We start from the raw sequence: 57671 nt of genomic DNA, 5'->3' as shown, positions 1-57671 counted from the left end.
GTCTCCAGCGACGGCGCACCGGTGGTGGCGACCTCGCGGGTCAAGGTGTTTTTCACCGACGCGGCCTCGGCGCAGCGCGCGGCCACCGCCACCGGTGGCACCGTGGTGAAGGTGTCCAAGGCCGCGGGCCGGGCGATCGTCGAGTACCCCTCGGTGAACGCGGCGCTGGACGCGACCACCAAGCTGTTGTCGACCGCCGGCATCCGTGCAGCCGAGCCGGACGTGGTGCAGTGGGAAGAAACCAAGTAAGGCGTTGAGTGGTGCCCCCCGGCCGGTTGGCTCTCCTGGCCGGCCGGGGGATTCAGGGGTGTGCCGACCAACGGTCGGCACCCACCGGGGTAGAGGTGACGTCAGCGTGCGGCGAGCGTGCCGTTGTGGGTGAGGCTACAGCTGGCCAGCGGACCGTTGCCGGCGGCCGGGTGGCCGGGCTCCAGCAGCAGGCGCTGCACGTCGGAGAACAGCTTGTCCACCGGCATGCCATACGGGGCGAACAGGCGCAGCCGACCCTGGCGATCGAACACGTAGCCACCGGCGATGTGGCTCATGGTGTAGGTCTGCGGTATCTGGCCGGGTTCCTTTTCGTAGAACGCCTTGAAGTCGCTGGCCATCGCAGCCAGCTGCGCTTCGTTGCCGACCAGCGCCACCGCCTTCGGGTCGAAGGCTTCCACATAGGTGCGGGCGACCTCGGGCGTATCCCGGGCCGGATCGACGCTGACGAACACCACCTGTAGCTGGTCGGCGTCCTTGCCCATCAGGTGCTTGACCTGGCTCAACTCGACCATCGTGGTCGGGCACACGTCCGGGCAGCTGGTGAAGCCGAAGAACAGGTAGGTCACCTGACCCTGCAGATCCTTCGGGCCGCGCACGGTGCCGTGGCTGTCGGGCATCGACCAGTGCTGGCCGAGTTCTTCGCAGGCGATGTCCTTGGAATAGAAGTCCATGCGCGACTGCGCACTGCAGCCGGCCAGCAGGCCGATCAACAGGCCTGCGGCCAGCCGCAGGCCACGAGGGGGGAACGCAATGCCTTTCACGGTGCGCAGGCTCAGTTGATCATCATGTGGTAGTGCATGCTCCAGATGATCCAGACCGACAGTGCGACGACGATGAACAGGATCACCAGGGTGAACACGAAGCTGGCCAGGTTCCAGCCACCTTCGGACTTGCGGTCCATGTGCAGGAAATAGACCAGCTGCACCAGGATCTGCGCTACCGCGAAGCCGACCAGCAGGAACAGCGTGAGCGGCCGCGACAGCACCGGGTTCATCACCAGTGCGAACGGCACCACGGTCAGCAGCGCGCACAGCACGAAGCCGATCAGGTAGGACTTGGTGGAGCCGTGCGCATTGCCGGCGCGCGAGGTTTCGACGTGGGCCATGTCAGAAGGCTCCAATCAGGTAGACGAAGGTGAAGACGCAGATCCACACCAGGTCCAGGAAGTGCCAGAACAGGCTCAGGCACGAGACGCGGGTGATGTTGGTCGGGGTCAGGCCGCGGCGGTAGACCTGGTGCATCACCACCGCCATCCAGATCAGGCCACTGGCCACGTGCAGGCCGTGGGTGGCGACCAGCGCGAAGAACGCCGACAGGTAGGCACTGGTGCTCGGGCCCGCGCCCTCGTGGATCAGGTGCGAGAACTCGTAGATCTCCATGCCGATGAACGAGGCACCGAGCACGAAGGTCACGCCCAGCCAGCGCAGCACCGCCGAGGCATCGTGGCGATGCATCGCCAGCACCGCTTGCCCGTAGGTGATGCTGGAGACCAGCAGCAGGAAGGTTTCGGCCATCACGAACGGCAGCGAGAACAGGTCCTTGCCGGTGGGGCCGCCGGCGTAGGCGGTGCTGAGCACCGCGTACGAGGCGAACAGGGAACCGAACAGCACCAGGTCGGACATGAGGTAGACCCACATGCCGAACACCTTCATGCCGCCCTGCTCGTGGGCATGGTCGTGCGCGTGGTGGTCCTCGTGCACCTGCGTGTCGCTGGCCAGCTCCGGGCGGGTCAACAGGTTCATGCGCGTACCTCCTTCAGCTTGGCCAGGTTGGCCGCTTCGGTGCGGGCCACCTCTTCGGAACTGACGTAGTAGTCCACGTCCTCATCGTAGGAGCGCACGATCAGGGTCACGATCATGGCGATGAAGCTGGCGGCGGCCATCCACCAGATGTGCCAGACCAGGGCGAAGCACAACACCAGGATCCAGAGGTTGAGGATCAGCGGCACGCCGGTGTTCTTCGGCATGTGGATCGGCGCGTACTTCTTCGGCGGCGGCGGCAGGCCGCGCTTCTTCGCTTCATGGAAGGCGTCCAGCTCATCGGCCTTGGGCACCACGGCGAAGTTGTAGAACGGCGGCGGCGATGGCGTGGCCCATTCCAGCGTGCGTGCATTCCACGGGTCGCCGGTCAGGTCCAGGTTGCGCTTGCGGTCGCGCACGCTCACGTAGATCTGCACCAGCATCAGGATGATGCCGGCGAACACGAACAGCGCACCGATGAAGGCGGCAATCAGGTACGGCGTCCAGGCCGGGTTGTCGTACTGGTTCATGCGCCGGGTCATGCCCATGAAGCCGAGCATGTACAGCGGCATGAAGGCCAGGTAGAAGCCGATCACCCAGCAGGCGAAGGACCACTTGCCCAAGCGCTCGTTGAGCGTGAAGCCGAACACCTTCGGGAACCAGTAGGCAAAGCCGGCCAGGTAGCCGAACAGCGCGCCGCCGATGATGGTGTTGTGGAAGTGGGCGACCAGGAACAGGCTGTTGTGCAGCAGGAAGTCCGCGCCCGGAATGGCCAGCAGCACGCCGGTCATGCCGCCGATGGTGAAGGTGACCAGGAAGGCGATGGTCCACAGCATCGGTACGCTGAACTCGACGCGGCCGCCGTACATGGTGAACAGCCAGGTAAAGATCTTCACGCCGGTGGGAATGGCGATGATCATCGTCATGATGCCGAAGAAGGCATTGACGCTGGCACCAGAGCCCATGGTGAAGAAGTGGTGCAGCCAGACGATGAACGACAGGATGCCGATCGCCAGCGTGGCGCCGACCATCGACTTGTAGCCGAACAGCTTCTTGCGCGCGAACGTGGCGGTGACTTCAGAGAAGATGCCGAACGCCGGCAGCACCAGGATGTACACCTCCGGATGGCCCCAGGCCCACACCAGGTTCACGTACATCATCGGGTTGCCACCCAATGTGTTGGTATAGAAGTTGAAGTCGAGGTAGCGGTCCAGGGTGAGCGCACCCAGCGCCACGGTCAGGATCGGGAACGCGGCGATGATGATCACGCTGGTGACCAGCACGGTCCAGGTGAACACCGGCATCTTCATCAGGGTCATGCCCGGCGCACGCATGCGCAGGATGGTGATGAACAGGTTGACGCCGGTCAGCAGCGTGCCGACACCGGAGGCCTGCAATGCCCAGATGTAGTAATCGACACCCACCCCTGGACTGAACTCGATGCCCGACAGCGGCGGATAGGCCACCCAGCCGGTCATGGCGAACTCGCCAACACCCAGCGAGATCATCATCAGCGCGGCGCCGACCACGAAGATCCAGAAGCTGAAGGCGTTGAGGAACGGGAACGCCATGTCGCGCGCGCCGATCTGCAGCGGCACGATGATGTTCATCAGGCCGACCACGAACGGGGTGGCCACGAAGAAGATCATGATCACGCCGTGTGCGGTGAAGATCTGGTCGTAGTGTTCCGGTGGCAGGAAGCCGTCACTGCCCGGGCCGGCCGCGGCCAGCTGCGCGCGCATCATCAGTGCATCGGCGAAGCCGCGCACCAGCATGACCAGCGCCACCACCACGTACATGATGCCGATCTTCTTGTGGTCCACGGTGGTGAACCAGTCGCGCCACAGCGGGCCCCACAGCTTGAAGTACGTCACCGCACCGAGCAGCGCGAGGCCACCCAGCACCATGGCCGCCAATGTGACCACGACGATCGGCTCGTGCAGCGGCACGGCCTCCCACGTCAATTTACCCAACATGTTCGTTACTCCTGGGAAACCTGGGCACCACCGGCAGCGCCCGCCGGGGTGGCAGCGGCGGTGTTCTCACCCACGCCGATGAACTGGTCGATGACCTTCTTGAACAGCAGCGGCTCGACGCTGGAGAAGTGCTGTACCGGTGCGTTCTTCGACGGCGCGGCCAGCGCCTTGAACTGGTTGAAATCCATTGCCTGCGGCGCGCTGCGCACCTCGGCCACCCAGCGCTCGAAGTCTTCGTTGCTGCTGGCGGTGGCGATGAACTTCATGTTCGAGAAGCCATGCCCGCTGTAGTTGCCGGACATGCCACGGAACTGGCCGGGCTCGTTGGCGATCAGGTGCAGCTGCGTGCGCATGCCGGCCATCGCATAGATCTGCCCACCCAGCTGCGGGATGAAGAAGGTATTCATCGTCGAGTTGGAGGTGATGTTGAACGCCAGCGGGCGGTTGGCCGGGAAGTTGAGCTGGTTGACCGTGGCGATGCCCAGGTCCGGGTACACGAACACCCACTTCCAGTCGGTGGCGATCACATCCACGTGGAGCGGTTCACCGACCACGTCCAGCGGCTTGTAGGGGTCCAGTTCGTGGGTCGACTTCCAGACGATCACCGCCAACACCGCGATGATGACCAGCGGCACGCCCCAGACCACGATCTCCACCTTGGTGGAGTGCGACCAGTCCGGTGTGTATTTCGCCTGGGTGTTGCTGGCGCGGAAGCGCCACGCGAATACGAAGGTCAGCACGATGGCCGGTATCACCACGATCAGCATCAGGCCGATGCAGATCAGGATCAGGTCGCGCTGGGCGAGCCCGACCATGCCCTTCGAATCCAGCAGCACCCAGTCACAGCCCGACAGGCCGACGCAGGCCAGGGCGACCAGCGCCAGGCGGATGCGGTTCCAGCAGATATTCATTGGAGGTCAACCCTGTTGAAGAAGCGCGCTTGACCGGCTCGCCTGCGCGCAGCGCCCGGGCGTGGAGCGGCTACACTGTGGGTACGAGGTCACCTACAAAAAGGCGACCCACTCCAATCAAGCCCATACAAGATACATGATTGTATGGACTTGTGCATCTGCACGTATGGAAAAATCTGACCGATGACGCCTCCAGCCGCCGGCCGCCGCTTGAAACATCCCAACCGCACCTGGGTTCGCCCCTTCCGCGAGGGCGCCGGACCGCTGTACCTGCAGATTGCCCAGCAGGTGCGCGAGGCCGTGGACGACGGCGTGCTGCGCCCGGGCGACCGCCTGCCGCCGCAGCGCGACCTGGCTCAACAGGTGGGCGTGGACCTGACCACGGTCACCCGCGCCTTTGCCGAACTTCGCCAGGCCGGCCTGCTCGATGCGCAGGGCGCTGGCGGCACCTTCATTGCACTGTCGGCCGGCAACCGCAGCACCTCGGTCGACCTGAGCATGAACATCCCGCCGCTGCTGGGCAGCGCGCCGTTCGCACAGGGCATGGAGGCCGGCTTCCAGCACGTGGGCCAGCAGCTGGGCCAGGGCGAACTGATGAGTTACCACGTCGGCGCCGGCACCCGTGAGGACCGCGCCGCCGCCGTGCAGTGGCTGGCGCCGATGCTGGGTACCGTGGGGGCCGACCAGGTGGTGATCTGCCCCGGCGCGCAGACCGCACTGTGTGCACTGATCCTGGCCCGTACCCAACCGGGCGAGCTGATCGCCGCCGAACAGCTGACCTACCCCGGGCTGCTGGCCGCCGCGCGCGTGCTGCAGCGGGGCGTGGTGCCGGTGGCGATGGATGCCGAAGGCATGCTGCCGGAAGCGCTGGAAGAAGCGTGCCAGCTGCGCCGCCCGCGCCTGCTGTACCTGGTGCCGACCATCCAGAACCCGACCACAGCGACGATGTCGGCGCAGCGCCGACAGGCGCTGCTGGCGGTCGCCAAGCGCCACGATCTGAGCGTGATCGAAGACGATCCCTACTGGTTGCTGGCCGGTGACGCCGCACCGCCGCTGGCCGCGCACCCCGACGCCGGCTGCCCGGTCTATTACATCTCCACCCTGTCCAAGTGCCTGGCGCCGGGCCTGCGCACCGCCTATCTGGTGGTGCCGGCCGGCGAGCCGATGGAACCGGTGCTGGACGCGCTGCGCGCGATCGCGCTGATGCCGACCCAGTCGATGGTGGCCGTGGCCTCGCAATGGATCCGCAGCGGCCAGGCCCAGGACATGGTGCAGCGCTTCCAGCAGGAACTGCGCGAGCGCCAGGCGATTGCCTCACAGTACCTGCCGTCGCGTGCCCGGGCCCATCCGGCCGGCCTGCACGTCTGGCTACCGCTGCCGCCGCGGCTGGACCAGTACCGGTTGATCCAGGCCGCACAGGAACAGGGGCTCGGCATCGCCAGCTCCGATGCCTTCAGTGTGGAAGAGCCGCCTCCGGGCAACGCGATCCGCCTGTCGCTGGGCGGCGCGGTCGATCAGGACGCGCTGGCCGGGGCGCTGGCCAAGCTGAACGAGATCCTGTCCGAAGCCCCCGAGACCCGGCATAACGCCATCGTCTGAACCGGCCGCATGGCCCTTTATCCATACAAGATGATATTTTGTATGCAATGTATGGATAGAGGAACGTGCACCAATGCGCACGGAGAGAGTGAAGTTCCACCTGGTGATGGCCGGCTGTGGTGGCTTTGTGCTGCTGATGCTGGCCGCGCTGGCCTGGGTCTGCCTGCAGCCGCAGACCGTGGACGTACAGGCAGCCGAACGCCACGCCATCGAGCAGTGCGTGCAGCGCAGCGAGGATCCGTCGCGTAGCGAGATCCAGCGCCGCGCGCAGGCCGATTCCTGCCGCGAAATGCGCAAGCAGTACGTGCACAAGTTCGGCGGAGACGCGTCCTGATGGGCGCAGCCGCGCCGCGTCGCCGCTGGTTGCTGCCGACGATGATCGCCCTCGCCTGCCTGTTCATGGCCGGCGTCGCGGCGGCGCTGTGGCAGTACTTCGGCTACAGCGCGCAATCCACCTTTACCGAACAGGCCATCGTTTTCGACGACTCGCAGCTGCGCCTGCCGTCCGATCTGGCCGGTGACACCGGCCGCGTCCGCGTGGTGCATTTCTGGGACCCGGCCTGTGCGGTCTGCAACCGCGAAACCGGCGCACACCTGAGCTACCTGATCAGCATGTACCGCCGCGCCGGCATCGACTTCTATGCGATCCGCCGTCCCGGCACCCAGGGTGAACTGCCCGAGCCGCTGCGCAACAAGGTGATCAACCTGCCGACCATCGACGGCATCGAGCGCATTCCGGCCAGCCCTGCCGTGGCGATCTGGGACCGGCAGGGCCACCTCGCCTATGCCGGCCCGTACAGCATCGGCATGGTCTGCAACTCGGCCAACAGCTTCGTCGAACCGCTGCTGGACAAACTGGTGCGCGGCGAAACCGTACGCCCGAAAGGACTGCTTGCCGTGGGCTGCTACTGCCCCTGGCAGGCCAAGCGCTGAGGACGCGCAATGACATCACTGATGCTGGCCGGTGCGGCCGCCGCAAACAACAACGGCGGTCGCCTGTCCGAACCGACCGATGGTTATGGACAGGCTCCCGCCGTTGGAAGCCACGATACGCCCCGACATGCTCCGTACATGCCGCGACCGGATGTCGCAGCCCGCGAATGGGTGCAGGACGTGCTCGCGCACAACGGGCCGATCTACCTGCGCATCGTCAATTCGCTGGAACGCACGGTGCGCCGCGGTGGCCTCGCACCGGGGCAACGCCTGCCCTCGCAGCGCGCCTTGGCGCAGCAGCTTGGCGTCGACCTGACCACGGTGACGCGGGCGTTTGACGAAGCACGCAAACGCGGCCTGATCGAGGCGCGCGGTCCGCAGGGCAGTTTCATCGCGCCGCCCAAGGCTGGCTTCGAGCAGGTAGTGGACCTGAGCATGAACGTGCCGCCGGTGCCCGATGCCGATGCACTGGCCGAGACGCTGCGCCGCGGCGCCGCCGCGGTACTTGCGCGCAGCAACGCTCCGAACCTGATGACCTACCACCTGGGCGGCGGCAACCCGACCGATCGCCATGCGGCGGCGCGCTGGCTGCAGCCGATGCTGGGCCCGGTGGACGACGCCTGCCTGCTGCTGACCGAAGGCGCACAGGTCGCGCTGGCGGCGATCATGGTAAGCCAGAGCCGCGATGGCGATGCGATCCTGTGCGACACGCTGGTCTACCCGGGGCTGCTGCAGGCAGCGGCCGCACTGGGCCGGCGCCTGCTGCCGGTGGCCAGCGACGAGCACGGCATGTGCCCCGAGGCACTGGCCCGGCAGGCCCGCGAAAGCGGCGCGCGGCTGGTCTATCTCAATCCCACCTGCCAGAACCCGACGGCGCTGACCCTGCCGCTGCAGCGGCGCGAAGCGCTGGCGCGCGTACTGGAAAGCGAAGGCCTGCTGGCGATCGAAGACGACCCGTATTGGCACCTCGCCGAGGACACGCCGACACCGCTGGCAACCCTGGCACCGCGGCATGTGTTCTACGTGGCGACGCTGTCGAAGGTGATCAGCCCAGGCCTGCGTACGGCCTTCGTGCAATGCCCGGGGGCGGCGCACGCCGAGTCGATGACCGCCGCGCTGCGGGCGACGCGCTTGATGGGTCATCCGCTGGTGTCGGCGCTGGCCAGCCAGTTGCTGCTGGATGGTTCGGCGCAAGCGCTGCTGGCGCAGGTGCGTAACGAAGCGCGCGAGCGCCTGCGCATCGCTTGGTACCTGCTGGCACCGTCACTGCTGGTGCGCGCCGAGGGCCTGCATGCGTGGTGCCGGATTCCGCCACCGTGGACCGATACGACACTGGTGCGTACCGCACAGCTGCAGGGGCTGGCGATTGCGCCGTCATCGGCGTTCTGCCCGCCTGGCGTACTGCATCCGCAGGGTGTGCGGCTTTCGCTGGGACTGGCGGCAGATCGCCGGCAACTGGAAAGCGCGCTGCGGCGGATTGACCGGCTGTTGTTGTCCGATGCGTTGCCGGCAATCGAGCGCTAGGTGGAATGCATCCACGCATGGCGTGGATCTACTGGACCTGTTTCGGTAGGTGCCAACCTTGGTTGGCACTGCCCGCTCACGCCATCCGTGGATGGGTCAGGCGCCAGCGGCCGGCACTACCCCAACGCCGCCAAAGCCTTCACCAGTGCATCCATCTGCTCCGGCCGGGTGAACACCGACGGCGTCACCCGCACGCAGGCGCCGGAGTCCAACCCATCGCGGTGCGTGGTGAACACCCGATGTTCTTCCAGCAGGCGCTTCTGCAGCGCGATGTTGTCGGCCGTGCTGGTGCGCCCACGCAGGCGGAAGCTGGCCAGCGCACTCGCCAGCGCCGGGTCCGGCGATGACAGCACTTCGATATGCGCCATCTGCCGCGCAGGCACCGTCCAGCGCTCGCGCAGGTAGCGCAGCCGCGCCTGCTTGTTGGCCGCACCGATGCGCTGGTGCAATGCGATCGCTTCCGGCAGCGCCAGGTAAGCGGCGAAGTTGACCGTGCCGGTGTGCACCCGGCTGCCCACCCGACCATCGTCGGTCTCGCCCATGTACGGGTCCAGATCCGCCACGCGGCCCTTACGCACGTACATCGCGCCCACGCCGACCGGCGCACCGATCCACTTGTGCAGGTTGATGCCAACGAAGTCTGCTTTCAGGTCTGGCACCGCATAGTCGATCTGGCCGAAGCCATGTGCCGCATCGACAATCACATCGATACCGCGTGCACGTGCACGCTCGGCGATCTCCGCAACCGGCAGCACCAGCCCGTGGCGGTGGCTGACCTGGGTCAGCAGCACCAGCTTCAGCCGAGGCAGGCGCGCGAATGCGGCCTCGTAGGCCTGCAGGATCTGCGCGTGGTCCGGCGCCCCCGGAAGGGCGATGCGCTCCACCTGCACGCTGCGGCGCTGCTGCAGCCAGCGCATCGCGCCGATCATGCTGTCGTAGTCGATGTCGGCGTACAGCACCTGGTCGCCGGGCTGCAGGCGGTTGTAACCGCCGATCAAGGCCAGCATCGCCTCGGTGGCGCCACGGGTCAGCGCGATCTCATCGGCCGCCACGCCCAGCAGTTCCGCCACCTGCCGCTGCACCGCCATGTACTGTGCCGGGAATTCGCGGCGACCATACCAGGCGTTTCCACGGTTCACCTCGGCGGTATGGCGCTGGTAGCTGGCCAGTGTCTCGCGACCCATCGCACCCCAGTAGCCGTTCTCCAGGTGGTTCACTTCGTCGGTGATGTCGAAGTGGCTGGCCACCGCGGACCAGTACGCTTCGTCGTGGGCCAGCGCCTCCGCTGGCACGGTCGTCGCGGGTATCTGCATCGGGCCAGCGTAGCGCGCGGCCGCCTGCGCAGGCAGTGAAGGCAGCACAGCGGCGGCCGGCAGCAAGGTGCCGGCGCGCAGCAGGGAACGACGGGTACGGTCCATCAGAAGCTCAACCGGTACTGTGCGTACAGGTTGGCGCCATCGGTGTCGTACGGCGCGTTGCGCGAGTAGACCAGGCCACGGCTGGCCTGGAAGGTGGCCTCATCCGGGTAGCGGTCGAACACGTTGTCGGCGCCCACGCGCAGGCTGTGGTGTTCGTTGATGCGATAGCCCACGGCCAGGTCGAGGAAGCTCATCGCGCCGAAACGCTGGTAGATATCGCCCACCGCATTGCCGCTGGAGTCGGTCCAGGCGCCGTAGTAGCGCATGCGCGCCATCAGCGACCAGGCGCCGATGTCCCAGCTGCCGGTCAGACTGCCCTTGTGCTCGGGCAGGCGGTCTTCGAACAGCACGCGCTGGGTCTCGTTGGTGGCCACCGAAGTGCTGCCCTTGTCCACGCGGGTACGGTTGTAGTTGTAGGCCAGGGTCAGCGTCATGCGGCCCGCGCCGAGGTCGCGCAGGTAGTTGCCGACCACGTCCACGCCGGTGGTGGTGGTGTCGAAGTCGTTGGTGAAGTAGTTCACCGAGGTGTAGCCCAGCGGGTTGGGCGTGCCGGCCGGAATGGCGAAGCTGGCCGACTGGCTGAAGCGGTCGGTGAGCTTGATCTGGTACACATCCACCGAGCAGGACAGGCCCAGGTCGGTGCGCCAGGTCAGGCCCAGCGACGCGGTACGCGATTCCTCCGGCTTCAACGGCTTGGCACCGAGCAGCTGGGCCAGCGGATCATTCGGCGACAGGCGGCCGCTGGTGAAGATCTGCAGCGTGCGCGTGTCCAGGCCCTGGGTGGTGCTGGTGGTGTTGAGCTGCGCCGGCGTCGGTGCGCGGAAGCCGGTGGACACGGTACCGCGCAGGGCCACGTCCGGGGTGATCGCAAAGCGCGCCGAGAGCTTGCCGTCCAGGGTGCTGCCGAAGCTGGAGAAATCTTCATAGCGGCTGGCCGCACCGAGGCTCCAGCGCTCGCCCAGCGGTACCTCCATATCCACATAGGCCGCCTTGCTGCGCTGGCTCCACTGCCCGGCCTGGCTGGCCGAGAAGCCCGGCGCGCCGTTGGAATTGGCTTCCAGGCCCGCGGCCGCGCCCGGACCCACCGCGTACGAGGCCGGGTCACCGGCGCGCACCTGGTAGGTCTCCTGGCGGAACTCGCCACCGAAGGCGACGTTGATCGGCTTGGCCAGCGCGGCCACGTCCCACTCGTAGTTGAAGTCGGCGTTGGCGTTCTTCTCGGTCTGGGTCAGGCGGCCAAGATCGAACGCGGTCGGGCTGGCCGGACCGAGCGAGGCATTGATCGAGTTCTTCAGGCTGTAGTCGATGGCGTTGCGGCCGTACGAGGCGCTCACGTCCCAACGCAGCTTGGGCGTGATCTCGCCACGCAGGCCACCCACCAGCTGCAGGTCGTTCTGGACGTTGCCGTACTGCGGGCTGAAGCCCACCGGATAGATCGAACGCAGGTTCCAGCCGGGGAGGATCGCCGTGGTGCGGTAGGCGCCGGTGGTGGTATCCGGGTTGCGCCAGTTGAAATCGCTGACGCCATCGCTGTGGCTGTACAGGCCGAAGGCATAGAGCTCCAGCGTGTCGCTGGCGTTGGCCTTCACGTTGAAGCCGACGCGGCGGCTTTCAAGCTCCGGCTGGCCCCAGCGCTGCACAGGATTGGGTACGTCCAGGTCCGGATGTGCGGCCTGGAACGCGATGGCATCCGGGCGCTGGCGGGTGCGCGAGGTGGCGTCGGAATTGGACGATTCGGCGAACAACACCAGGCTGCCGTAGTCGCCCAGCGACCAGCCGGTGCGCGCGCTGAAGTCGCGCGAGGCGCCGTCGCCCTGTGCGTACTGCGAGTAACCGGCGGTGATCTCGGTGCCGGGGCCATCCTCGAGAATGATGTTGATGACGCCGGCGATGGCGTCCGAGCCGTACTGCGCCGAGGCTCCATCGCGCAGCACTTCGATGCGCTTGATCGCACTGGTCGGAATCTGCGCCAGGTCGGCCGCCTGCGCACCACGGTTGCCCAGCAACGCGCTGCGGTGGAATCGGCGGCCGTTGACCAGCACCAGCGTCTGGTCCGGTGACAGGCCACGCAGGGTGGCTGGGCGCACGAACACCTGGCCGTCGGCCATCGGCAGTCGCTGCACCACGAACGACGGCACCAGCTGGGCCAGCACGTCTTTCAGATCGGTGGATTCAACCGACCTGATGTCTTCCTTGGTGAACACATCCACCGGTGCCAGCGTTTCGAACTGGGTGCGGTTGGAGGCGCGGGTGCCGGTGACCAGCATCGCATCGAGCTGGGTGGGGGCGGTGCGGCTGCCGCTCGATGCATCGACCGCACTGGCCTCCGCTGCGATCGCGCCTCCTGCGCTGGCCATGGAAAGGGCAAGGAGGATGGAACGCGAAAGCTTCGAACGATGCACGGCAGGGCTCCGGATAGGCACGACAGGGCCAGTACCTGCATGGACACAACAGGCCTGGACAAGGCGCGCAGTCTCGGCGCGATCTGTGAAGGAGCCATGACGTCAGTACGACAGCTTGATGCCGCTGGAGCGCAAGAACTGCTAAACGCGGCGCCTGCCGATCCGCTACTGTGCCGGGCATCGGCTTCGGGGAATGGCGGGATGAGCGCGGCAGGCAAGGCATTGTGGTACATCGAAACCCATGCGGATCTGCCGCTGACACTGGCTGATATCGCAGCGGCGGCCGGGCTTTCGCCATTCCATCTGTCGCGCCTGTTCCAGGCCCGCACCGGCACCTCGGTGGTGCGCTACCTGCGGGGGCGCCGCCTGAGCGCCGCCGCGCAACGGCTGGCCAACGGGGCAGGCGACATCCTGCAGGTGGCGTTGGGCGCCGGGTATACCACCCACGCGGCGTTCACCCGCGCCTTCTGCGAACAGTTCGGGCAGACGCCGGAGCGGGTGCGCGAACACGGCATCGATGGATTGGCACTGGTGCAGGCAATACGCGTGGATGAAGCACCGGCCGCCTGCACGGAAGCGCCGCGCCTGATCGATACCCCCACCTTCCAGGTTGCCGGCATCGGCATGCGCCACACCCGTGACAGTGGCGGTGCGATTCCCGGGCAGTGGGCACAGCTCAACCGTGAATGGCCGGCGCCGGTGCCGATCAGTTTCGGTGTGTGCTGCAACAGCGATGATGAGGGTGGCTTCGACTACATCGCCGCACTGCCGGCCGGCGCGCTATCGACGGTGCCCGCACATTGGCAACGCGTGGCGGTACCGGCGCGTCGCTATCTGGTGGCCTGGCACGGTGGGCACATCTCCAGCATCCGCTCCACCTGGTTCTGGCTGCTGGACCAGTACCTTCCGCACTCGGGTCTGAGCCTGGCCGATGCGCCGGACCTGGAACGCTACGACACCCGCTTCGATGAGCACACCGGCAACGGCGGCGTGGAAATCTGGCTGCCGGTGGACCAACGCCCTCGCTGACATGGAGCTGAAGATGCGCATGAATGCCGCTGTGCTGGGAATGATCCTGATGGGCGTGGCGACCGTCGCCGCCGCCGACGAAACCAGGTTGGCCGGCGAACGCCACGGCACCACGACGGTCGCCAGCGCCGCCGTGCGTGATGTGCAGCACCGCGAGGTGCTGCGCTACACGGCCTGGTATCCGGCACAGGCCGGCAGTCGCGAAACCGCGCTGACCATCGGCCCACCCGATGCGCCCCTGTTCGACGTCGGACGTGCAGCGCTGGATGCACCGGTTGCGGGCAAGCGCCTGCCCACCCTGCTGCTCTCGCATGGCAATGGCGGCAGCGCGCGCATGATGGGCTGGCTGGGCACGGCGCTGGCGCGCGCCGGGTACCTGGTGATCGCGGTCGATCATCCCGGCAACAACGGTGCCGATCCGATGACCCTGCCCGGCAGCGTGCTCAGCTGGTTGCGCGCGGATGATCTACGCACCGCACTGACGGCAGTGCAGGCCGATCCGGTGCTCGGTGCACACGTCGACCGCGGCCGGTTGGGCGTGGTCGGGTTCTCGGCCGGTGGCTACACCGCGCTGCTGGCGGCGGGTGCGCGCCCGGACCTGCAGCGGTTGCTGGCGTTCTGCCGCAAACATCCGGATGACGGCGTCTGCCGGCCGCAGCAGGAGGCCGCCACGCACACGATGGAAGCGCGCCTGGCCGCCGCGGCCTCACCTGCACTGGCCCCCTGGATCTCCCACTCTGACGACGCGCGCGCCGTTCCCGGCGTGCGTGCGGTATTCCTGCTGGCACCCGCGATCATGCAGGCGTTCGCGCCGGAACAGCTGTCCTCGTTGCAGCTGCCGGTGTCGATCGTGCTGGGTGAGGCTGACAAGGTTGCCCCGCCGCAGAGCAATGGCGAAGCTGCACAGGCATTGATTCCGGGTGCGACGTTGCTGCCCCTGGCGGATGTCGGCCACTACGATTTCCTGTCCGCGTGCACGCCGGTCGGACAGCAGCGGCTGGCAGACCTGTGCACCACCTCGGTGCCGAAGGCGCAGACCCATGCGCAGGCGGTGGACGCGGCGCTGCGGTTCTTCGGCCAATCCCTGCGCTAGTGGCCGCCGGGCATGGCCCGGCGCTACAGTGGTCGCATCCACGGAGGATCGATCATGCGCCTGCTCCACCTGACCCTGCCGGTGTCCGATGTGGCCAACGTCGCCACGTACTTCCACGACGTGCTGCAGCAGCGCGTGGTCGGCAACCACGTGCACGTCGGCTGGAGCACGATCGAACTGCAGCCCGCCGCTGATCATCCGGTCGGTGGCGTGCACCTGGCCTTCAACGTGCCGGACAACCGCTTCAGCGAGGCGATGGCGTGGCTGCGCGAGCGCACCCCCTTGCAGCGCAATCCAGCGGGTCTGGACTACTTCGCACTGGAAAGCAGCTGGCAGTCGCAGTCGGTGTACTTCACCGGTCCCGATGGCCTGATCCTGGAACTGATCGGTCGCCGCCGCCTGCCGGCCAGCGCGTGCGAAGGCGTGTTCCATGGCAGCGAACTGACCTGCCTCAGCGAAGTGGGCCTGCCCAGCCACGATGTCGACAGCGTGCGCGCACAGGCCAGCCAGCGCTTCGGCCTGCAGCCGATCAGCCCGCCATCGCCGCAGTTCGCACCGATGGGCGACGACGAAGGCCTGCTGATCGTGGTGGCGGCCGATCGCCGCTGGTTCCCCGAGCAGAAGGACCTGCCCAATGCGCAGGGGCTGTTGCTACAGGTGGGTGACATTGCGGGTCCCGGCGAGCTCCGCGACGATACCCTGGGCTGGCGGGTCGTATCAGCCTGAAGCGGCTTTCCAGGCACGGCGCTCGCTACGGCGTGCGCGTGCCCTGCCCCGCTTCAATCCGCGCATGCAATACCTGCAGCTGCGCAGTCATCTGGTTGAACACCTGCAGATCCGCATCGACCAGGGCCGGCCAATCCGGCGCGTGCCCCAGCAACTGAACCACCTGCTCCTGCGGCGCACGATCGAAGCCTTCACCCAGCACGGCCAGATAGCGCTCGCCGAACCGCTCCGGGTCGCGTTGGTCCCGCACATACAGCTGCACCGCCAACAGCCCTGCATACAGGTAGTTCACCAGGTAGTTCGGGTCGTCATACATCAGGCGCTTGCCGATCCAGCTGTTGCGCAGCTGCGGATAACGCACCGGATCCTGGCCGAAGCGCGCCAGCACCTGGCCGGTCAGCGCGTCCAGGTCATCAGCGGTGCCCAGCGTGCTGTCGGCCACACCCTGGTAGATCGACTGTTCCAGCTGCGCTTCCGCCGAAGAGGTGAACAACTGCAGCACCATGTCGTCCAGCAATGACTTCAGGTAGTAGGCCTTGGCCCGCGGATCCTGTGCCTGCTGGTACAGCTGGTCGCGGAAGCGCAGTTCGTTGTAGATGGCGAACGCCTCGGTCAGCCACCGGCTGCCGTTGCGCTCTAGCGGCGATGCGTGGCCGCGCTGCATCCACTCGCCATGCAGGGCATGACCGGCTTCATGCGCGATTTCGACATCGCTTTCCAGGTCGCCGCTGCGCACCCCGACGAACAACATTGCCGGTACGCCAGGGGCATTCACCGCGAATGCATCCGCACTGCGGTCGCCACGCGCGGTGCCCAGGTCCATACGGTGGTTGGCCGGATCCAGCAGCGCGCGCAGCTCGGCGACGTACGCCGGGCCCAGATGCTGCATGGCATCGGCGGCGGTGTCACGCAGCTGCGTCAGCGTCAGCACCGGCGGCGTGTAGCCGGTATCGGGCACCGTGGCATCCCAGAGCTGTGGCGAATCGATGCCGGCGCGTGCGGCGTGGCGCAGCAGCATGTCCTGGTAGGCACGCCGATCGCCCGCGTGACGTTCGATCGCCAGCAGCGTGGCGTCCACCGTCGATGCATCCAGGCCCATGTGCCGGTAACCACGCGCCGGCGCCGTGCCGTCCCCCTGCAGGCGCGCAGCGGCATCGTTCACCTGCACCAGGCCCAGCAGTACCGAGGCCATCGGCTCGCGGCGCGACTGCAGGCCTTGCCAGTAGCCCTTCCAGCCGGCCTCGCGCAGCGTGCGGTCGGGATGCTGGGCCAGCGCTTGCTTGTCGCGCCCCGTATCCCATCGCCGCCCGTCGCGCTCGATCTGCGGGTACTCGGCCGTGTGCAATATCTGCCCGCGCAGGCGCGCGAAGCTGTCCAGCGCCGGATCCGCCAGGGCGTCCACCGCCTCCTCCAGCGCGGCATTTTCCGGGGTGGCGGCTTCCTTCAGCGCTCGTGCGCGCAGGAAGGCATACGGTGCCGCCCACGCCGCGTCCGCGGGCGCCTCGCGCAGCGCGGCGCGACCGCTACGCGCAATGCGGCTGCACAGTCCCATCACCTGGTCCAGCGCCTGGGCCGGACGATGATCACGCGCGTTGCGTGCGGCCTGCAGGTGCAGGTAGCCGTGGTGGCGCAGGCACTGCGCCTGCATGGCCTCGGCCTGCTGGAAACGTACCGCGGGCGCGCTGCCGGCCGTATGCTGCAGGGCCTCCAGCTGCTTGCCCAGCGCATCGCGCGCGCGCTGCTCGGCCGTGGCATTGGCGAAGTAGGCACGGTCGTCGGCGTGTAGCGGCTCCGCGCCGGTAGCAGTGAAAGGCGCCATCGCCAGCATCACGGCAATGGCGGCGGTGGTGCGCGTCCTGCGAGCCTGCATCGGCGTCTCCCTGCCTGGGTCAGGCTTCGAGCCTAGCAGCCACTGCCGCGCGATGCCTGTGCCGGATCAGGCGTCCTTCAGATCGACTCGTCCTCGCGCTTGACCAGTGTCCAGCACGGCGCCTGCGCGAAGGTGTAGGTCTGCTGGTCGCTGCTGTCCGGCGTGTGGATCTGCACCTGGCGCTGCCCATCGGCCAACACGGTGATCTGCATCTGGCGCCCCTGTCCGGCCAAGGTTGCGGGATCCGGCATCACCGGCCATTCGACGTCGGCCAGTGCCAGCCGGCTTTCGACCTTGCGCGGTTCCGGCTCGGCCTCGGCATCGATGTAGCTGTCCAGCAACGGGTCGGCGGTGGCCTTTTCCTGCAGCGTGATCTCGTTGCCGAAGTGCTTCAGGAAGGCATCGAACTGCGGGAAAGGGCACTCGGCACTGGCCGGCGCAGGCGCGGGTTGAACCGCTGCGGCCGTCGATGATGGCGCGGGCGCGGCCGGCGCGGTTTCCGTGGACGAGGGCTGCGGCTCGGGCGCGCAGGCAACCAGTGCCACGCCACAGGCAAGCGTCAGCACTGCGGCAGAACGGTATCGACGCATGGGCTCATCCTGAATCCGGTTGGGTCGCCCCATGCTACCGCGCGCCCTACAATCCCCGCATTCCGCCCGTCCGAGAATGCCATGCACCGCCTCCTGCTCCTGATCGGCCTGCTGCTGCCCGCCCTGTGGCCGGCCGTGGCGATGGCCGTCGATGTCCGCGAAGGCGACCTGCTGTTCGTCACCGCCGGCCACAGCGGTCTCAGCGCGGCCATCGACGATGCCACCGGCAAGCAGGGGGCCACCAGCTTCGACCACGTGGCCCTGGTCGCTTCCGCGCCGAAGGGCTGGGAGGTACTGCACGCTGACGAGAAGGGATCGCGCCGGCAGTCGCTGTCCGCGTTCCGTCAGGATGCGCAGGCCAAGCATCGGCAGATCGTGGTCTATCGCCTGCGTGCACCGCAGCGGGCCGCGATCAAGGAGGCGGTCGCCACCGCACGCACGATGCTCAGCAAACCTTACAACACGACGTACGTGTTGAATGAGGACAGCTACTACTGCTCGGACTTCATCGAACGCGCCTTCCGCGCGCATGACGTGTTCGCGCTGCAGCCGATGAACTTCCGCAACGCACAGACCGGCCAGATCGCCCAGCACTGGGTCGACCTGTACCGCGGCATGGGGATGGACGTGCCGCAGGATCAGCCCGGCACCAACCCCAACGACATGTCGGCCGCGCCGGTACTGCAACGCATCGGCGTTCTGGAATAAGCGAAGCCCCGCACGAGGCGGGGCTTCACAGGTCACACCGTGTACAGCGCGTGGTCATTCTTCTTCGTCATGGCCGCCTTGCTGCTGGTTGCGCTCTTTGCGCTGCTGATCCTGCTGCTGTTGCTGCTGCTGGTCACGACGGCCCTGCTGCGGGTCCTGCTGGTTCTGCTGACCCGGCTGCTTCTGGTTCGGGTTCTGGTTCTGCTGTGCCATGTCCGTTCTCCGAAAGCCACGCGCGAAATGCGGTGGACGGGGCCATCCTCTGCAGCGATTGGTTAATCGCGCGTGCGTGGGCGGCTACACCCGTGTGTACGCCTGTGAATGAACACGCCAAGCCCCTTGCAGCACAAGCCCATGAAGGATTCATGCAGGTTCGGCATGTGCTCATGCCCGCGTTGGGGCAACGCGCATTCATGGCTGCCACCGCTGGAAACGCGCGCTGAACGCCGCTGACACCCCCACCGCAGGGGCGCCGGCGCTGCGTTCAGGGCATCACCGGCGGCACATAGGCCAGGGTCATGCCCAACAGCCACAGCAGGCCCAGCACCAGTGGGATGTGCACCAGCAGCTGGATGAAGGTAAAGCCCACGATGTCGCGTGCCTTCAGGCCCAGCACACCCAGCAGCGGCAGCATCCAGAACGGGTTGATCAGGTTCGGCAGTGCTTCGGCGGCGTTGTAGACCTGCACCGCCCAGCCCAGGTGCGCCTTCAGTTCGTTGGCGGCCTGCATCACGTACGGCGCCTCGATGATCCACTTGCCACCGCCGGACGGCACGAAGAAGCCCAGCACCGCCGAGTAGACGCCCATCACCAGCGCGAAGGTATCGGTGCTGGCCACGTGCACGAACAGGCTCGACAGCCGGTGCGCCAGGGTCTGCCCATCACCGCCGGCGGCATGGGTGAGGATCATGGCGATGCCGCCGTACAGCGGGAACTGGATCAGCACGCCGGTGGTGCTCGGCACCGCTTTGGCCACCGCGTTGAGGAAGCTGCGCGGCCGCCAGTGCAGCAGCAGGCCCAGCGAGATGAACAGGAAGTTGTAGGTGTTGAGGTTGGCGATGGCGCTGACCAGCGGCTTGTTGGCGAACTCGTTGAACAGCCAACCGAAGGCCAGCAGCGAAAGCAGCACGGTCAGCAGTGGGCTGTACTCCAGCCATTCGCCCGGGCGCGTGCGGCGCTGCAACGGTTCCGGCTCGGCCTGCGCGGCGCCGGGGAAGTCCTCGGCAGTGCGTGCGCTGCAGGCAGCTGGCGCGGTGAGCCAGGCAATCAGCAGCGAGACCAGGATCAACACCGTGGTCAAGGCGATCGACTGCCACAGGAAGATGGTTTCGGTGAAGGGCAGCACGCCGGTGATTTCCACCAGGCCGGGCGGCATGCTGGCCGGGTTGGCCTGCAGCTGCGCGGCTGACGAACTCAGGCCCATCGCCCACACTGCACCCAGCCCCAGGTACGCCGAAGCGCCGGCCGCGCGGTAGTCCATGCGCAGTTCGCTGCGACGCGCCAGCGCCCGTACCAGCAGGCCGCCGAACACCAGCGAGAAACCCCAGCTGAGCAGCGAGGCCAGCATGCTGACCAGGCCCACGTACACCACCGCCCCGCGTCCGGTGCGCGGCACCCGGGCCAGGAAGTCGATGAAGCGTGCCACGATCGGCGCGGTTGCTACGGCGTAGCCGCCGATGACCACGAAGGCCATCTGCATGGTGAACGGGATCAGGCTCCAGAAGCCGTCGCCGAAGGCACTGGCCGTGGCCTGGGGGGTCGAGCCGAAGCTCATCGCGGCCAGCGCGACGATGACCACGCCGAGCACCGCGAACACGTACGCATCGGGGAACCATTTCTCCGCCCAAGCGGCCGAGCGCAATGCCGCGCGCGCCATCCAGCCGTCCTGTACTGCTGCCGTCGAGGCCATCGCCTACCCTCCCAGGTTCGATGGTCCGATTCTGGGCGGTGGGGTGCGGGCTGTCAGCCACCTATTGGTCGTAGGTGGCGGGGAATGGTAGTACCGGCCGCTGGCCGGCAACCCCGGGATCGTGCACGTGTGCAGCCGGCCAGCGGCCGGCTCTACCAATCCCTTGTATCAACGCAGCGCCAGATCGACCGCGATGCCGGCAAACAGCGCGGCCCCCACCCAGTTGTTGTGCAGGAACGCCTTGAAGCACGGGCCGCGCTCGCGCTTTCGGCAGATCCAGAACTCGTACACCACCAGCGCGGTGGCCACGGCCACGCCCACCAGGTAGTACCCGCCCAGCCCGCCGCGCACCCCCACCAGCGCCATGGTGGCCAGGAACAGCGCGTACAGCACCCCCTGGATCACCAGGTCGAGGTCGCCGAACAGGATCGCGGTGGAGTGCGAGCCCATCTTCAGGTCGTCCTCGCGGTCGACCATGGCATACCAGGTGTCGTAGGCGGTGGACCACAGGATGTTGCCGGCATACAGCAGCCAGCCCAGCATCGGCACCTCGCCCTGCACGGCGGCGAAGGCCATCGGGATGCCCCAGCCGAACGACATGCCCAGGTAGACCTGCGGCAGATGGGTGTAGCGCTTCAGATAGGGGTAGCTGGCGGCGAGGAACACGCCGATGAAGCTCAGGCCGATGGTCAGGCCGTTCAGGGTCAGTACCAGGCCGAACGCCACCAGCATCAGCACCGCGAACAAGGCGAGCGCGGCGCGTCCGCTGATCGCGCCGGTGGCCAGCGGACGCGCCTTGGTGCGCTCCACGTGCGGGTCGAGCCAGCGGTCGGCGTAGTCGTTGATGACGCAACCGGCCGAGCGGGTCAGCCACACGCCGGCGGTGAACACGAACAGCGTCCACAGCGGCGGCAGGCCGCCCGCAGCCAACCACAACGCCCACCAGGTGGGCCACAGCAGCAGCAGCGTGCCGATCGGGCGATCAGCGCGCATCAGACTCCAGTAATGCCGCCAACGCGGCGTCGCCGGCGACTGCGGCGAAGTGAGGGGGGTATCAGCCATGCCGATAGGATACTCCTGCCCCTTTCGCAGGGCTTTGCCCGTGGGGGGAGATTTGTTCGGCGAAACTGGATAGAATGCCGGTCCCGCACCGCTTCATGGCGCTGCGATGCCCGCCCCGGCACTGGTCGACGGCGCGGCGGTTCTACAACGCGCCCGTAGCTCAGCCGGATAGAGTAGTGGCTTCCGAAGCCATTGGTCGGGGGTTCGAATCCCTCCGGGCGCGCCATCTTCCCCTGCTCCACCCCGTTCCGGCCCCTAGGGCATGCGTCGAGCGTAGCTCCGATTCGGATCCCGTGTGGCGCGGCAGATCCGGCTGCGTGCATGCCTGATCATGCCGGGCAGCCAGCACAGCACCGGCACCAATGCCCAGATCGCCGCCAGCCAGAACCATCGACCCAGGGTGTAGGCCCAGATAACGGGAAATACAGCCAGCGTCGCGATGAGCTGCGTATACAACAGATGGAGCGTGTGCATGCCCAGACGTGGGTCCGAGCGCAGCAGCACGCCACACCCGACGCATGCCGTCATCGCTTGGCGTTTCCATGCAGAGCGCCATGAGAAGCGCTGTCCTGCAGCGCCGCAGAGCGGACAGGTGAAGGTCATCAATCGCATGCGCTGCCTCCCCTTCCACATCCTGATGGATGCCACAGCATACGGCGGATGCAGCAACGCCGGGCATGACCCGGCGTTACGTTCAATGCACTCGAGCAAGCTCGACGCTACAAGAGCAGGTCAGTATTTGCCGTCGAACGCGAAGATCGGCTTGCGCTGCTTCCACGCGCCGGCGGTGAAGTCCGGGAATTCCAGCGTCTGGAAGCTGTTGGCGATCGACTGCTCGCTCAGCGGCGTGATCGCGCTCCAGGTCACCGCGTCGTAGATATCGATCGGCATCGGTGCCTTGGCCTTCAGCGCTTCCACGAAGGCATGGATGACGAACCAGTCCATGCCACCGTGGCCAGCACTGGCGGCGGTATCGGCATTCTGCTTCCACAGCGGGTGCTCGTACTCGTCCTGGTACTTCTTGAACTCTTCCCACTGGTGCGGCGGGCTGCGGCCTTCGATATGGATCGAATGGTTCACGTCCATCCACAGGCCCTTGGTGCCCTGCACGCGGAAGCCCATCGAATACGGGCGCGGCAACGAGGTGTCGTGCTGCAGCAGGATGGTCTCGCCGTTCTCGCAGGCCAGCGTGGTGGTCACGATGTCACCCAGCTTGAACTTGACCTTGGTGCTCGGGTGGGTGGTGCCGCCACTCTTGGCCACGGTGTATTCGTGCAGGCCGCGTGCCTTGGTCGCGAACGCATTGATGTGGGTGAAGCGGTTGCCGCGATTGATGCCGGTGTACATCGCGCAGGGGCCGATGCCATGGCTGGGATACAGCTCACCGTTGCGCTCGACCGAATGCTCGGTGCGCCAGCGCGCTTCGCTCCAGCCCTTCGGGCCGAATTCCACGCCGCTGTCGTAGGGCTGGTTCGGATCGCCAGAGTTGAACTTCACGCCGCGCAGGTCGTGCTGGTAGCCGGCCTGCAGATGCACCAGCTCGCCGAACAGGCCCTGGCGCACCATCTGCAGTGCGGCCATCACGTCGCGGCGGTAACAGACGTTCTCCAGCAGCATGTACGGGGTGCCGGTGCTCAGCTGGGTCTTCAGCACGTCCCAGTGGTCCTGCAGGGTGATACCGGCCACCACTTCGCAGCCCACGGCTACGCCGGCCTGCATTGCGGCAATCGCCATCGGCGCGTGGTACTCCCACGGCGTGGCGATGATCACGCCATCGATGCCCTTCTGTTCCAGCAGGCGCTTCCAGGCGTTGGTGTCACGGTCCTGGCCATAGGTCTTCGGCGCCGGCTTGCCGGCCTTGCTGACCATCTCCACGGCGCGACCGAGCATGATCGGCTCGATGTCGCACAGCGCGACCACCTCGACGTCGTCGCGGCGCACCAGTTCCTTCAGCAGCACCAGGCCACGCATGCCGGTGCCGATCATGGCCAGGCGCACCTTGCGCCCGCGTGCCCATGCCGGGGTCTGCGGCAGCAGGCTGCTGGCGGCGACAGCGGCACTGGCCGCGATGAATTCCCTACGCTTCATGGCAAACATCTCTCCTCTTGGCAGCGTGCCGGCCGCAGCCGGCACGCCAGGTCACGCAAACGGAATTACTTGAACCGGTAGCCGATGGTCACACTGTAACCACGACCGAAGATCGTCGCGTAGTCACTGGAGTCACCCAGGAAGCTGTTCGGGTCGTAGAACGGCAGGCGGTTGAACAGGTTCTTGACGGTGAAGCTCAGGTTCCAGGCATCATCCGGGCGCCAGGTGACGCTCATGTTGGCGGTCCACCACGACGGTGCACCGTCACACTTGCTCTTCTGCAGCGCCAGGTAGCCGCCGGTGCAGGTTTCCTTGTTGTTGCTCACTTCATCGACCTGGTCGGTGGCCCATTTGGTGCCGCCCACATAGTTGACGAACATGCTGGTGGTGACCTGCTTGTAGGTCCAGTCGGCATTGAGCGTGGCACGCAGGCGCGGGTTGTTGTAGTAGCCCACCACATCGCCGTAGTACCAGCCGTTCTCCGCATCCATGTAGAAGCGGTTGCGGTTGGCGATGGTGGCGGCCAGGCCGATGTTCAGGTTGCCCCAGTCACCCAGCGAGAAGCGGCTGCGCGCATCAATGTCGAAGCCGTCGATCAGGGTCTTGCCGCGGTTCTTGTACTGGCCGACCACGCTGGCCACGTTGCCCGCCGAATAGCCCGGCAGGTTCGCCGGGCAGCTCACGCCGCTGGCCGGATCGGCGCACATCGCCGCCAGCTGCGCCAGGTTGGCCCGGTCGCTGTCGGTGATCGGCGAACGCGACATCGAGATGATGTCTTCCATGCGGCGGTAGTCCGGCGCGACGATTTCGTTGTTGCGATAGATGAACCAGTAGTCGGCCGACACCGACAGCCAGCTGGCCGGCTCGTAGACGAAGCCGAGGGTGGCGATCTTCGCCTTCTCCGGCTTCAGGTCCTTGTTCGGCTGGGTCATGCGCGCCACGGTACGGTTGCAATCGACGTTCAGCAGGGTCTTGCCGAGGTCCACATCACCCGGCCGCTGCGACTTCAGCAGCAGGTTGGCGATGGCGTTGGTCTCGTTGCAGCGCAGCTCGTCGCGGAAGCCGCCCAGCTGTGCGAACACGCCGCCGTTGCCGGACTCGGCCAGGCTTGGTGCGCGGAAGCCGGTGGAGTAGGTACCACGCAGCATCAGCTGGTCGAAGGCCTGGTACTTGAAGCCGATCTTCGGTGCGATGTTGGCACTGAAGTTCGGGTACTTGTCCACGCGCACCGCGGCATCCAGTTCCAGCTTGTCGGTGATCGGCGCCACGGTCTCGGCGAACAGCGCATAGGTGTTGCGCTTGCCGTCGAACCACGAGCCGCCCTGCTGGGTAATCAGGCCGTTGGCCGCATCGGCGTTGCCCGGGGTGTAGAAGGTTTCGCGGCTGGCGTTGAAGCCGAACGCTGCGCGCATCTCACCGGCCGGCAGCTGGAACAGCGGGCCTTCGATCTTGCCGTCCAGGGTATGCAGGCGGGTCCACGACTGGATGTCGAAGGTCGGGAACGCTTCACGGATCAGCGCGGCGTTGGCTTCGCTGATCTCGCCGAACTTGTAGGCAGGATGATCGGAAATGATCACGCGGCCGGTGCCCGGGTCAATCGTGTACGGGCCGAAGGCCTTCTCGAAGCCCTTGGTGTTGACGTTGATCGTCTGGTAGGTGGTGGAGTGGGTACCAGCGCTGGCGAACGCGGTTTCCCAGTTCCAGTCGCCCACGTTGCCACGTGCGCCGGCCAGCACGCGGTAGCTCTTGTCGGTGTTGCGCTGGCCGAAGTAATCGGCACCGGCATCCTGCAGCAGGTACTGCAGGCCGACCACGCCGCCCATCATCGCCTTCATCTGCGGGCTGGCGTGGTTGTACTCGTTGTTTGGGCCCAGGAACGGATACAGGAACTGGTTGACGTTGTTGCCGGTGTTGCGCGAGAACCAGCTGGTCGGGTTGCCGGTGGTGGTGCCGTAGGTACGTGGCGTACCGCCGTTGGCACGCAGATCGATGTCGGTGTAGGTCGCCTCGGCGAAGATCTCGGTGCTCTCGCCCACCAGGAAGGTGCCGTTGAGGTAGGCGGTGTTGCGCTCGGACTTGGCGCCGGCATCGATCTCGTTGTTCATCCAGGTTTCCCAGACGCAACGCGGTCCGGCCGCTTCACTGGTCAGCACGTTCTTGCAGCCCGGTGCCGCTTCCTGCACACGGCGGCCGGTCACCGGATCAAAGGCGAAGTAGCTGCCCGGGTTGAACTCGCCCGGCTTGCTGCCCACGCCCAGGCGCAGGTTGTTGAGGTAGTTCGGGTTGTTGACGTAGTACTGGTCGGGACGCTTGTCGTAGAAATCGCTCAGCGGAATCGCGTCGCGGCGGTACATGTTCACCGCGCCGTAGATGTTGAAGCGGTTCTCGGCCAGGTCGCCGAAGCCGGCGGTGATGCTGGCCTGGCGCTCGCCGTAGGAGTCGATGCGCGAGGAGGTGTCATTGGTGAAGCTGATCTCGGCGCCCTGGAAGTTGCGCTTGGTGATCACGTTGATCACGCCGGCCACCGCGTCGGTGCCGTACACCGCCGAGGCGCCGTCGGTCAGCACTTCCATGCGCTCGATGGCCGCGGCCGGGATCGCATCGATGTTGACGAACTGGGTCTGGAAGCCGGCCGGTGCACCGTAGTACGACAGGCGACGGCCATTCAGCAGCACCAGCGTGCCCTGCGCGCCGAGGCCACGCAGGTTGGCCTGCGAGGCGCCATCGGAACCGGTGAACAGCGAACGCGCATCCTGCTGCGCCGGACGTGCGGCCGGCAGGTTGTCGAGCACCTGCAGCAGCGTGCGCGCACCCATGTTCTGGATGTCCTGCTTGCTGATCACCTGCACCGGCGAGGCGGTTTCAACGTCGGTGCGGCGGATGTTGGAGCCGGTGACCTCGATGCGGGCCAGGTCGGTGGCCTTGTCCTTGCTGTCCTGGGCGAGGGCGGGAACGGCGACCGAGAGCAGCACGCCGGCGATGGCCAGCGGCAGCGGAGCAATCGAACGACAGGGGGGGCGGTGGTGGCGGGCGGGCAACATCGGGGTTCTCTCCTGGCAGGGGTGCGGCGCAATAAGTGAGCGCGTGGGCGTTCGGCGGGCAAAACGCTCCCGGGCCACGGCCAGCAGGGCCGTAGTCGGTATGGGCGGGGGGAGGAGCGGTGTTACGAGGGGGTCATGGGGCGACGATGCTGGCGGAGTCGCCCTCCTGGCCGATCAGCACGGCGTTGGCCCAGTTGGCACAGACCTGGGCGGGTTGGCTGCCCTGCGCACCCAGCGTGCGCAGGCTCAGGGTGGAAAGGCCACGGATGTCCAGCTCCGGTTTGACCACGCCAGGCGCCTTCACCAGGCCGCTGTCGTACAGCAGGCGGTTGTCGCCCCAGACCTGGAACTGCAGGCCACCGGCAGTGCGGCACGCGTCGTCGATGCCGAGGTCGGCGCGCAGCAGGTGCCAGCCGCCCTGCAGGCGCAGGTCGATGCGGCTGGTGGCGCCCACGCCCAGGCCACGGCGGAACTGCAGGCCGTTCATGCGCATGCCGGCATCGCCACGGAACGACTGGTCGGTGCGCACCTGGCTGGCCAGCGCGGCCGGCACCGGCAGCTCGGAGAGATAGCGCTGCCGGGCCGGTCGCTCCGGTTCCTGGTGCTCGAGGATGTGGAAGGTGGACAACGCAATCGGGCCAACGTCGCGCGGCTGCAGCGCATCGAAGGCGCGGGCGCTGCCCTGCGCCGCCGTAACCATCGGATCGGTGCTGCTGGCGCCATCGCCCTCGGGGTTCTGCACGCTCAGCACGCGGAAGCGCAGCAGGCGACCGGCATGCGCCGGGAAGTCGATGCGCTGCACGCCTTCCTTCAGCTGCAGGCGGCCACGTGCGATCGGTTCGCCCCACTCGCCGTTGCTGTCACCCAGGTACACCTCGTAATCGCGTACCTGGCCATGCTTCCAGTTCTTGTCGTTGCGCGGGGCGATGTCGATGCCATCGATCATCCTGCGCTCGCCGAAGCCGATCACCCACTCATGCGCACCAGTGCGCACGGCCTGGTTGCGCACGCTGCGGAACCAGGTGCCGGGATCGTCGTCGAAGGCGTTTTCCAGCGCGTGGCCGGGTTCTTCGGCCGGGCGGTTGACCACCAGCAGGCTGTCGCTCGGCAGTTCGCGGCCGAGCACCGGTGCAGCCGGATAGGCATCGTCGGCGGCCGCGGCAGCCACCGCGAAGTCCAGCTGCAGCTGCAGCGGCTGGCGGATGTCCTGGGTGGCGGTACGCACATGCAGGGTGCCATGGCGTTCGGCGGCATCGAAATACCAGCCTTCAGCAGCGCCATTGAAGGCAGCGGCATTGGCCAAAGCCGGCAGCGCACGGCCACCGGCCTGCACCGCACGTGGCGCCTGCCGGCTGAGTACCCGCAGGCCATAGCGACGCTGCGCCAGCTGGCCGTTGTACTGGCCCTGCACGGCATCGATCTGCACCTGCACCGGGCCACTGCCCTGCGCCGGCGCCTGCACGCGGATCACCTGCGTGCTCGACTCGCCCTGCTGGTAACGGCGGGTGTTGCCGTCGTCTTCGTACAGTGTGTACTGCGAATCGCCCTGCGGGTACAGGTCGAACATCACCTCATCCAGCGGCTTCTCGCCATCGAACAGCATCGACGGGTACATCGGCAGAATCGCGCCAGCACGTACGAATACCGGCAGTGTGGCCAGGTCCACCTGGCGGTCGAGCTGGCGGCCGTCGGCAGCAGCCTGCACGCGGCGGCCATCCCAGTAGTCGATCCAGCCGCCGGCCGGCAGGTGGATGTCGCGGCGCCAGCCACGGCTGGCCGCCTGGCTGCGGTATACCGGCGCCACCAGCAGGTCGCGCCCGAGCAGGAACTGGTACTTGTAGGTTTCATCCTGCGCGTGCGGATCGCGCGGGTTGTCCCACATCAGGCCACGCACCGGCGGTGCGCCGGTCTGCGCAGCGTCGTGCACCAGCCCGTACATGTACGGGGTCAGGCGCATCTTCAACTTCAGGTAATCGCGGTTGATGCTGCGGTAGGGCTCGTCGTACCACCACGGGTGCTTGCGCGCGTTCGACGACCAGCCGCTCATGCCCATCAGCACCGGGGTGAACGCCTTCCACTGCAGGTCGCGGGTGAAGGTCTCGGCGCTGCCGCCGAAGATCGCATCGACGTCGCCGCTGGCGTAGGCCATGCCGGACAGGCCCGACCCGACCAGGGTCGGCACGTGCCAGCGGATGTAGTCCCAGCTGCTGCTCTGGTCGCCGGTCCAGGCCACTGCATAGCGTTGGATGCCGGCCCAGCCCATCACCGTCCACAGGAACGGGCGCGAATCGGAATTGTCGAGGATGCCGTTGAACGCCTGGCGGTTGGCGTCCATCGCGAACTGGTAGCCCTTGCCGGTCCAGGCCACGTCCAGCTTCTGCACGCGGCTGCCGGCCTTGCCCACTTCCCACGCAATCTTGTCGACGCCGTTCTCGGTCCACAGGCCGGTACGGAAGCCATACTTGGCCAGGCCCTGCACGGTCTCCGGCAGCTTCTTGTAGCCACAGCCGTACCCATCATTGGGCAGGATCCAGCCGCCGGGCATGTCATGTTCGCGGTACTGCCTGGCCACGCTGTCGATCACATCGGGCGTGGTGCCGGTCGGGCCGTCGCTCCAGCCTTCAGGCACAGTGCCGGGCTTCTTGCTGTTGTCGCCGTCGTTGTAGCAATCGGCGTCGCCGTAGGACAGCGCCCAGCGCGCGACCATGTTCGGGCGGCCAGTCAGCTGGGTGTAGCGTTCGATCAGCTTCGGCAGGTCCGCGCCGACGAAGTAGTAGGCGTCGAAACGGTCTTCGCGATGCAGCAGCGTGGCCTGATCGGGCTCGCGCAGGTCGTAGCTGCCATCGCTCCACGTGTTGCGCAGCATGCCCCAGCCGCGGCTGCTCAGCAGCATCGGCGCCGGGCTCGGGCGGTCACCCTCTTCCCAGCCGCCGGAATAGGACACGTCCAGCTCGCGGCCCTTGAACTGGTAGCGGCCGTTCTGCTGGCCACCACCGTAATAGCCTTCATCGGCCTGCGAAGACAGCACCTGCACACTCTGTGTGGCGTCCAGGTCCAGCGGCTGCAGCTCCTGCCACAGGGCGGTGGGCTGGCCGTTGTCCAGGCGCTCCAGGCGCAGGCGCAGCGGCTGCCGCTGCACATGCAGCACCAGCGCATCGGTACGCACGCGGATTTCCTGCGCGTCTTCTTCCAGCTGCGCCCGCACGTTCGCCTTGGGCTGCGGCAGCACGATCGGCGCGGCCTTGTCGCCGGCACCGGTCAGCGTGCCGTTGCGGCCGGCCTGCACGCGGATGATGTCGGTCGCCGGCAGCTCGATGCGGATGCGCGCGCCCTTGTCGGTCTGCAGATCCCAGCCACGCACCCCATCGCGGCTGTCGCTGGCGGCCACCGAACGCAGGTTGCCGACCGGTTCGGCATTGACCGGCGTGGACGCCAGCATCAACGCCGGCAGCAGGGCCAGCAGCAGCGGCGAGCGACGAACGCAGTTTTCCACGCGGACTCCCAACCCGTTCACCGGGCGTTTCGAAAGCGATTGGGCCGACTCTAGGGCAGCGATTCGAAAGATGTCAACAAATTGAAAGGAAAAAGGAAGATATATTCCCTTGAAACGAAAGTTGTTGCGCCGCAATACTTTGTGTAACCGCTTGCAGGAGCCTGTTAAGCATTGTGCGATACGGCATTCAACCCGTTCTTTCGTTTTCCCGAGTTACCGGCACAGGGCAAACCCGGCATTACCTTTTCTTTCTTTTTGCTTTCGGTATTTGACATTTCGAAAGAAAACACAGATGGTGCGCTGGCCCAACTGGAACCTCCGAATGGACGTCACCCTGCTTTCCGATGTGTCCGCCTGGCAGCGCCTGGGCGGAGCCGATACCGCAACCGAAATCGCCCAGCAGCCCGCGCTGTGGGAAGCCCTCGCCCAGGACCTGTCGCGTGCCCGCGACCGCCTGCAGGCCTTCCTCGGCGACAGCCTCAACGATCCCCACCAGCGCGTGCTGTTCACCGGCGCGGGCAGCTCCGGCTTCATCGCCGAGATGGTGGCCGACGCGATCAACGCGCAGTGGCCGGCCGACGTGCGCGTGGTGCATACCACCAGCCTGCTGACCCACCCGGCGCTGTACCTGCAGCGCGACCGCCCGACCCTGCTGGTCTCGTTCGGCCGCAGCGGTTCCAGCCCGGAAAGCGTGGCGGCAGTGGACCGCGTGCGCAGTGACGTGGATGACGCACGCTTCCTCGACATCACCTGCAATGCCGATGGCGAACTGGCCCGCCGCGGCGCTGGTCGTGCCGATACCTGCACCCTGCTGATGCCGTCGGCCAGCTGCGACCGTGCGTTCGCCATGACCAGCAGCCTGACCTGCATGCTGCTGGCCGCGCTGACCGTGTTCGACCGCTCGCCGTGGGATGCCCGCGTTGCGCGACTGAAGCAGATCGCCGCACTGGCCCGCGAAGGGCAGGCGCAGTGGGATGCGCCGGTGGCCGCGCTGGCACAGCGCCCGTTCAACCGCATCATCTACCTCGGCAGCGGCCCGCTGGAAGCGCTGGCCCGCGAGTGTGCATTGAAGGTGCTGGAGCTGACCGCCGGCCGCGTGCTGGCGCTGGCCAACACGCCGCTGGGCTTCCGCCACGGCCCGAAGTCGACGCTGGACGGCAACACGCTGGTGGTGGTGCTGCGCAGCGTGCAGCCGCTGGCGCGCCGTTACGAGCAGGACCTGCTGGAAGAACTGCGCCGCGACGGCGTGGCCGGCCAGGTGCTGGCGATCGGCCCGCATTCGGATATCGGTGCCGAAGACGAATACACCCTCACCGTGCCGGCACTGGATGACCCGTGGCTGGCGCCGGTGTGGCTGGGCTTTGCGCAGCTGTTCGCGCTGCAACGCTCGGCCGCGTTGGGCCTGACCCCGGACAACCCGTTCCCGGACGGCACCGTCAACCGCGTCGTCAAGGGCGTCACCATCCATCATGGCTGAGCTGATCGCCCACGCCGGCTACGGCATCGACATCGGCGGCACCAAGATCGAGCTGGTGGCGTGCGATGCGGCAATGCAGGTCACCTGGCGCCGTCGCGTCAGCACGCCGCAGGGCGACTATGAGGGCTTCCTGCAGGCCATGCTGGCGCTGGTGGCCGATGCGGATGCCGCACTGGGCCGCAACGACGCTGCCATCGGCATCGCGCTGCCCGGCGTGCGTGATCGCCGCACGGGTCGCCAGCTGAGTGCGAACGTGCCGGCACTGACCGGACACAGCGTGGCGGCGGATCTTCAGGCCCGCCTGCGGCGTCCGCTGCACTTCGGCAACGACCTGCAGTGTTTCGCCCTGTCGGAAGCACATGGCGGTGCCGCCGACGGCTACCCCAGCATGTTCGGTGCCATCCTCGGCACCGGTGCGGGTGGTGGTTTCTGCCTGCACGGCCGCCTGCTGTCCGGCTTCAACGGCCTGGCCGGCGAATGGGGCCACTGGAGCGTTCCCGGCCACCTGCTGCAGCGCCACGGCCTGCCGCTGATCGACTGCGCCTGCGGCCTGCAGGGCTGCGTCGAGCGCTACGTCTCCGGCAGTGGGCTGGCGATGATCGAACGCCACCTCGGTGGCAGCGCCACCGACGCCAGCGCGGTGATCGCCCTGGCCGAGGCCGGAGATGCGCGTGCGCGCCAAGCCCTGGACATCCACCGCGACCTGCTCGGCCACAGCCTGGCCGCGCTGGTGCTGGCACTGGACCCGCACGTGATCGTGCTTGGCGGCGGCCTGTCGCAGTACGCGCCGCTGTACCAGCAGCTGCCGGCCGCCATATCGGCGCATCTGTTCAACGGCGTGCAGGTACCCCCGATCGTGCCGCCCCGCTTCGGCGATGCCGGCGGCGCACGTGGTGCTGCCCTGCTCGCCTGCCACCCCTCGTTTTCCTGATGTCCGGAGCCTGACCATGTCCCCGTTGCAGACCCTGCTTGCTTCCCACCGCGCCGGTGCCAACGTCGGCCTGTACAGCGTCTGCTGCAGCAACGAGCAGGTGCTGCGCGCCGCCATGCACGTGGCGCTGGCGCACGGCACCGTGCTGCTGGTCGAGGCCACCTCCAACCAGGTCGACCAGTTCGGCGGCTACACCGGCATGACCCCGCCGCAGTACCGCGATTACGTCGGCACGCTGGCCGATGAAGAAGGGTTCCCGCGCGAGCGGCTGATCCTGGGCGGTGATCATCTTGGCCCGAATGCCTGGCAGAAGCGCCCGGCCGCCGAAGCGATGACCCACGCGCGCGTGCTGATCGAGGCCTACGTCGCCGCCGGCTTCCACAAGATCCACCTGGACTGCAGCATGTCCTGCGCCGATGACCCGGTGCCGTTGCCCGATGCCATCGTCGCCGCGCGCTCGGCCGAACTGGCGGAGATCGCCGAGCGCACCGCCGCCGGCAACGGCCTGCCACCGCCGGTCTACGTGATCGGTACCGAAGTGCCGATTCCCGGTGGCGAAGCCTCGCTGGCTGAGGGCCTGCAGGTCACTACGCCGGCGGCTGCCGCGCAGACCCTGGCGATCCACCAGCAGGCTTTCGATACGCCGCTGCTGCGCGATGCCTGGCAGCGCGTGATCGCAATGGTGGTGCAGCCGGGCGTGGACTTCGACCACAGCAGCGTGCACGAGTACGATGCCGCCGCCGCTGGCACGCTGGCCGGTTTCCTCGAACAGCAGCCGCGCATCGTGTTCGAAGCGCACTCCACCGACTACCAGCGCGAAAGCGGCCTGCACGCGCTGGTGCGCGACCACTTCGCCATCCTCAAGGTGGGTCCCGCCGCCACCTTCGCCTACCGTGAAGCGCTGTTCGCGCTGGCCGCGATCGAAGCGGAACTGCTGCCGGCCGCGCAATGCTCGCGCCTGCCGCAGGTGCTGGACGAGGTGATGGTGGCGCAGCCGAGGTACTGGCAGTCCTACTACCAGGGCGATGACGCCGCGCTGCCCCTGCTGCGCCGCTACTCCTTCAGCGACCGCTGCCGCTACTACTGGGGCGAGCCGGCACTGGTGCAGGCGGTGCAGACCCTGTTCGCCAACCTGGAACAGCACGCACCGCCACTGGTGCTGCTCAGCCAGTACCTGCCGGAGCAGTACCGTGCCGTGCGCGAAGGCACTCTGGCCAACACCCCCACCGCGCTGGTGCAGCACCGCATCGGCCTGTGCCTGGGCGAGTATGCCCGCGCCTGCAGTGCCAACCAGGCTGGCCCCCGCAAGCAGAACGAAAGTTCGGCTGCCTCCGTTCTTGCGAACGGCTAATCTCTACCTTTCCTGACGACACCGAGAGATGGCCATGCGCAACACCCGCTCCCGCCGACAACAGATCCTGCAGCTGCTGATCGAGCATGGCTCGGTGCAGGTGGCCGATCTGGTCGAGCGCTTCGGCGTGTCCGCGGTGACCATCCGTGCCGACCTGACCCACTTCGAGTCGCAGGGGTTGGCCAACCGCACCCACGGCGGCGCGACCCTGGTGCGCACGCCGCCGCAGGAACAGGACATCCACGAGAAGGATGCGCTGAACCTGCCGCTGAAGGAGTCCATTGGCGCCTGCGCCGCACGCCTGGTGCGCCCCGGTGACAACATCATCATCGATTCCGGTTCGACCACGATGACCCTGGCCCGCCACCTGCGCACCCAACGCGACGTGACGGTGATGACCAACGGCCTGAACATCGCCTGGGAGCTGGCCAACGCGCCCGGGATCAACGTGCTGCTGACCGGAGGGCTGCTGCGCCAGCAATCGCTGTCGCTGCAGGGCAGCCAGGCCGAAGCCAGCCTCAACTCCTACAGTTTCGACACCCTGTTCCTGGGCGTGGATGGCCTGGACCTGCAGTTCGGCCTGACCACCCACGACGAAGCCGAAGCCCGCCTCAACCACCGCATGGTCGAGCGCGCGCGCCGCATCGTGGTGCTCACCGACGCCTCCAAGTTCGGCCGCGTCAGCCTGCACCGCATCGCCCTGCTGGACCAGATCCATACCATCATCACCGACGCCGGCATCGACGATGCTTCCCGCGAGGGACTGCAACGGCTGGGCATCGAAGTGATCATCGCCGAGCCCACCGCATGACCGACACCCGCTCCCTGCAGGGCCGCATCCTCACCCCGCTGGGCTGGCGGCGCGGCCAGGTCCACTTCGATTCGCACGTGCGCCAACTGCAGGTGGACGACCACAGCGGCGCTGACGATCCGCAGCTGCCGGTGATCCTGCCCGGCTTCATCGACCTGCATGTGCACGGTGCGGCCGGCGTGGACCTGATGCAGGGCGGCGACGTGGCACGCACCATCGCCCGCACCCATCTGCGCTTCGGCACTACCACGCTGCTGGCCACCACCATGACCGCCGGCCTGGACGAGATCGAGCATGCGCTGCAGGGCGTGGCCGCCACCATGGCGGTGCCCGATGCCGAGGCGGCCTGCATCGTCGGCGTGCATCTGGAAGGCCCCTTCATCAGCCCGCAACGGCTGGGCGCGCAGCCCAACCGAACGATCGAAGCGACGCTGGCCCTGGTGCAGCAGCTGCATGCACTCGCCCCGATCCGGGTGATGACGCTTGCGCCGGAGATCGGCGAGCACACCGCGTTGATTCCCGCGCTTGCAGCGATGGGCATCCGCGTGCAGCTGGGTCACAGTGCGGGTACCTACGAGGAAGGCGTGGCCGCACTGCAGGCCGGCGCCTCCGGCTTCACCCACCTGTTCAACGGCATGACTGGCGTCGATCACTATCGCCCGGGCATCGCAGCGGCGGCGCTGGCGCATGCGCAGTACGCCGAGATCATTCCCGACCTGCAGCACATCCATCCCGGCGTGATCCGGCTGGCCGCACGCGCGATCCCCCGCCTGTATGCGGTGACCGACGCCACCGCTGCCACCGGCATGCCAGATGGCGAGTACGCATTGGGCGAGCAGCGCGTGCACAAGTGCGGCGGCTGCGTGCGCCTGGCGACCGGTTCGCTGGCCGGCAGCGCCCTGACCATGGACCAGGCGCTGCGCAACCTGGTGCGGGTGGGCCTGGACCTGGCTGACGCCTCGCAACGCGTTTCCACGTTCCCGGCCGACTACCTCGGCCTGGGCGATCGCGGCCGCATCGCGCCCGACGCCCGCGCCGACCTGGTGGTGCTGGACGCCGAACTGCGCCTGCAGCAGGTGGTGGTCGGCGGGCGCGTGATCGATATGAACGCTGCACCCGCCTGACGTACCACGTTTTTAACGCCCGAAAACGCCTGACGCACCGTCTCTCGTAGAGTCGAGCTTGCTCGCCTGCTCTGCCGCGCCCTGCGCGCTCAGTCGAGCAAGCTCGACGCTACGAAAGCAATCCGCACCGAAACGCCTCCTGGGAATATGCCGATGACTGCACGCACCGCCCCGCGCTGGCCCGTTCGCTACCTGCTCTTCATCGGCGGCCTCGGCGGCCTGCTGTATGGCATCGACATCGGCATCATCGCCGGCGCCCTGCCCTATCTTGAAGCCACCGCCAGCCACGCCTGGCAGCTCAGCAGCCAGCAGCTCGGCTTCGTCGTCGCGGCAGTGCTGCTGGGCAGTGTGTTGTCCTCGCTGTTCGCCGGCATGGTCGCCGACCTGATCGGCCGCCGCGGCGCGATGCTGCTGGCTGGCCTGCTGTTCACCGCGTCTATTCCGATCATGGCGCTGGCGTCCGGCTACACCCCGCTGCTGCTGGGCCGGCTGCTGCAGGGCGTCAGTGGTGGCCTGATCGGCGTGGTGGTGCCGCTGTACCTGGCCGAAGTCCTAAGCCCCGAACGGCGCGGCCGTGGTGCGGCGATGTTCCAGCTGCTGCTGACCATCGGCCTGGTGCTGGCGGCGCTGATCGGTCTGTACCACGCGCATGCGGTGGACGCCGCCGCTGAAGCCGTGCGTTCGCTGCCGGTGGCGCAGCAGGCGCAGGAACTGTTCACGGTGAAGGACCATGCCTGGCGCACCATCTTCTGGAGCTGCCTGGCGCCGGGCCTGCTGTTCTGCGCCGGCATCTTCTGGCTGTCCGAATCGCCGCGCTGGCTGGTGCGCCGCGGCCGCATCGATGACGCGCGCCGCAGCCTGCAGCGCGTACTGCCTGCTTCGCAGGTGGAGCCGACGCTTGCACAGATCCAGGCGCCGGAATCGAGCAGCCGCGACGGCAAGCGCGATCCGCTGCTCAGCCGCCGCTACGTCGTGCCGTTCCTGCTCGCCTGCGTGGTACTTGCCTGCACCCAGGCCACCGGCATCAACTCGGTGCTGGCCTATGCGGTGAACATCCTCAACCAGGCCGGCCTGTCCGGGTCTGTGGCCAACAGCGCCGACGTGGCGATCAAGCTGCTCAATGCGGTGATGACCGTGGTTGCGCTGCTGCTGGTCGACCGCAAGGGACGCAAGTTCCTGCTGATGCTCGGCAGCGGCGGCATCTGCGTGGCCCTGCTTGCCGCCGCGACCTTGTTCTTCCAGGCCGAGCGTGGCCGCGCCGACGTGCAATCGCAGCTGCAGGCGGCCGTCAGCGGCGATGGCCTGCAACTGGTACTGGATGATGCGCAGTGGCAGCACTTGGGCAGAGGTATCGACAGCGAAGGCCGGCCGCTGCAGCTGACCGTGTCGTATGCCTACGGTGACTTCACCAATGTGCGCGCCCTGCGCAGCGACAACCTGACCGATCGCGAGCTGCGCATTGAACGTGCCGGTACCGTGCAGCCGGACAGCGTGATCGGTGCGTTCTTCCGCAAACTGCATCTGAATCCGTTCGCCGACCCGGCCAGTGCCACGCAGGCGCCCCTGCGCATCGAACAGGCCCGCATCGGCCCGGTGCCGCCGCCGGCACACGGCTGGGCGGTGGCCACCTGCATCCTGGTGTTCGTCGCGTTCTTCGCGGTCGGTCCTGGCGTCTGCGTGTGGCTGGCACTATCGGAGCTGATGCCCAACCGCATCCGTTCCAACGGCATGAGCATCGCGCTGCTGATCAACCAGTTCGTGTCGACCACCATCGCCGCGATCTTCCTGCCCACGGTGGGCCACTACGGCTACGCCAGCATGTTCGTGTTCTGGGCGGCGTGCACCTTCGTGTTCTTCCTGGTGGCCGCGTTCTGGCTGCCGGAAACCAAGGGCAAGTCGCTCGAAGAGATCGAGGCACGATTCGCCGGCAAGCGGAGCTGATCGCGGCGTCGCAATTGCACAGCCCGCTTCCTTCCATTTTGACGCGAACGGCCTGATTTGGTCTCAACAAGCGTGAAGCGCTCCTCAGGAATGGCGTAACACGCCGCCACCGGCGGCTCCCTGCCCAACAGTTCTCCCACCACGAGGGGAGATTCTGGAATGGGCACGGAAGCCGCTGTTGCCGCACTGCTGCGGGCGATCACGCTCGACGCACGACAGCCACGCCAGCTGCGACTGTTGGGGCTGCACGAGGCGTGGGTGGTCGAGCGCTTCGAAGGCACCGAGACAGTCTGCGGCGACAACCGCCTGCAGATCGACTGCCTGGCCACCGACGCCTTCCTGGAACTGGACCCGTGGCTGGAGCAGCCGCTGACCCTGCAGCTGCGCCAGGCCGACGGCGCGCTGCGGCAGTGGCACGGGTTGTGCACCGAAGCGGCGCAGCTGGGCAGTGACGGCGGCCTGGCCCGCTACCGGCTGATCCTGGAGCCGTGGACCGCGCTGCTGCGCCTGCGCCGCAACGCAGTGATCTTCCAGGACCAGGACGTGCGGGCGATCTGCGAGCAGATCTTTGCCGACTACCCGCAGGCCGTGTTCCGCTTCGACGTGCAGGCCGAGTTGCCGGCGCGCGCGATCACCACCCAGTACCGCGAGACCGACTGGGCCTTCGTCACCCGGCTGCTGGCCGAGGCCGGCCTGGCCTGGCGTGTCGAGCAGGCGCAGGGCGACGAGGCCGCGCACACGCTGGTGGTGTTTGAACCGGGTGCCGAACTGACCGACGTCGGTCGCGTGCGCTTCCATCGCGCCGACATGGCCGAGGCCAGCGACGGCATCACCGCGTTTGCCGAGCGCCAGCAGCTGGTGCCCAATGCCAGCACCGTGGCCAGCTGGCACAGCGAGCAGGTCAATGCCGTGGCCGCGCAGTCCAGTGCCGACGCTGGCAGCCTGCCGGCGCTGGAGGTCTATGTGCAGCCGCGCGCCGGCCGTTTCGCCCAGGCCGGATGGGCCGACGCCGAGGCGCAGGCCCGGCTGGATGCGCTGCGCGTCGGCCAGGTGCTTTACTGCGGCAGCGGCAGCGAGCGCCAACTCGGCGCCGGCAGCACCTTCACGCTGAGCCAGCACCCGCAGCACGAAGGCCAGGCCTTCCAGCTGCTGGCCGTGCAGCACGTGGCGCTGAACAACCTGGACCAGGGCATCGCCGAGCTGCTGGGCAGCCCTGCGCTGGAGCGCGGCGCCTACCGCAACAGTTTCCTGGCTACCGGCACCGGGGTGCCACTGCGCGCCCTGCCGCAGGACCGGCCTACCCTGCACGGCCCGCAGACCGCGCGCGTGGTCGGCATCGCCGACGCCGCGGTGACGCCCAACCGCGAACACCAGGTGCGCATCCAGTTCGGCTGGCAGCGCGGCAGCACGCCCAATCCGGGCGGCCTGACCGATACCGGCAGCGCCCAGCCCGGCCACGCGCCCGGCGACCACACCAGCGGCAGCTGGGTGGCGGTGGCCGAGTGGGTGGCCGGCCCGAACTGGGGTAGCGCATTCCTGCCTCGCGTGGGCAGCGAGGTGCTGGTGGAGTTCCTGCACGGCGATATCGACCAGCCGCGCATCACCGGCCAGCTTTACAACGGCGAGGTCGCCCCGCCCTTCGGCGGTGGCATCGACGAGAACGCACGCCACCCCGGCGTGCTCAGCGGCCTGCACACCCAGGCCCATGACGGCAGTGGCACCCAGCAATGGGTGATGGACGATACACCGGGCCAGCTGCGCACCCGCCTGCACAGCTCGCTGGCTGACAGCCGGCTGGAGCTGGGCTACCTGATCGGCCACCAGGACACCGCCCGCGGCGCGCTGCGTGGCGAAGGCTTCGAACTGGCCACACAGGGCTGGGGCAACGTGCATGCCGGCGAAGGCCTGCTGCTGTCGGCCAGCCTGCAGGAGCGCGCGGCCTCTACGGTGATGGACAACGCCAGCGTGGTGGCGCAGCTCAAGGGCGCCGAGCGCAGCCTGGAACAGATGCAGCAGACCCTGGCCCAGCAGCAGGTGCCGGGGTTGGCCGAATTTGAGCGCACCAAGCAACTGCGCGAGCAGATCGACCCCCAGGCGCAGGGGCGCTACACCGGCGAAGTGAACGGCCAGAGCGCGATGAAGCCCGGCAGCGACGGCCGCAGCCCCGGCGAGCAACCGGTGGAACGGCTGGGCACGCCGCTGCTGCTGGCCGAGGCACCGCACCACGTGGCCTGGACCACGCCAGCCAGCGCGGTGGCCTATGCCGGGCAGAACCTGCAGATGACCGTGCAGCAGGACCTGCACATCAGTGCCGGCGAGACCATCGCCACCGTCTCCGGCGAGCATGTCTCGCTGTTCGCGCAGAGCGGCCCGCTGCGGGTGATCGCCGCGCAGGGGCCGGTCAGCCTGCAGGCCAACGATGGTGAGCTGGAACTGCTGAGCGAGCAGGCGCTGACCATCACCGCCACCGACGACCGCATCGACGTGCTGGCGCAGAGCAAGGTGGTGCTGCAGGCGGGCAGCAGCGCGATCACGCTGGAAGGCGGCAACATCACCTTCAGCTGCCCGGGCGAGTTCAAGGTCAAGGCGGGCGAGCATCCGTTCATGGGGGGAGGCAGCACCCCGGCCAGCCTGCCGCCGCTGCCCGCTTTCACGATCAAGCCTGATCCGGGCCGTACCTTCGAAAGCACGTTCGCCTACGACCAGCTGCGCAGCATCGCCGAGCAGTCCACACCGGTCGAGTTCGTCATGATGATGGCGCCGACCTTCGGCTTCGATGTTCCGGCGCGGACCTACATGAAGCTGCAGGACGCGCTGAAGAATGGCAGCCTGCAGCCGCCCGAACACAAGGTGATGGCCGGCGCGCCCTACCCGGCCGACTACGACAACAGCAAGCGCATCATCCGCGTGAACAGCATGGCGGCAGACCGCGCGGCGACGACCATCGAGGCGTCACGCGAACTGCTGGCGGTGCTGCTGCATGAGTTCGGGCACCACGTCGACAACGTGCTGCGCAATGATCTGGCGGAGAAGGATGCGAACGGCAAGCCGACCCTCGCTGCCGACAGCGGCAAGGAAGAAGGCACTGCACTCGCTTATCGCCTGGCGTTCTTCGACCTGGAAGGCACGCACGAAACCGAGTATGCGCAGTACACCTCGCCCGAGTTCAACGGTGCGTTGAAGGTGAACTATGCGGAAGTACAGGCTGCACTGAAGCAACAGGGGCCCGTGGCCCAGGAAACCAACAAGAGCGAGGATGGGCGCTACGAGGGGTTCAGTGCGGGTGATGGCCAGAACCATGACAAGCGACCCAGCGAGTCGTTTGGGCATCGATCGATTGAGGCGGTGCTTCAGGACGCCCGATTCTTGCCAATTGAGCGCCAAGCAATCTATTTTGGCAACTGGCTCAGGGACTACTCCCAGCTCCTCGACCCCAAGATTGTGCGTCCTCCGGGCCTCCCGAAGGACCTCGGGAAGTACCTTTCCCGAGCTGCACTCACCCAGATTGTCGATGTCCTGGCAGGCAGTGAGTTCCACGACCTTCGATACCAGAACCGCGCTGAGTTTGGCGTAACACCTGCCCGCCTCGGGGTATACAAGCCAAGCGAGCATATCGACAACCCAAAAAACATCAAACCCGAGCCAGCAGACCCGAAAACCATCGACAAGGACTTCGAGCCTTGGGTCACGCCCGGAAGTGCTCTTCTTCAGATAGACCCGAAAACCTCGATGAAGCGCTACATCATGCGCTCCAGAGACTTCATGTCTTCCGAACTGAACACGGCAATCTCAATGGGCAAGACACCCGATGGCATGCGCCATTTTGGCTCTGCCCTGCATGTTCTTGAGGACTACTTCGCACACTCCAATTTCTGCGAACTCAGCTTGAGAAAGCTCGGACACAGCACCGTGCTGCCTTGGACATCGACTGCCAATTGCACTCATCGATACCCTGTGGTGACTGGGATGTTTGGCTCGACCGACGTCATCGCAAGCCTGGCCGAACCCATTGCTCACAAGCTCTTCGGCGTAGAAAGCTGGGAGTTCAAGGCGAGCAAGCCTGGCGACCGTTCCGACGGCGAGAAGATCATGCTGGTCCTTCTTTCCGAGCACAGCGATCAGCGTTACTACAAAGCGTTCCAGGATTTCCTCAAACTTCGAGACCGCATTGCACGAATCCCTGGACATGAATATCTGGAACGGGCTGGCTGGATCGCCAGCGCGCCAATGCGCGCGGTACTCAACTGCTACAACTTCGTCTATCAACAACTCCTGCTGCTCGTAGGCAACAGTGTGGACGACGCGCAGACGATGTTCGATTCCGACCCAAACAAAAGTGGGTCAACCGACCCCAGCCATTCCCAGCTGGCAAAGGACCACGACGTCCATCCGCTGCATACATTGGCTGCTCAGCTGGCGCGACAGGCCGTCCTCCAGGTTGGGCAAGCAATGGCAGGGCGATGGCGGGGCGATGCATCACGTGATCCGGTCAAGATCGCACAGTCCTATCTGGTCCACCCCAATGATACGAACTGGCAGGATGCGACTGTTGCCGCTTGGGCCAAAGGGCACGCTGCGGCGATACGGCGCGCCTCGTCCGCCACCGAACTTGAGCACCTGCACGAGGAACATGGAAAGCACGCACTGGAGAACATCCGTCGCGTGGGTCGCTATGGTTCAGACAGCTGGGACTACATCACTCGCTTCTATGAAGACCTCTTTGGCGAGAAGAATCAGGTCAAGACCAAATGATCAAGAGACATATACTCTCAACCGTTCTCTTCTTCCTGATTTCAGGCTGCGATGCTGCGCCACATGATTCCGGCACAATCCGGCAGCCAAGAGTGGAGTTTGACAAGGGCTCGTTCTCCATCAACGGCAAGAATGCAAGAATTGGTGCCACCACTGCAGAGTGGATTTCCGCGCTGGGAACGAACTACAGATACGCCGACCCGAAATCTGCTGACATGATGATCTGGGACGACCTAGGCATATTTGTCTATACCGATCTACCAAGGAAGGATCAAGTCAGCAGCGTTGCTTTTGCTTTCCACAAAAATCCCACCGCGGATCTTGCCTTGCCCGGCACCGGACAGGCCATCAGACCCAAACGAATGTTCAACGGCGAGGTCGTCATCGGCAGCGGACGGTTCAACGCCGACATGAAGATTGGCGACATCCCGGCCGCGAGCAACATGACCTTTGAGGTTCACTGCAGCAGTGGCATTGCTACATGCACCACGAACCGGGTTGATGGCTCTTCCCGTGGCTACTCGATCTACTTCACTGTTGATGAGAAGCGGTATGACAGCGTTCCATACACTATAGAAATAAGCCGCGCACTGTAGTGATCTCCGTCCAACGACTCATGATGCGCATGGCCAAATCGAGCCCAGCTCAAGCGGCACATCCCGACGGTGTAGAGACACTCAGCCCACATCACCCGTAGTCGACAATGGATCGCGTGGTCGAGCCTAAATACACACTAGATGCGTAGCAGGCGTAGCACGCTACGCGCCAGACCAGCAAACGATGACGGAAAATTTGCGGCGCGACTGCGTACTTGATGTCACTTCTTTGGATCGCCTCACGGCTGCCAACGGAATTGCTTCGTTCGCTCCTCAGATTGAGTGCCTTCATGAAGAACGCGGAAGTCACGCACTGGAGAACATGCGACAAATATGAAGTCAAGATGAAATCCAGACTCCTTTCCACGATAACGCTTTCATTGCTCTTCGCTGCATGCGGCTCCGCACCTCAGGATGAGGGCAAAGTGCATAAGCCAGCGGCCGTTTTCGAGAACGGCTCGATCCTCATCGGCTCGCAGCGCGTTGAACTTGGCGCGCCCGCCGATGCATGGATTGCCGCCCTTGGTAGCGACTATCGCTTTGCCGATCCTGAATTACCGATCATGATGATCTGGGATGAACTGGGGATCGCTGCCTATACGGGCCCAACGAAAGAACGACGCATCAACTCCGTCTCATTCGTCCTCCGTGTCCCTCCCGGGTCATCTGGCGGCGATGACCCACCAGGCAAAGGAACTCAGCCACGCAGGACTTTTTCGGGTGCAGTCTCGCTCTTGGGAACACCCGTGAGCGAGACGACACAGGTAGATGACATACCACGACTGAGCGAGGGTGTACTCGAAGTGCATTGCAGCCACGGAATTGCTCTCTGTAGCGCCAACAGGGCCGATCAGGCCAAGCTGGATTACTCTTTCTACTTCGCCGTGGACGATCAACGCTACAGCAGCTACATATACAAACTGAACATCGAGAAAGACAGCGCTCCAGATTAAGCAAACACGGAATCACCCTCACAAGCGGTGACTACTCGACTTCATCGCTGCTATCGGCTGAGCTACGGCGCCCGCCTCCACGAAGACTTCTTTGATGAATGAATCCGGCCAACAAGGAATGATCAAGGCAATCGCTCTCTCCGCCCTTCTTCTTGTTATTGCTGGCTGCCACGCCGCCTCACCCGACTCAGGCAATCCGCGACAGCCGAGTGTCGAATTCGACAACGGAGATTTCTTGATCAATGGTGGTCACGCAAGAATTGGGGCAACTACCAAAGAGTGGATCTCCCTTCTGGGCGAAAACTATAGATATGCCAATCCGGGCTCCCCAGGCATGATGATATGGGACGAACTGGGCATCTTTGCCTATACCGATCTCCCGATGAAGGACCGTGTCGATACTGTAGCCTTTGCCTTCAACACAGATCTGGATGAAGGCCCTGGATCATCAGACGCGCCAGCAACCATCAGACCCAGAAAGCCATTCACAGGGCAGGTCGTCGTCAGTAGCACACGAATCAACGGCGACATGAAGATCAGTGACATTCCAGCCGCCAGCAACATGGCGCTTGAGGTTCACTGCAGCAAGGGCATCGCGACATGCACCACGAATCGGGTTGATGGCACATCCCGTGGCTACTCGATCTACTTCACGGTTGATGAAAAGCGGTATGAAAGTCTGCCGTACACCATTGAAATCAGCCGTGCACTTGAATGACCGTCCCGGACCTTCGGCACATTGACCGCTACCGAACGTGATGCCAGTTCAGACGCTGCCATGGCGACGTCCCTTGAAGAACGTGCGGACAACGCCGATTTCGGCCGGAACGCCGGTACGTGCGCTACTTGCCGCTGCAGATGACCGCTGGATTCTCAGCTGCACCAAAGGCGTTTCAGCCTGCATTGCGCTGCGCACGGACCAGCCCTCCGAGCAACTGTCAAAGAGCTTCGCCGTCGACGGCAGCTTCGAATACAGCCCTCTCTACACTTTGGAACTGCACAGAAATTCCTGGCAGCTGCTTTCCGGGCGCCGGGAAGACCTGTTCTTCGAGAAGAATGGGATCAAGAGCACGGAATGATCACAAGAAATCTCCTACTTTTTGCCCTTGCCCTTGGACTGGGAGCCTGTGACTCCGGACATCCCATAAACACAGGCGCGGACGCCACCCAGGCCGCAGCTCCCCCTGGCTTTCCAGGATGACTACGTCAAGTACAACGGCCAGCGGCTGGACTTCACGCAGGACCTGTCCGCCTGGATCAACGTGCTCGGCCCCGATCATCGGACCGCGTTTCCCGACGACCCTGGCATTGTGGTCTGGGACGATCTGGGCATCCGTGCCTACACCAACTATCCCAAGACCCAACGTGTGGTGACAGCATCAGTCACCCTTCACGGAGAACCAGAGGATTCGCTGTCCTATCTCCCGCCCGGCGAAGGCGTTCGGCCGCGCCGGGACCATGCCTACTCCGTTCTTGTCAATGGTGTCCTGGTAAACAAGAGCACCCGAGTAGGCGACATCGCACATCTGAGTGGAGGCCAGCTTCGCATTGACTGCAGCCGCGGCATCAGCATCTGTGGCGCGAGCAGGAACGATGACAAGTTCATCCAGATAAAGACGTATCTCGGAGTGGATGATCGACGGTACGACAGCACCCCCTATGTCATTGAATTCGGCCCAGGCAACAACCCGCCTGACTGAGATCTACCAGGCGTCGCGACGATAGCTCCCTGCCCCCTTCAATAGCTTGACTTGATCGGAACCGACCAGAGTCGTCATGAACTCACGATTTCCCCTGACGATAGTCTTCTCATTGGCCTTCGCCGCATGCAGCGCCGCGCCTCAGGACGCGCGCAAGGCGCAGAAGCCAGTGGCCGCTTTCGAGAACGGCTCGGTCCTCATCGGCTCACAGCGCGTTGAACTTGGCGCGCCCGTCGATGCGTGGATTGCCGCGCTGGGAAGCAGCTACCGTTTCGCCAATCCTGAAATCCAAAGCATGATCATCTGGGATGATCTTGGAGTCGCCGTCTATACGGATTCCACGAAGGATCGTCATGTGAAGTCAGTATCCTTCATACTTCGCCCGCCCCTGGAATCATCTGGAGAGTATGAGCCTCCAGGCGTAGGAGCACAGCCGCGACGCGAAAGCCGGCCTGCACCACAATTGAACGTAGCGGCGTTCGAGCGGTTGCAGCGCGCAGATACTACGAGGACCTACTTGGCGGGAGAAGCCGCTCAGGAGCGGGAATGATCAGGACATTTTTGCTTGCCCCTCTTCTCGCCCTCGGCTTCGGCGCGTGCAGCGATGCACAGACGGCAGGTCCTGCACGCGACGAGACCAATGCTGCGACGCATCTGGCGTTCAACGAAGACTACATCGAGTACAAGGGACAACGCCTGACCTTCAAGCAGGATCTTGCCGCCTGGGAAAAGGTGCTGGGGCCCATGCACCGCAATGCGCTTTCGGACGCCCCGGACATCGTTGTCTGGGACGACCTGGGCATTCGCGTCTATACGAACTACCCCAAGGATCTGACGGTCCGCACCGTGGCCGTTACCCTGAAGGGTCTGCCGGAGGATGCACTGGCCTACACCGCACCGGGTGAGGGCGTTCGTCCCCGCGCAGACTACGAGGGCCCCGTCTCACTCAGTGCGGTGACCGTGGACAGGAATACACGGGTCGGGGACATCGCGCGGCTGAGCAACGATCGGCTGCGCATCGACTGCAGCCGCGGCATCGACCTCTGCACGGCAAGCCGCAAGGATGACCGGTTCATGGATGTCAGCACCTACTTTGGAGTCGATGATCGCCGCTATGACAGCACCGCCTATGAAATCGAATTTGGTCCCGGACGTGACGGCTCCCGCTGAGTTTCCAGTCAAGCCGATGACCTCTGTTCGCGTCACGCTGCTGTTCGCGCTGGCACTCGCACTGAGTGCCGCTGGCTGCAGATCACAGCACGCGCCGTCTGCGTTCACGACCACGCCTTCCTTGCCCGAAACGGAACTGAAAGGCCTGTATTCGGGGACGCTGCTGAAGCAGCTGTCCTTCAAGGACAGCGACGGCCCGGGCCTGCTATTGCTTTCGCGCAGCGCGCAGACCGTGCCGGCGCAGGACGACGAACCACCGCTGGATCAGATTACCCTGCGGGCCGAGCTGTTCCGACGTGCGGACACGGCAGCGCCGTGGACGTCGCGGTGGAGCGTGGAGGATCCGATCCAATGCGAGGGGTTGGATCTGGACGCCGGCTACTTCCTGGACCAGGTGACGGCCACCGACCTGGACCACGATGGCCGCGCCGAACTGACGCTGGCCAGCCACAGCTTCTGTGGCGGCGGCGTCGACCCGCAGCAACTGCGCATCGGCCTTCGCCAGGGCGAGCAGTACTACGAGGTACGCGGCGAATCGCTGGTGGAGGTGGCGGGCGATGAACCCTTCGGCGGCGAACGTGAGGACGACCCTGCGCTGGCGTCGGCTGCGGCGCCGCTGCGTGCGCACATCGACACGGTATGGGAAGCCATCAAGCGCGGCCCTTCGCCCTGACCAAAGCCCGCGCCTACGGGCAGCGCAGGATGACGGCCGCGCCTTGATCGAGCGCATGCCACCACCACAGGCACGGTGCTATGGTGGCGCCATCATGATCGCTGGAGCCAAACCGATGACCCGTTTCTCCCCTGCTCGTCTTGCCCTTGCCGCCCTCGCCACGCCCCTGCTGTTGTCGGCCTGCGTCAGCACGCCGGGCCCGCAGGTGAAGGGCAGCGGCCACTGCGACGCCAGCCAGCTGGGCTGGGCGATCGGCCAGCCGGCCAACGAGGCCAACATCCGCCGCCTGTCCAGCGAGAGCGGTGCCGGCCTGGTCAACCCGATCGGCCCCGGCACCATCACCACCAAGGACATCCGCCAGGACCGCCTGCGCGTGTACGTGGACAAGGACAACGTCATCACCGCCACCCGCTGCGAGTAAACGCCGCAGACGCCTGTTGTAGAGCCGAGCCCACGCTCGGCTGCTTTCCCGTCATCCCCAGTCGAGCATGGCTCGACGCTACAGGGCCACAATCCAGGGTTCAGGGTTCGGTATAACCGGCGCAGTCGGGCAATGGCTGGTTGGGTTGGAATACGCCCTCGCTGAAGCGGAACAGCCGCGTGTAGCTGCACGCTGGGTCCTGCTCGGTGCGCAGGTCCTTCTTCTTCAACGGACCCTTGGCCAGCGAGTCCTCGAAACGGGAGACGCCGGCCGGGAAACGGGTTGCCACGGTCTGGTAGCGCAGCACCGGCATGCCCTCGGCGGCCACGTCCAACCCCAGCCTGGCCGAGAAGCCATACTCATCGTGGCAGGCGCCTGCACGCTGTTTCATGTCCTGCTCGCTGAAGCAGGCGCGGATCATCGCATTGCCCAGCCAGGGCACGGTCAGCACGTCATCATCCACCTGGATGTCGTCCTGTAGGTGCCGCACGCGCGCCAGCTGCAGCGTCGATGCGTCGGCACCACCGCCGGAGTACATGCTGCTGAAGGTTACGGTGCCGCCCACCAATACGTTCTGGCGGGCGCGCTGCTGCGGATCGGTCACCGATGCATCGCTGCCCACACCCGGTGCCAGCCGCACGATCCACGGCCACAGCTTCAGCTCGCTTTCCTGCGGCACATCGATGCTGACGTGATAGCTGTGGGGCGTGCCTTGGCCCTGCACTTTTTCCAGCACTTCCAGCAGTGTGGGCCGGTCGCCATCCTCGCTTACCGGCTGCACGCGCACGCACCAGACGCCATCGCGGGTGCAGTAGTACATCCCAGCCGGGCCTTTCTCATGGGCCATCAGCACCTGCCCCAGCGGTTCCATCACGTTGCCGGCGGCATCACGCTGCTGCGGCAGGATCGAGCCCTGCGCCAACACCAGCGCCGGGGTGGCCAGCAGTGCAGCACACACGGTCGTGCGGGCAATGATGGGGGGCATGGGCGGCTCCTGCGGTTGGGATTCCGATGGTAACCGTTGCCCGGGCAGAGTCGAGATCCTATGTTCGTGGTCAAGCCTGCTGAAAGCAGGCTTGACCCACTTTCAGCATGGCCGGGTCAAAGTCCCGACCGCTCTTGAAGACGCCCCAAGCGATCCTAGCCAGCTTTCTGGCCAGAATGTTGAAGCTGGCGGTGCTGCTGTGTCCGCGCTCGCGGATGGCCAGGTAGAGGGGCTTGCCTCCTTTGGATCGGGTCAGGCCCATGGCCGCCATGTAGAGGATTTGACGCAGGCCGGCGTTGCCTCGCTTGGACAAACGGCGGCGGCCGATCCGTGCGCCGGATTCGTTGGGTCGCGGATCCAGACCGGTGCAGGCCACCCAAGCGTCTGAGCTGGCCAGCGGCCAGCGGGTGATGTGATGGGTGACAAAGGCAGCCACCGTCGGCCCGATCCCCGGGATGGTCATGATCCGTCGATACAGATCGCTCTGTTCGCCGCTGCGGCAGAGTCGTTGGATTTCCCGGTCCAGCATCGCAATCGCCTCTTTCAGGCCACTGAAAATGCGCCCGAAGATGGCTGAGTCAGCCGCGTCCGTCCCCAGGGAAAGATGGAGCGTTGCCTTGTTCCGCACCAGACTGTCGCGCTGCTGCAGAAGCACGTGCAGCCGCTCCTGCGCAGGCGAACGGGCGACATGCTCGTGCAGATTGTCGGCCTCCTTGGCGATGTAACGCGCAATGACCTAGGCATCGCCGGAGTCGGTCTTGCCGCGGCAAGCCACACCTTTGGCGTAATGCTTGATGTCACGTGGGTTGAGCACGAAGACAGCGTGACCAGCCTTCTGGGCCGCTTGAACCACAAGCTCGTGGTAGCGATTGGTTGCCTCCACGCCAATACGGGACTTCGCCCGCAGACTGGACAGCCACTTGTTGATGGCCGAGGCTGAATTGGCGATCCGGAAGCTGCCCTTGGTGCCATGGTAGGCCACCACCAAGGTCCGTGAATCAGCATCAATACCGACGGCGAAACGATCTGACATCTGCGCAACTCCCAGCTATTGTTGAAGGGCTGGGGTGGTACCGCACCACGTTGGCTTGCCTACATCGGCGGCCCTCAAAGGCCGCTAGATCCTTTATCGACGTTAAGGTGCGGGATGGGGATCGCTCGACTCGTCTGTCGGCTGGTACCCGCAGATAACATGTTGACGGTCCCTCCACCCTGGCTCCTACATACCCCGTAGGAGCCGGGAGGAACATACAAGCCATGCTCGACTGCTGTCTGTCGGGAAGAGCAGCCGAGCATAGGCTCGGCTCTACAGTAAGGACACGTTGTATCCGTCAATGCCCATTGCAGTCGCAGCCACCCCACCCTTTCGCCTTCGACGTCTGGCCGATGCCCGGATTGAACGTATTGCTCGGGTCCAGCTGCTTGTAGAACCCGGCCAGCGCCGGCTTGGCCGGATACAGGTGGCCCACGTTGTGCTCGGCCGGGTACTCGGCGCCGCGCTGATCCAGCAATGACCACATCGCGTGTTCGATCGCCATCGGGTCTTCACCCTTGCGCGCGATGTAGTCCTGGTGGAACACGTGGCACAGGAAGTGGCCGTAGTACAGCTTGTGCAGCAGGCGGTTGTCGATGTCGGCGGGCAGCTGCTCGAACCAGTCGGCATCGTCACGGCGCAGCGCGATGTCCAGTGCCACGATGTCCTGCACCTGCTCACGGTGCACCTCGCGGTAGCGCACCGCGGCACCGGCCACCGCGAAGCGATGCAGGAACGCCTTGCGGCCCTCCTCCTCCGTGCAGTGGAAATAGCCGCCTTCATGGCCTGCGAAGAAGTCGCGCAACCAGGCCTCGGTCTGCGCTGCGTCCTGCGCGGACACCTTCAGCAGCAGATGATGTTCATAGCGCTGGCGGAACTCGCCCATGCGCTGTGGCAGGTGCGAGGGCAGCAGGCCGGTCAGCACCTGCATCACCCGGTCGGTGACCCCGCGCAGGCCCAGCTGCTCGAACCAGCCATCAACGCGGCTCTTCAGCGCGAAGGCGGCGGGCACGCGGGCGGTGCCGAGACGGTCGATCAGCAGGAAGCTGTCCTTGCCGTAGCGCTCACCGATGTCATAGGCATCGCGGTGGATGTATTCGCCAGCGATCGGCAGACGCTCGAAGCCGGTCAGCAACTGGCGCCGGATCGCGCTGAGGCTGTCGGTGCGGTTGCTGCCGATGTAGAAGACTTCGGCGGCCTCCTTCTCGAAGGTATCCAGCCGCACCGCAAACACGGCCAGCTTGCCGGCAGATCCTGCGGCTTCGAAGTGGCGGCTGGGGTCGGCATTGAAGCGCGCCGGGGTATCGGCATCGACCCGGCGCACCTCTTCGGCATAGCGCGGATCGGACGCGGCGCGACCATCGCCATCGCCGACGTCGGCGGCCGTATAGTCACCGGCCTGCAGGCGCTGCAGGATCTGCTCAGGCGTATCGCCCAATGCGATGCCCAGATGGTTGACCAGCTGCAGCTGGCCCTGCGCATCGACCTGCGCGTACAACGCCAGCTCGGTATAGGCCGGACCGCGACGCACCAGCGCGCCGCCGGAGTTGTTGCAGATGCCGCCCAGCACCGACGCGCCGATGCACGACGAGCCGATTACCGAATGTGGCTCGCGGCCGAGCGGCGCCAGCGTCTGTTCCAGCCGATCCAGCGTCGCGCCGGGCAGGCACAGCACCTGCCGGCCGCCGTTCAACAGCTGGATGCCGGTCAGGCGCAGCGTGCTGACCAGCACGATCGGACGCCCATAGTCGTCGCCATCCGGGGTCGATCCGCCGGTCAGGCCGGTGTTGGCCGCCTGCAGGATGATCGCCGCCCCACCCTGCACCGCCGCCTGCAGCACGTGCCACAGCTCCAGCAACGTGCCCGGCCGCACCACCGCCAGCACCGGGCCGTCGCCGAAACGGTAGCCACGGCGGAAGCGGCGCGTGGCCTTGTCACCGGTCAGGACATGGCGGCTGCCGACCGCATCGCGCAACTGCGCCAGCACGGCATCGTGGCCACTCACGGCAGGCTGACCAGCGAGTCGCGGCCGATATCGGCGATGCGGTGCGCACCGGTCAGTGTCATCGCCACGCGCATTTCCTTGGCGATCAGGTCCAGCAGGTTGGCCACCCCGGCTTCGCCCTGCGCAGCCAGTGCATAGACGAAGGCACGGCCCAGCAGCACGGTGTCGGCGCCCAGCGCCAGCATGCGAACCACGTCCAGGCCGGTGCGTACGCCGGAATCGGCGAGGATCTTCAAGTCGCCCTGCACCGCATCGGCAATGGCCGGCAGTGCGCGTGCGGTGGACAGCACGCCATCCAGCTGGCGGCCACCGTGGTTGGAGACCACGATGCCATCGGCACCGAACTTGACCGCATCGCGCGCATCATCCGGGTCGAGGATGCCCTTGATCACCATCGGGCCCTTCCAGAACTCGCGGATCCACTCCAGGTCTTTCCACGAAATGGAGGGATCGAAGTTGCTGCCGAGCCAGCCGATGTAGTCCTCCAGCCCGGTCGGATTGCCGCGATAGGTGGAGATGTTGCCGAGATCGTGCGGGCGACCGAACAGGCCCACGTCCCAGGCCCAGTGCGGATGGGTGATGGCCTGGCCGATGCGGCGCAGCGAAGCATTCGGGCCACTCATGCCGGAGTGCGCATCACGGTAGCGCGCACCCGGCACCGGCATGTCCACGGTGAACACCAGCGTGGTCACGCCCGCGGCCTGCGCCCGCTCCAGCGCGTTGCGCATGAACCCACGGTCGCGCAGCACATACAGCTGGAACCACATCGGCCGCTGGATGGCCGGCGCCACTTCTTCGATCGGGCACACCGAGACAGTGGACAGGGTGAACGGGATGCCCCGGCTGTCTGCCGCGCGCGCCGCCTGCACTTCGCCGCGCCGGGCATACATGCCGGTCAGGCCAACCGGTGCCAGCGCCACCGGCATCGCAATTTTCTCGCCGAACAGTTCGGTTTCCAGGCTCAGGTCGGACATGTTGCGCAGGATGCGCTGGCGCAGCGCGATGTCGGACAGGTCGGAAACGTTGCGCTTCAGCGTGTGCTCGGCATACGCGCCGCCATCGATGTAGTGGAACAGGAACGGCGGCAGCCGGCGTTGCGCTGCGGCACGGTAATCGGTGGAGGCGGAGATGATCATGGGGTCAACCGTGTGGGGAAGGTAGACGCGAGGCCCGCGCACGCCGGGCTTCGTTGTCATCGAGGGTGCGCAGCGTGGTGTGCACGAACTCGAGGTGGGCATGCGCGGCGGCGCGCGCGCGTTCCGGGTCGCCGGCCAGCACCGCGTCCATCATCGCGCGGTGCTGGTCGGACAGCGGCGAAAAGGTTCTCGCCGAGGTATAGAGCTTCTCGCGGCTCTGCGAGATGTTGGTCTGCAGCAGCTCGAACAGGCCGCGCATCACCTGCAGCAGCACCAGATTGTGCGACGCCTCGGCGATGGACAGGTGGAAGGCCGCATCGGCCTCGGCTTCACCGGTGGGATCGTCCTTGCCGTGCGCGTCCATCATCGTCTGGAACGCCTGCGCGATGCGTGCGCGATCCTCGTCGGTGGCGCGCAGCGCGGCATGCCAGGCGGTGGCACCTTCCAGTGCATGGCGGATCTCCAGCACGTCGAAGCGGTATTCCGGGTCGCCCTGGAACAACGGCAGGTACGGCGCCAGCGGTTCATCCAGCGCCTGCCGTGCGCGTGCGGCCGGTTCGGCCACATAGGTGCCGCCACCGACCCGTGCGGTCAGCAGGCCCTGGCTGGCCAACTGCGCGATCGCCTCGCGCAGTGCCGTGCGCGAAACTCCCAGCTGCACCGCCAGGGTGCGTTCGGCCGGCAGTCGGTCACCCGGCTGCAGCTGCTGTTCCTGCACCAGCCCGCGCAGCTGCGCGGCCACCTTGTCCGAGATACGTTGCGTGCTCATGGCGCCATTGTCGCCCGAAGCGCGCAGCGGGTGGTCGGCCGACCGTGCATGGCTCAGGGAATCATCCAGGTCAGCCAGTAGGCCTGCGCCAGGGTGATCAGGCCGACCATCGTGGTGAAGACCAGGCTGTGCTTGACCGTGAAGCGGAACAGGTCCGATTCCTTGCCGGCCAGCCCCACCGCAGCACAGGCAATGGCGATCGACTGCGGCGAGATCATCTTGCCGGTCACCCCACCGGTGGTGTTGGCCGCCACCAGCAGCACGTCGGACACGCCGATCTGCTGTGCGGTGGTGGCCTGCAGTGCCGAGAACAAGGCGTTCGACGAGGTGTCCGAGCCGGTCAGGAACACGCCCAGCCAGCCCAGGAACGGTGAGAAGAACGGGAACGCATCGCCGGTATGTGCCAGCGCCAGGGCCAGCGTGGCCGACAGCCCCGAGTAGTTGGCGATGAAGGCGAAGGCCAGCACCATGCCGATCGAGTAGATCGGCATGCGCAGCTCGCGCACGGTCTCACCGAAGGTCTGCAGCGCCGAACGGGCCGGCATGCGCAGCGCGATGATGGCGATCACCGCAGCGAGGATGATCGAGGTGCCGGTGGCCGAGAACCAGTCGAACTTGTAGATCGCCTCGTAGCTGAGCGGCGCGTCCACGATCGGTGGCATCTTCTGCACCATCCGGTCGAGGCCCGGCACCGGGATCTTCAACACCCAGCTTTCCAGCGGGCCGCCGGCCGCGAACAGCGACTTGAACGGCTTGATGCTCCAGAGGGTAACCATCGCGGTGAGGATCAGGAACGGCGACCACGCCTTGGCGATCTGGCCGGCGCTGTAGCGCGGCGCCTCCAGTGCCTGGGCGGCCGCCTCGGCGCTGGTTTCGGTATCGAAGCGGAAGATGCGCACCGGCTTCCAGCGACGCAGGAACAGGGTCAGGCAGACCAGAGATGCCAGAGACGCGGTGATATCCGGCAGTTCCGGGCCGATGAAGTTGGATGTCAGGTACTGCGCGATGGCGAACGAGCCACCGGCCACCAGCACCGCCGGCCAGGTTTCCTTGATGCCGCGCCAGCCATCCATGATCGCCATGATCCAGAACAGCACGATGATCGTAAGGAACGGCAGCTGGCGTCCGGCCATCTGGCCAATCTCGAACGCATCCAAGCCGGTGACCTGCCCGGCCACGATGATCGGAATGCCCATTGCACCGAACGCCACTGGCGCCGTGTTGACGATCAGGCACAGGCCAGCGGCATACAGCGGCTTGAAGCCCAGCCCGACCAGCAGCGCCGCGGTGATCGCCACCGGCGCGCCGAAGCCGGCCGCACCCTCCAGGAAAGCGCCGAAGGCGAAGCCGACCATCAGCATCTGCAGGCGCTGGTCCTCGGTGACCGACAGGATCGAAGCGCGGATGATGTCGAACTGCCCGGTCTTGACCGAGACTTTGTACAGGAACACCGCGCCGATGATGATCCAGGCAATCGGCCACAGGCCGTAGACGAAGCCGAATCCGGCTGCGCCCAACGCCTGGGTCAGCGGCATGCGATAGAACAGCAGGGCCACGCCAAGCGCAATGGCGACGGTGATCGTTCCAGCCAACCAGCCCTTCATCCGCAATACGGCCAGGGCGATGAAGAAGAACGCGATCGGCAGCAGCGCGATCAGGCTGGACAACCACAGGTTGCCGGCGGGGTCGTACAGGTGTTGCCAGGGCTGCATGAAGGCTCTCGACTGGGGGCGGAATGTGCCCACCGCAGGCGGTGGGTTGCCGTGGTCGTCGACTATTGGTACTACCAATAGTGAAATAGAACAGACCACTTGCGGCGAATTGAACCGCCATTCCGGCGAAGAGCCTATTAGACCATAGCGCTATACTGAATATTGGTACGACCAATATGGCATCCCGTGGTAGTGCCGGCCGCTGGCCGGCAACTCGAGATTCCCTAGGAAATCCGCCTCTCCAACCGCCGCATCACCGCCAGCACCAGCACGCACAGCACGCTGACCCCGATCGCGATCACGTACTTGCCGATGCCCACGGCGATGCCGATGGCCGCCGCCATGATCAACGAACTGGCAGTGGTCAATCCGCTGACCTGGTCCTCGCGCGAGCCGCGCAGGATGGTGCCGGCCGCAACGAAACCGACGCAGGCGACCACCGCTTCGATCAGTCGTACAGGGTCGACCTGCAGCAGATCGCGATAGCGCTCCTGCTGGAAATGCTCGGCTACCGAATCGCCGAGGCCGACGATCAGCGCAGCGGCGCCGGCAATCAGCATGTGGGTGCGCAGGCCGGCGGCGTGCTTGCCCATTTCGCGCTCGACGCCAAGCACGCCGCCGAACAGCATGGCCGCGGCCACGCGCAGCAGGATCGAAACATCCTGGGTGAGTTCCATCGGGGAGGCTCCGGAGGTTTTCCGGAGCGTCGCGCGGAACGCGTGGCACCGTAGTGAAGGTGCGACCACCGTTCGTTCACCCGACAGCGCCAGGCAACGCCCGGCGCCATCGGTGATCAACATATCATTGCGCCAGGTAGCCGCCATCGATGGCGTAATAGGTGCCGGTCGCGAACGAGGCATCGTCGCTGGCCAGCCAGGCCACCAGCGCCGCCACTTCTTCGGCCGTGCCCAGCCGCTTCAATGCGTGGCGCCCTTCCAGCGTGGCGCGCACCTTCGGGTCCATTTTCTCCAGCAGCGGCGTGCTGATGAACCCCGGGCCGACCGCATTGACCCGGATACCGTCGGCGGCGTGTTCCCACGCTGCCGTCTGGGTCAAGCCAACTACGCCGTGCTTGGCTGCCACGTAAGCGGTAGAGCCGGCATAGCCGACCTGGCCCAGGATCGAGGCCATGTTGATGATGCTGCCGCCGCTGCCGGCTGTGCGCATGGCCTGGATCTGCGCACGCTGGCACAGGAACACGCTGGTCAGGTTCACGTCGATCACACGCTGCCAGCCGTCGATCGGATAGTCACCGCTGCTGGCCGCCGGCCCGCTGATGCCTGCATTGTTGACGGCGATGTGCACGCCACCAAGCTCCTTGACGGTGCGCTGCACCGCAGCCTCCACCGCCGCATCGTCGGTGACGTCCAGGGCGATACCAATCGCCTGGCCACCGCTGGCCTGCAGCTGCGCGACCGTGGCATCCACCGCGTCCTGCTTCAGGTCCCACACCGAAATGCGGGCACCGGACGCTGCCAGGATCTGCGCCACCGCCAGGCCGATACCGGATACACCTCCGGTTACGATCGCGGTCTTGCCACCGAGCTGGTAATCGATCATCTGCGTTCTCCATCGTTGGGGGTATTGATGCGGCATGCAGCCGCCAACCCTGCACGCTACGCCTCCGCCCGTGATGACCTGGCTGACGCGCTGTCCGCAGACGATCGTTCCAGCAATGAAAGCTCAACATCGGTTGATGTATGGAATTGCACACGGACATGCGTGCAAAACGCCGGCGTATGTTTGCGAC

The 57671-nt window shown here is 66.0% G+C and carries 50 protein-coding genes and 1 tRNA gene (1 of these 51 running past the window's edge); 26 read left to right on the top strand and 25 right to left on the bottom strand.

The window, feature by feature from the left end; genetic code table 11:
- A protein-coding gene (locus ACMZPQ_RS03625) for a S8 family serine peptidase (RefSeq protein ID WP_197581490.1) crosses the window boundary here: on the top strand, positions 1-249 show its end. The gene continues 348 nt to the left of window position 1, outside the view; the window shows 249 of its 597 coding nt (coding positions 349-597); its start codon lies off the left edge, out of view; the stop codon is at positions 247-249.
- A 101-nt stretch (positions 250-350) separates the two neighbouring features.
- Here the strand turns inward: ACMZPQ_RS03625 and ACMZPQ_RS03620 are convergent, their stop codons facing one another.
- The 5 genes from ACMZPQ_RS03620 to cyoA are packed head-to-tail and all read right to left on the bottom strand — an operon-like array spanning position 351 to position 4896.
- Positions 351-1031, bottom strand: coding sequence for an SCO family protein (locus ACMZPQ_RS03620; protein WP_197581488.1), 681 nt, complete (start codon positions 1029-1031; stop codon positions 351-353).
- A gap of 11 nt (positions 1032-1042) precedes the next feature.
- Positions 1043-1375: a cytochrome o ubiquinol oxidase subunit IV gene (gene cyoD / locus ACMZPQ_RS03615; protein WP_006399830.1), complete on the bottom strand. Its 333-nt coding sequence runs from the start codon at positions 1373-1375 to the stop codon at positions 1043-1045.
- Position 1376: 1 nt separating this feature from the next.
- Complete coding sequence (gene cyoC / locus ACMZPQ_RS03610; RefSeq protein ID WP_197581486.1) at positions 1377-2012, bottom strand: cytochrome o ubiquinol oxidase subunit III; 636 nt, start codon at positions 2010-2012, stop codon at positions 1377-1379.
- Complete coding sequence (gene cyoB / locus ACMZPQ_RS03605) at positions 2009-3985, bottom strand: cytochrome o ubiquinol oxidase subunit I (protein ID WP_197581484.1); 1977 nt, start codon at positions 3983-3985, stop codon at positions 2009-2011. Before cyoB ends, cyoC begins: the two co-directional genes overlap by 4 nt.
- A gap of 5 nt (positions 3986-3990) precedes the next feature.
- Entirely contained in the window at positions 3991-4896 is a 906-nt protein-coding gene (gene cyoA / locus ACMZPQ_RS03600) for a ubiquinol oxidase subunit II (RefSeq protein WP_197581482.1), read from the bottom strand.
- Between the two features lie 183 nt (positions 4897-5079).
- Between cyoA and ACMZPQ_RS03595 the strand changes: the two genes are divergently transcribed.
- From ACMZPQ_RS03595 to ACMZPQ_RS03580, 4 genes are all read left to right on the top strand, one after another.
- Positions 5080-6495: an aminotransferase class I/II-fold pyridoxal phosphate-dependent enzyme gene (locus tag ACMZPQ_RS03595; protein ID WP_197581480.1), complete on the top strand. Its 1416-nt coding sequence runs from the start codon at positions 5080-5082 to the stop codon at positions 6493-6495.
- 73 nt (positions 6496-6568) lie between these two features.
- Positions 6569-6829 carry a hypothetical protein gene (locus tag ACMZPQ_RS03590; protein WP_197581478.1) on the top strand — a complete coding sequence of 87 codons (261 nt, stop codon included), beginning with the start codon at positions 6569-6571 and terminating at the stop codon, positions 6827-6829.
- Positions 6829-7428: a DUF6436 domain-containing protein gene (locus ACMZPQ_RS03585; protein ID WP_197581476.1), complete on the top strand. Its 600-nt coding sequence runs from the start codon at positions 6829-6831 to the stop codon at positions 7426-7428. Before ACMZPQ_RS03590 ends, ACMZPQ_RS03585 begins: the two co-directional genes overlap by 1 nt.
- Positions 7429-7437: 9 nt before the next feature.
- Positions 7438-8952, top strand: coding sequence for an aminotransferase-like domain-containing protein (locus tag ACMZPQ_RS03580; RefSeq protein ID WP_197581474.1), 1515 nt, complete (start codon positions 7438-7440; stop codon positions 8950-8952).
- Positions 8953-9068: 116 nt separating this feature from the next.
- Here the strand turns inward: ACMZPQ_RS03580 and ACMZPQ_RS03575 are convergent, their stop codons facing one another.
- Complete coding sequence (locus ACMZPQ_RS03575) at positions 9069-10370, bottom strand: aminotransferase class V-fold PLP-dependent enzyme (protein WP_197581472.1); 1302 nt, start codon at positions 10368-10370, stop codon at positions 9069-9071.
- The gene (locus tag ACMZPQ_RS03570) at positions 10370-12772 is read right to left on the bottom strand and encodes a TonB-dependent receptor domain-containing protein (RefSeq protein WP_197581470.1); all 2403 of its coding nucleotides are present in this window, start codon (positions 12770-12772) and stop codon (positions 10370-10372) included. Before ACMZPQ_RS03570 ends, ACMZPQ_RS03575 begins: the two co-directional genes overlap by 1 nt.
- 201 nt (positions 12773-12973) lie before the next feature.
- Here ACMZPQ_RS03570 and ACMZPQ_RS03565 point away from each other — a divergent pair, with 201 nt between their 5' ends.
- The 3 genes from ACMZPQ_RS03565 to ACMZPQ_RS03555 are packed head-to-tail and all read left to right on the top strand — an operon-like array spanning position 12974 to position 15620.
- Positions 12974-13801 (top strand): AraC family transcriptional regulator, encoded by an 828-nt coding sequence (locus ACMZPQ_RS03565; protein ID WP_197581468.1) that lies wholly within the window; start codon positions 12974-12976, stop codon positions 13799-13801.
- 13 nt (positions 13802-13814) lie between these two features.
- Complete coding sequence (locus ACMZPQ_RS03560; protein WP_197581466.1) at positions 13815-14894, top strand: alpha/beta hydrolase family protein; 1080 nt, start codon at positions 13815-13817, stop codon at positions 14892-14894.
- Positions 14895-14948: 54 nt separating this feature from the next.
- The gene (locus tag ACMZPQ_RS03555) at positions 14949-15620 is read left to right on the top strand and encodes a VOC family protein (protein ID WP_197581464.1); all 672 of its coding nucleotides are present in this window, start codon (positions 14949-14951) and stop codon (positions 15618-15620) included.
- Between the two features lie 25 nt (positions 15621-15645).
- On the opposite strand, the gene ACMZPQ_RS03550 is transcribed toward ACMZPQ_RS03555, so the two are convergent.
- Together ACMZPQ_RS03550 and ACMZPQ_RS03545 are read right to left on the bottom strand one after the other, a co-directional pair.
- On the bottom strand, positions 15646-17490 hold the full coding sequence (locus ACMZPQ_RS03550) for a M3 family metallopeptidase (RefSeq protein ID WP_197581462.1): 1845 nt from the start codon (positions 17488-17490) through the stop codon (positions 15646-15648).
- A 77-nt stretch (positions 17491-17567) separates the two neighbouring features.
- Positions 17568-18080: a hypothetical protein gene (locus tag ACMZPQ_RS03545; RefSeq protein ID WP_197581460.1), complete on the bottom strand. Its 513-nt coding sequence runs from the start codon at positions 18078-18080 to the stop codon at positions 17568-17570.
- An 81-nt stretch (positions 18081-18161) separates the two neighbouring features.
- Here ACMZPQ_RS03545 and ACMZPQ_RS03540 point away from each other — a divergent pair, with 81 nt between their 5' ends.
- Positions 18162-18788 (top strand): YiiX/YebB-like N1pC/P60 family cysteine hydrolase, encoded by a 627-nt coding sequence (locus tag ACMZPQ_RS03540; protein WP_197581458.1) that lies wholly within the window; start codon positions 18162-18164, stop codon positions 18786-18788.
- 54 nt (positions 18789-18842) lie between these two features.
- On the opposite strand, the gene ACMZPQ_RS03535 is transcribed toward ACMZPQ_RS03540, so the two are convergent.
- From ACMZPQ_RS03535 to ubiA, 3 genes are all read right to left on the bottom strand, one after another.
- A complete protein-coding gene (locus tag ACMZPQ_RS03535) occupies positions 18843-19001 on the bottom strand; it encodes a hypothetical protein (RefSeq protein WP_197581456.1) in 159 nt (52 codons plus the stop codon).
- 271 nt (positions 19002-19272) lie between these two features.
- Entirely contained in the window at positions 19273-20697 is a 1425-nt protein-coding gene (locus ACMZPQ_RS03530) for a short-chain fatty acid transporter (protein ID WP_414486137.1), read from the bottom strand.
- Positions 20698-20865: 168 nt separating this feature from the next.
- On the bottom strand, positions 20866-21759 hold the full coding sequence (gene ubiA, locus ACMZPQ_RS03525; protein ID WP_197581452.1) for a 4-hydroxybenzoate octaprenyltransferase: 894 nt from the start codon (positions 21757-21759) through the stop codon (positions 20866-20868).
- A 149-nt stretch (positions 21760-21908) separates the two neighbouring features.
- Here ubiA and ACMZPQ_RS03520 point away from each other — a divergent pair.
- Positions 21909-21985 (top strand) — tRNA-Arg (locus tag ACMZPQ_RS03520).
- A gap of 29 nt (positions 21986-22014) precedes the next feature.
- Here the strand turns inward: ACMZPQ_RS03520 and ACMZPQ_RS03515 are convergent.
- From ACMZPQ_RS03515 to ACMZPQ_RS03500, 4 genes are all read right to left on the bottom strand, one after another.
- Entirely contained in the window at positions 22015-22371 is a 357-nt protein-coding gene (locus ACMZPQ_RS03515) for a hypothetical protein (protein WP_197581450.1), read from the bottom strand.
- Positions 22372-22491: 120 nt separating this feature from the next.
- The gene (locus ACMZPQ_RS03510) at positions 22492-23847 is read right to left on the bottom strand and encodes a Gfo/Idh/MocA family oxidoreductase (RefSeq protein ID WP_197581448.1); all 1356 of its coding nucleotides are present in this window, start codon (positions 23845-23847) and stop codon (positions 22492-22494) included.
- Positions 23848-23912: 65 nt separating this feature from the next.
- Complete coding sequence (locus ACMZPQ_RS03505) at positions 23913-26888, bottom strand: TonB-dependent receptor domain-containing protein (protein ID WP_197583457.1); 2976 nt, start codon at positions 26886-26888, stop codon at positions 23913-23915.
- 133 nt (positions 26889-27021) lie between these two features.
- Positions 27022-30381 (bottom strand): TIM-barrel domain-containing protein, encoded by a 3360-nt coding sequence (locus ACMZPQ_RS03500; protein ID WP_197583458.1) that lies wholly within the window; start codon positions 30379-30381, stop codon positions 27022-27024.
- 322 nt (positions 30382-30703) lie between these two features.
- Between ACMZPQ_RS03500 and ACMZPQ_RS03495 the strand changes: the two genes are divergently transcribed.
- From ACMZPQ_RS03495 to ACMZPQ_RS03420, 16 genes are all read left to right on the top strand, one after another.
- The gene (locus ACMZPQ_RS03495) at positions 30704-31858 is read left to right on the top strand and encodes an SIS domain-containing protein (protein WP_197583459.1); all 1155 of its coding nucleotides are present in this window, start codon (positions 30704-30706) and stop codon (positions 31856-31858) included.
- Positions 31851-32789, top strand: a complete 939-nt coding sequence (locus ACMZPQ_RS03490; protein WP_197583460.1) for an ROK family protein — start codon at positions 31851-31853, stop codon at positions 32787-32789. The genes ACMZPQ_RS03495 and ACMZPQ_RS03490 overlap by 8 nt, the downstream gene beginning before the upstream one ends.
- Before the next feature lie 16 nt (positions 32790-32805).
- A complete protein-coding gene (locus ACMZPQ_RS03485) occupies positions 32806-34140 on the top strand; it encodes a D-tagatose-bisphosphate aldolase, class II, non-catalytic subunit (protein ID WP_197583461.1) in 1335 nt (444 codons plus the stop codon).
- A gap of 34 nt (positions 34141-34174) precedes the next feature.
- Positions 34175-34951 (top strand): DeoR family transcriptional regulator, encoded by a 777-nt coding sequence (locus tag ACMZPQ_RS03480; RefSeq protein ID WP_049458368.1) that lies wholly within the window; start codon positions 34175-34177, stop codon positions 34949-34951.
- Positions 34948-36075: an N-acetylglucosamine-6-phosphate deacetylase gene (nagA, locus tag ACMZPQ_RS03475; RefSeq protein ID WP_197583462.1), complete on the top strand. Its 1128-nt coding sequence runs from the start codon at positions 34948-34950 to the stop codon at positions 36073-36075. Before ACMZPQ_RS03480 ends, nagA begins: the two co-directional genes overlap by 4 nt.
- 153 nt (positions 36076-36228) lie before the next feature.
- Entirely contained in the window at positions 36229-38016 is a 1788-nt protein-coding gene (locus ACMZPQ_RS03470; RefSeq protein ID WP_197583463.1) for an MFS transporter, read from the top strand.
- Between the two features lie 159 nt (positions 38017-38175).
- Positions 38176-42768, top strand: coding sequence for a type VI secretion system tip protein TssI/VgrG (gene tssI / locus ACMZPQ_RS03465; RefSeq protein ID WP_495495821.1), 4593 nt, complete (start codon positions 38176-38178; stop codon positions 42766-42768).
- Positions 42765-43364: a DUF7738 domain-containing protein gene (locus ACMZPQ_RS03460; protein ID WP_197583111.1), complete on the top strand. Its 600-nt coding sequence runs from the start codon at positions 42765-42767 to the stop codon at positions 43362-43364. The genes tssI and ACMZPQ_RS03460 overlap by 4 nt, the downstream gene beginning before the upstream one ends.
- 290 nt (positions 43365-43654) lie before the next feature.
- On the top strand, positions 43655-44317 hold the full coding sequence (locus ACMZPQ_RS03455; protein ID WP_197583112.1) for a DUF7738 domain-containing protein: 663 nt from the start codon (positions 43655-43657) through the stop codon (positions 44315-44317).
- Positions 44318-44411: 94 nt separating this feature from the next.
- A complete protein-coding gene (locus ACMZPQ_RS03450; protein ID WP_197583113.1) occupies positions 44412-45035 on the top strand; it encodes a DUF7738 domain-containing protein in 624 nt (207 codons plus the stop codon).
- Positions 45036-45108: 73 nt separating this feature from the next.
- Positions 45109-45396 (top strand): hypothetical protein, encoded by a 288-nt coding sequence (locus ACMZPQ_RS03445; RefSeq protein ID WP_197583115.1) that lies wholly within the window; start codon positions 45109-45111, stop codon positions 45394-45396.
- Between the two features lie 105 nt (positions 45397-45501).
- A complete protein-coding gene (locus tag ACMZPQ_RS03440; protein ID WP_495495822.1) occupies positions 45502-46017 on the top strand; it encodes a DUF7738 domain-containing protein in 516 nt (171 codons plus the stop codon).
- A gap of 76 nt (positions 46018-46093) precedes the next feature.
- Complete coding sequence (locus ACMZPQ_RS03435) at positions 46094-46567, top strand: DUF7738 domain-containing protein (RefSeq protein ID WP_197583117.1); 474 nt, start codon at positions 46094-46096, stop codon at positions 46565-46567.
- Positions 46564-47187, top strand: coding sequence for a DUF7738 domain-containing protein (locus ACMZPQ_RS03430; protein WP_197583118.1), 624 nt, complete (start codon positions 46564-46566; stop codon positions 47185-47187). The genes ACMZPQ_RS03435 and ACMZPQ_RS03430 overlap by 4 nt, the downstream gene beginning before the upstream one ends.
- 16 nt (positions 47188-47203) lie before the next feature.
- Positions 47204-47860: a M949_RS01915 family surface polysaccharide biosynthesis protein gene (locus ACMZPQ_RS03425; protein ID WP_197583120.1), complete on the top strand. Its 657-nt coding sequence runs from the start codon at positions 47204-47206 to the stop codon at positions 47858-47860.
- 115 nt (positions 47861-47975) lie between these two features.
- Positions 47976-48281 carry an I78 family peptidase inhibitor gene (locus ACMZPQ_RS03420; RefSeq protein WP_312646108.1) on the top strand — a complete coding sequence of 102 codons (306 nt, stop codon included), beginning with the start codon at positions 47976-47978 and terminating at the stop codon, positions 48279-48281.
- A gap of 100 nt (positions 48282-48381) precedes the next feature.
- Here ACMZPQ_RS03420 and ACMZPQ_RS03415 read toward each other — a convergent pair whose 3' ends face one another.
- The 9 genes from ACMZPQ_RS03415 to ACMZPQ_RS03375 form a co-directional block, all read right to left on the bottom strand.
- The gene (locus ACMZPQ_RS03415) at positions 48382-49266 is read right to left on the bottom strand and encodes a hypothetical protein (RefSeq protein ID WP_197583122.1); all 885 of its coding nucleotides are present in this window, start codon (positions 49264-49266) and stop codon (positions 48382-48384) included.
- 70 nt (positions 49267-49336) lie between these two features.
- Positions 49337-49921: a transposase gene (locus ACMZPQ_RS03410; protein WP_312646105.1), complete on the bottom strand. Its 585-nt coding sequence runs from the start codon at positions 49919-49921 to the stop codon at positions 49337-49339.
- 81 nt (positions 49922-50002) lie between these two features.
- Positions 50003-50299 carry an IS110 family transposase gene (locus tag ACMZPQ_RS03405; RefSeq protein ID WP_312646103.1) on the bottom strand — a complete coding sequence of 99 codons (297 nt, stop codon included), beginning with the start codon at positions 50297-50299 and terminating at the stop codon, positions 50003-50005.
- A gap of 298 nt (positions 50300-50597) precedes the next feature.
- Positions 50598-52304, bottom strand: coding sequence for a D-lactate dehydrogenase (gene dld, locus ACMZPQ_RS03400; protein ID WP_197583124.1), 1707 nt, complete (start codon positions 52302-52304; stop codon positions 50598-50600).
- Positions 52301-53440, bottom strand: coding sequence for an FMN-dependent L-lactate dehydrogenase LldD (gene lldD / locus ACMZPQ_RS03395; protein ID WP_197583127.1), 1140 nt, complete (start codon positions 53438-53440; stop codon positions 52301-52303). Before lldD ends, dld begins: the two co-directional genes overlap by 4 nt.
- Positions 53441-53444: 4 nt before the next feature.
- Positions 53445-54209 (bottom strand): transcriptional regulator LldR, encoded by a 765-nt coding sequence (lldR, locus tag ACMZPQ_RS03390; protein ID WP_197583129.1) that lies wholly within the window; start codon positions 54207-54209, stop codon positions 53445-53447.
- Positions 54210-54262: 53 nt separating this feature from the next.
- Complete coding sequence (gene lldP / locus ACMZPQ_RS03385) at positions 54263-55921, bottom strand: L-lactate permease (protein WP_197583130.1); 1659 nt, start codon at positions 55919-55921, stop codon at positions 54263-54265.
- 224 nt (positions 55922-56145) lie between these two features.
- Entirely contained in the window at positions 56146-56598 is a 453-nt protein-coding gene (locus ACMZPQ_RS03380) for an MgtC/SapB family protein (RefSeq protein ID WP_197583131.1), read from the bottom strand.
- A 124-nt stretch (positions 56599-56722) separates the two neighbouring features.
- Positions 56723-57481, bottom strand: coding sequence for an SDR family NAD(P)-dependent oxidoreductase (locus ACMZPQ_RS03375; RefSeq protein ID WP_197583133.1), 759 nt, complete (start codon positions 57479-57481; stop codon positions 56723-56725).
- Between the last annotated feature and the right edge of the window lie 190 nt (positions 57482-57671).

The sequence above is a fragment of the Stenotrophomonas maltophilia genome (genome assembly GCF_047497515.2).
GTDB lineage: Bacteria > Pseudomonadota > Gammaproteobacteria > Xanthomonadales > Xanthomonadaceae > Stenotrophomonas.
Note: the sequence above shows the minus strand (reverse complement) of the source record. Positions and strands in the feature narration are given on the sequence as shown.

What these genes read in the sequence shown, in the direction of transcription:
- ACMZPQ_RS03415 (WP_197583122.1), bottom strand. Translation starts at nt 49,266, where the DNA reads ATGCCCCCCATCATTGCCCGCACGACCGTGTGTGCTGCACTGCTGGCC.
- ACMZPQ_RS03460 (WP_197583111.1), top strand. Translation starts at nt 42,765, where the DNA reads ATGATCAAGAGACATATACTCTCAACCGTTCTCTTCTTCCTGATTTCA.
- ACMZPQ_RS03480 (WP_049458368.1), top strand. Translation starts at nt 34,175, where the DNA reads ATGCGCAACACCCGCTCCCGCCGACAACAGATCCTGCAGCTGCTGATC.
- ACMZPQ_RS03560 (WP_197581466.1), top strand. Translation starts at nt 13,815, where the DNA reads ATGCGCATGAATGCCGCTGTGCTGGGAATGATCCTGATGGGCGTGGCG.
- ACMZPQ_RS03540 (WP_197581458.1), top strand. Translation starts at nt 18,162, where the DNA reads ATGCACCGCCTCCTGCTCCTGATCGGCCTGCTGCTGCCCGCCCTGTGG.
- ACMZPQ_RS03565 (WP_197581468.1), top strand. Translation starts at nt 12,974, where the DNA reads ATGAGCGCGGCAGGCAAGGCATTGTGGTACATCGAAACCCATGCGGAT.
- ACMZPQ_RS03380 (WP_197583131.1), bottom strand. Translation starts at nt 56,598, where the DNA reads ATGGAACTCACCCAGGATGTTTCGATCCTGCTGCGCGTGGCCGCGGCC.
- ACMZPQ_RS03495 (WP_197583459.1), top strand. Translation starts at nt 30,704, where the DNA reads ATGGACGTCACCCTGCTTTCCGATGTGTCCGCCTGGCAGCGCCTGGGC.
- nagA (WP_197583462.1), top strand. Translation starts at nt 34,948, where the DNA reads ATGACCGACACCCGCTCCCTGCAGGGCCGCATCCTCACCCCGCTGGGC.
- ubiA (WP_197581452.1), bottom strand. Translation starts at nt 21,759, where the DNA reads ATGGCTGATACCCCCCTCACTTCGCCGCAGTCGCCGGCGACGCCGCGT.
- ACMZPQ_RS03510 (WP_197581448.1), bottom strand. Translation starts at nt 23,847, where the DNA reads ATGAAGCGTAGGGAATTCATCGCGGCCAGTGCCGCTGTCGCCGCCAGC.
- ACMZPQ_RS03595 (WP_197581480.1), top strand. Translation starts at nt 5,080, where the DNA reads ATGACGCCTCCAGCCGCCGGCCGCCGCTTGAAACATCCCAACCGCACC.
- ACMZPQ_RS03425 (WP_197583120.1), top strand. Translation starts at nt 47,204, where the DNA reads ATGACCTCTGTTCGCGTCACGCTGCTGTTCGCGCTGGCACTCGCACTG.
- ACMZPQ_RS03405 (WP_312646103.1), bottom strand. Translation starts at nt 50,299, where the DNA reads ATGTCAGATCGTTTCGCCGTCGGTATTGATGCTGATTCACGGACCTTG.
- ACMZPQ_RS03550 (WP_197581462.1), bottom strand. Translation starts at nt 17,490, where the DNA reads ATGCAGGCTCGCAGGACGCGCACCACCGCCGCCATTGCCGTGATGCTG.
- lldP (WP_197583130.1), bottom strand. Translation starts at nt 55,921, where the DNA reads ATGCAGCCCTGGCAACACCTGTACGACCCCGCCGGCAACCTGTGGTTG.
- lldR (WP_197583129.1), bottom strand. Translation starts at nt 54,209, where the DNA reads ATGAGCACGCAACGTATCTCGGACAAGGTGGCCGCGCAGCTGCGCGGG.
- ACMZPQ_RS03590 (WP_197581478.1), top strand. Translation starts at nt 6,569, where the DNA reads ATGCGCACGGAGAGAGTGAAGTTCCACCTGGTGATGGCCGGCTGTGGT.
- ACMZPQ_RS03435 (WP_197583117.1), top strand. Translation starts at nt 46,094, where the DNA reads ATGAACTCACGATTTCCCCTGACGATAGTCTTCTCATTGGCCTTCGCC.
- ACMZPQ_RS03585 (WP_197581476.1), top strand. Translation starts at nt 6,829, where the DNA reads ATGGGCGCAGCCGCGCCGCGTCGCCGCTGGTTGCTGCCGACGATGATC.
- ACMZPQ_RS03430 (WP_197583118.1), top strand. Translation starts at nt 46,564, where the DNA reads ATGATCAGGACATTTTTGCTTGCCCCTCTTCTCGCCCTCGGCTTCGGC.
- ACMZPQ_RS03420 (WP_312646108.1), top strand. Translation starts at nt 47,976, where the DNA reads ATGACCCGTTTCTCCCCTGCTCGTCTTGCCCTTGCCGCCCTCGCCACG.
- cyoD (WP_006399830.1), bottom strand. Translation starts at nt 1,375, where the DNA reads ATGGCCCACGTCGAAACCTCGCGCGCCGGCAATGCGCACGGCTCCACC.
- ACMZPQ_RS03530 (WP_414486137.1), bottom strand. Translation starts at nt 20,697, where the DNA reads ATGGCCTCGACGGCAGCAGTACAGGACGGCTGGATGGCGCGCGCGGCA.
- cyoC (WP_197581486.1), bottom strand. Translation starts at nt 2,012, where the DNA reads ATGAACCTGTTGACCCGCCCGGAGCTGGCCAGCGACACGCAGGTGCAC.
- ACMZPQ_RS03490 (WP_197583460.1), top strand. Translation starts at nt 31,851, where the DNA reads ATGGCTGAGCTGATCGCCCACGCCGGCTACGGCATCGACATCGGCGGC.
- cyoA (WP_197581482.1), bottom strand. Translation starts at nt 4,896, where the DNA reads ATGAATATCTGCTGGAACCGCATCCGCCTGGCGCTGGTCGCCCTGGCC.
- ACMZPQ_RS03515 (WP_197581450.1), bottom strand. Translation starts at nt 22,371, where the DNA reads ATGCGATTGATGACCTTCACCTGTCCGCTCTGCGGCGCTGCAGGACAG.
- ACMZPQ_RS03375 (WP_197583133.1), bottom strand. Translation starts at nt 57,481, where the DNA reads ATGATCGATTACCAGCTCGGTGGCAAGACCGCGATCGTAACCGGAGGT.
- ACMZPQ_RS03470 (WP_197583463.1), top strand. Translation starts at nt 36,229, where the DNA reads ATGACTGCACGCACCGCCCCGCGCTGGCCCGTTCGCTACCTGCTCTTC.
- ACMZPQ_RS03450 (WP_197583113.1), top strand. Translation starts at nt 44,412, where the DNA reads ATGAATGAATCCGGCCAACAAGGAATGATCAAGGCAATCGCTCTCTCC.
- ACMZPQ_RS03535 (WP_197581456.1), bottom strand. Translation starts at nt 19,001, where the DNA reads ATGGCACAGCAGAACCAGAACCCGAACCAGAAGCAGCCGGGTCAGCAG.
- lldD (WP_197583127.1), bottom strand. Translation starts at nt 53,440, where the DNA reads ATGATCATCTCCGCCTCCACCGATTACCGTGCCGCAGCGCAACGCCGG.
- tssI (WP_495495821.1), top strand. Translation starts at nt 38,176, where the DNA reads ATGGGCACGGAAGCCGCTGTTGCCGCACTGCTGCGGGCGATCACGCTC.
- ACMZPQ_RS03505 (WP_197583457.1), bottom strand. Translation starts at nt 26,888, where the DNA reads ATGTTGCCCGCCCGCCACCACCGCCCCCCCTGTCGTTCGATTGCTCCG.
- ACMZPQ_RS03485 (WP_197583461.1), top strand. Translation starts at nt 32,806, where the DNA reads ATGTCCCCGTTGCAGACCCTGCTTGCTTCCCACCGCGCCGGTGCCAAC.
- ACMZPQ_RS03575 (WP_197581472.1), bottom strand. Translation starts at nt 10,370, where the DNA reads ATGGACCGTACCCGTCGTTCCCTGCTGCGCGCCGGCACCTTGCTGCCG.
- ACMZPQ_RS03555 (WP_197581464.1), top strand. Translation starts at nt 14,949, where the DNA reads ATGCGCCTGCTCCACCTGACCCTGCCGGTGTCCGATGTGGCCAACGTC.
- cyoB (WP_197581484.1), bottom strand. Translation starts at nt 3,985, where the DNA reads ATGTTGGGTAAATTGACGTGGGAGGCCGTGCCGCTGCACGAGCCGATC.
- ACMZPQ_RS03580 (WP_197581474.1), top strand. Translation starts at nt 7,438, where the DNA reads ATGACATCACTGATGCTGGCCGGTGCGGCCGCCGCAAACAACAACGGC.
- ACMZPQ_RS03455 (WP_197583112.1), top strand. Translation starts at nt 43,655, where the DNA reads ATGAAGAACGCGGAAGTCACGCACTGGAGAACATGCGACAAATATGAA.
- ACMZPQ_RS03545 (WP_197581460.1), bottom strand. Translation starts at nt 18,080, where the DNA reads ATGCGTCGATACCGTTCTGCCGCAGTGCTGACGCTTGCCTGTGGCGTG.